This window comes from Streptomyces camponoticapitis (genome assembly GCF_014646115.1).
Taxonomy (GTDB): domain Bacteria; phylum Actinomycetota; class Actinomycetes; order Streptomycetales; family Streptomycetaceae; genus Streptomyces; species Streptomyces camponoticapitis.
Map to the genome: position 1 here is coordinate 113600 of NZ_BMMV01000009.1, position 57671 is coordinate 171270.

Here is a 57671-nt window from a genome sequence, read left to right on the forward strand (position 1 = left end):
CACTCTTCGCGTGGAGCGGCTGGAAGGCGCCCGTCTCCCTGTACCTGGCACTGTCGGACCCGGCCGGCGCCCTTCCGCCCGAACACCCCGCCGCCGCGCTGGTGCCGCACCTCTGCGCCGTACTGGCGGGAGCGGCGATGCTGCGGACAGTGCTCCGTACCCGTGTGATCCCGCCATCGAGCCAGGAAGAACGGGCGGCGTGACCATGGTGGAGGACGTCGACGTCCGAGTGGACCTCGGGGCCCGGCGTACAGAAGGCGCCACGATCCGCCGCCCCTCGGGCCGACAGGGGGGCAGCGGGAAGGGCCCGGCGTGTCCTCCACGCTCAGGGCCCCGGTACATGCATCCTGTTTCTCGCGGGTGAGAACGAACCTGCCGTAGGGCGGCCTGGTGGGGCGGGTGGGACTCGAACCCACGGCCGACGGATTATGAGTCCGCTGCTCTAACCGGCTGAGCTACCGCCCCTAACGGCGCGTCGCGCACATTTGTGCGCGCCGTCTGCCGCAGCATAGCCGCTCATACGATCTCCTGCTTCGGATGGTCGGCAACGCCTGACCATGAGGACTTCAGCGTGCCTCGACCGGTTCCAGGAAGCCCGAAGATCACCCGGAAGTTGACCGACGCGCCCTCGCCGAGCCGCCCCCGGACCGTCGGCGAGCAGTCCGCGGGCACAAGAAAGAGGACCCCGAGGGGTCCTCTTTCCCGTTTGCTCTCCCGGCTGGACTCGAACCAGCAACCCTCCGGTTAACAGCCGAATGCTCTGCCAATTGAGCTACAGGAGATCGCGCTCCCCCGACTGGACTCGAACCAGTAACCTGCCGGTTAACAGCCGGCTGCTCTGCCAATTGAGCTACAGGGGATTGCTGCGTTTGCACCGAACGTACCCGCTCCGGCTCTGCCGGGCGGCGGACGTCCGCTGCGACACATACATTAGCGCAAGCAGGGGGGTGCTCCGCCAATCGGTATCCCGCCGGGTCACACTGGGTGATCTCGGGCCTGGGGGGTAGGCGGACGTCACGGCTCAAGGTCCGATGCCAACGAACTAACGAAGGGTGGCAGGCCATGCGGCGCCTCACGTTCATCGCGGGACTGGCTGTCGGGTACGTACTCGGAACGAAGGCCGGACGCGAGCGCTACGAGCAGCTCAAGAAGTCCGCCACCCGGATCTCGCAGAACCCGGCCGTGCGCAACGCCGCTGAGACCGCGGCCCTGTCCGGGCGCGAGTACGCGGGCAAGGCGTACCACTCGGTGAGCGAGAAGGTCCCCGAGTCCGTCGCCGACCGCGTCCGGTCCCTGCGCTCACGCAACCACAACGGTGAGGACGACTGGGGAACCACCAACACCTGACCCGCGGCACCCGGGCTCCCGCACCCGGTCGGTCCCGGGCGCCGCCGCGGCCTCGCGCGTGCGGCAGAATCGTGCCATGGGAATAGTCGCCGGGTTGGACAGTTCGTCGGGTTCCACGCGCATCATCGTGTGTGACGCGGACACGGGTGCCGTGCTGCGGCAGGGATACGCGATGCATCCCGTCGAGGCCAAGGCCACCGAGGTCGATCCGCAGGCCTGGCTGCTGTCGCTCGGCGAGGCCGCGGGGGGCGGGCTGCTGGAGGGTGTTGAGGCCATCGGCGTCTCCGCGCAGCAGCACGGGCTCGTGCCACTGGACCAGAGCGGCAATCTCGTACGTCCCGCGATGCTCGGCAACGACAAGCGCGCGCAGGTCGCCGCCGCGGATCTGATCGACGCGCTCGGCGGGCGGCAGGCCTGGGCCGAGGCCGTCGGGTCGGTGCCGCAGTCCGGTCAGCCGCTGGCGAAGCTCCGCTGGCTGGCGCGGAACGAACCGGAAGCGGCGCGGCGTACGGTGATGATCCTCCAGCCGCACGACTGGCTGGTGTGGCAGTTGCTCGGCCGGCCCGCGCGGCGGACGACGGACCGGGGGGCGGCGTCCGGTTCCGGTTTCTGGTCCGCCCGCACCGGTGCCTACCGGCCGGATCTGATGGAGCTCGCGCTCGGTCACCAGGCGGCGCTGCCGGAGGTGCTCGGCCCCGCCGAGGCCGCCGGGACCACGCCCGAGGGGCTGCTGATCTCCGCGGGTACCGGCGAGACCATGGCCGCCGCCTTCGGGCTCGGCGTCGGGATCGGCGACGCGGTCGTCTCGCTGGGCGCCTCCGGGTCGGTGATGACCGTGCACCACGAGGCGCTGGCGGATCCCTCCGGGATGATCACCTCGTTCGCCGACGCGACGGGGATGCATCTGCCGGTCGTCCACACGCTCAACGCCGTGCGGGCCCTGCGCGGTACGGCGGAGCTGCTCGGGACCGAGGACCTGGAGGAACTGTCCGCGCTGGCGCTCAAGTCCACGCCGGGCGCGTCCGGGCTGGTGTTCCTGCCCTATCTGGAGGGCGAGAAGACACCCCAACTTCCGCACACGGCGGGCACGTTGACCGGGTTGCGGCGGGAGTCGATGAAGCCGGAGCATCTGGCGCGGGCCGCGTTCGAGGGCATGCTCTGCTCGCTGGCCGACGCGATGGACGTGGTGCGCGGGCGCGGCGTCGAGGTGCGGCGGGTCTTCCTGCTGGGCGCGGCGGCCGGGCTGCCCGCCGTACAGACGTGCGCGCCGGGGATCTTCGGGGCGCAGGTCGTGGTGCCGGAGCCGGCCGACTACGCGGCGCTGGGCGCGGCCCGGCAGGCCGCCTGGGCGCTGGGCGTATCGAAGAACACGCTGTCCCCGCACAGCCCGCCCGAGTGGCGTGGCGCGGCGGCCCAGATCTTCGAGCCGGGCGAGGAGGCGGCGGTCGGTGCCGCGGTGCGCCAGCAGTACACGGCGGCCCGGGAGCAGATCCACCCGGGCGCGTTCTCACCGGCGCCGGGGGCGTAAGGCGGGGGCCTGGCGCGGGGCGGTGGAGCCAGGGGCTCCGGTATGACAGTCGTTCTTGACCGGTCCTTTGTGGAAAACCCTTGGGTCCGGGCGGGCGGCGTGTCGCAGGATGGGTCCGACCCCCGATCTTGCCGAGCCCGAGAGACAGTACGTGCTGCTACGACTACTCAGAACCCATCTGGCCCCCTACAGAACGGCCATCGGTCTGCTGGTGGCTTTCCAGTTCCTGCAGACCTGCGCCTCCCTCTATCTGCCCACCCTCAACGCCGACATCATCGACAACGGTGTCGTGAAGGGGGACACGGGTTACATCATGGAGTTCGGCGGTCTCATGATCGCCGTCAGCGTCCTCCAGGTCCTCGGCCAGATAGGCGCGGTCTACTACGGCGCGCGCACCGCGTCGGCCCTCGGCCGTGACGTGCGGGCCGCGATATTCGACCGGGTGCAGAGCTTCTCCGCGCGCGAGGTCGGCCAGTTCGGCGCACCGTCGCTGATCACGCGTACGACCAACGACGTCCAGCAGGTACAGATGCTGGTCCTGATGTCGTTCACGCTGATGGTGTCGGCCCCGATCATGTGCGTCGGCGGCATCGTCATGGCGCTCGGCCAGGACGTGCCGCTGTCGGGGGTGCTGCTCGGCGTCGTGCCGGTCCTCGGTGTCTCGGTGTCGCTGATCGTGAAGCGGATGCGCCCGCTGTTCCGCACCATGCAGGAGCGGCTCGACACCGTGAACCGGGTGCTGCGTGAGCAGATATCCGGCAACCGCGTCATCCGGGCCTTCGTGCGCGACGAGTACGAGAAGGAGCGGTTCAAGGGCGCCAACACCGATCTCACGGAGATGTCGCTGGCGACCGGCCGGCTGATGGCGCTGATGTTCCCGGTCGTGATGACCGTCGTGAACGTGTCGTCGGTCGCCGTCGTCTGGTTCGGCGCGCACCGTATCGACAGCGGCGGGATGCAGATCGGCGCGCTGACCGCGTTCCTCGCGTATCTCATGCAGATCGTGATGGCCGTGATGATGGCCACCTTCATGTTCATGATGGTGCCGCGCGCCGAGGTGTGTGCCGAGCGCATCGAGGAGGTGCTGGACACCAGGTCGAGTGTCGTCCCGCCGAAGGACCCGGTGCGGACGCTGCGCCGGCACGGTCATCTGGAGGTGCGGGGAGCCGAGTTCCGCTACCCGGGTGCCGAGGAGCCGGTGCTGCGCGAGGTGTCACTGACCGCGAGACCGGGCGAGACGACCGCCGTCATCGGCTCGACCGGCAGCGGCAAGTCGACCCTGCTCGGGCTGGTGCCCCGGCTGGTCGACGCGACCGCCGGCGAGGTGCTGGTGGACGGTGAGAACGTACGGGGTCTCGATCCGGCCCTGCTGGCCAAGACGGTCAGTCTGGTGCCGCAGAAGCCGTATCTGTTCTCGGGGACGGTGGCGACGAATCTGCGGTACGGCAATCCGGACGCGACCGACGAGGACCTGTGGCACGCGCTCGATGTCGCGCAGGCCAAGGAGTTCGTGACCGGGCTGGAGGGCGGGCTGGACGCGCCTGTCGCGCAAGGCGGCACGAACGTCTCCGGCGGGCAGCGCCAGCGGCTCGCCATCGCGCGCACGCTGGTGCAGCGGCCGGAGATCTATCTCTTCGACGACTCGTTCTCCGCGCTGGACTACGCGACGGACGCGGCACTGCGCGCCGCCCTGGCGCGTGAGACCGCCGAGGCGACGGTGGTGATCGTCGCCCAGCGGGTGTCGACCATCCGTGACGCCGACCGGATCATCGTCATGGACGAGGGCCGGGTGGTCGGCGAGGGGCGTCATCACGAGCTGATGGCGGAGAACGAGACGTACCGGGAGATCGTGCTCTCCCAGCTGACCGAGGCGGAGGCGGCCTGATGAGCGGTCCTGGTGGACGCATGATGGCGGCCGGCGCGGGGGCTCCTTCGCAGCGGTCGATGGATTTCAAGGGGTCGAGCAAGCGGCTGCTGCGACGGCTGGCGCGCGAGAAGGTCACCCTGTGGTGGATGCTCGCCGCGGGTGTGCTGAGCGTGGCGGCCTCGGTGGTCGGCCCGAAGATTCTCGGCTCGGCGACCGACCTGATCTTCGCGGGGGTCGTCGGTCGTCAGACGCCGGGGGGTGTCAGCAAGGACGAGACGGTCGCGCGGCTGCGGGACCAGGGCGACGGCGGGCTCGCCGACCTGCTCTCCGGGGTGGACTTCACGCCGGGGCAGGGCATCGACTTCGACGCGGTCGGCCGGGTCCTGCTGCTGGCGCTGGCGGTGTACGTCGCGGCCGGGCTGCTGATGCTCGTCTCGACACGCCTCTCCATCCGGGTCATCAACCTCACCATCTACCGGATGCGTGAGGAGGTACAGGCCAAGCTGTCGCGGCTGCCGCTGTCGTACTTCGACCGTCAGCAGCGCGGCGAGGTGCTGAGCCGGGCGACGAACGATGTCGACAACATCTCGCAGACGCTCCAGCAGACGATGGGCCAGCTCATCAACTCCCTGCTGACGATCGTCGGCGTGCTGGGCATGATGCTGTGGATCTCGCCGCTGCTGGCCCTGGTCGCGCTGGTGACGGTGCCGCTGTCGGTGTTCGTGGCGACGAAGGTCGGCAAGCGCTCACAGCCGCACTTCGTCTCGCAGTGGAAGTCCACGGGCACGCTCAACGCCCATGTCGAGGAGATGTACACGGGGCATGCCCTGGTGAAGGTCTTCGGGCGGCAGGACGAGTCGGCGCAGGCGTTCAAGGAGCAGAACGACGCGCTGTACGAGGCGGGCTTCAAGGCCCAGTACAACAGCGGGATCATGCAGCCGCTGATGTTCTTCATCTCCAACCTCAACTATGTGCTGGTGGCGGTCGTCGGCGGGCTGCGCGTCGCGTCGGGGACGCTGTCCATCGGCGATGTGCAGGCGTTCATCCAGTACTCGCGCCAGTTCTCGATGCCGCTGACCCAGGTGGCGTCGATGGCCAACCTCGTCCAGTCCGGGGTCGCGTCCGCGGAGCGGATATTCGAGCTGCTGGACGCGGACGAGCAGGAGAAGGACGCTCCCTCGGCCGAGCGCCCGCACGAGCTGCGGGGCGGGGTGACGCTGGACGGCGTGGCGTTCCGCTACGAGCCGGAGAAGCCGCTCATCGAGGATCTGTCGCTGTCGGTCGAGCCGGGCCAGACGGTCGCGATCGTCGGTCCGACGGGCGCGGGCAAGACGACGCTGGTCAATCTGCTGATGCGGTTCTACGAGGTGACGGCCGGCCGGATCAGTCTGGACGACATCGACATCGCCACCATGTCGCGTGAGGACCTGCGTTCCCGAATAGGCATGGTCCTCCAGGACACGTGGCTGTTCGGCGGCACGATCGCGGAGAACATCGCGTACGGCGCCGCGCGCGACGTCACCCGGGAGCAGATCGAGGAGGCGGCACGGGCGGCCCACGCGGACCGTTTCATCCGGACGCTGCCCGACGGGTACGAGACCGTGATCGACGACGAGGGATCGGGCGTCAGCGCGGGCGAGAAGCAGCTCATCACGATCGCGCGGGCGTTCCTGTCCGACCCGGTGATCCTGGTGCTGGACGAGGCGACCAGCTCGGTGGACACCCGTACGGAGGTGCTGATCCAGAAGGCGATGGCTCAACTGGCCCACGGGCGGACGAGCTTCGTGATCGCGCACCGGCTCTCCACGATCAGGGACGCGGACGTGATCCTGGTGATGGAGAACGGCTCGATCGTCGAACAGGGCACGCACGAGGGGCTGTTGGCGGCGGAGGGCGCGTACGCGCGGCTGTACGCGGCGCAGTTCGCGCAGGCGGTCGCCGAGGTGGACTAGGGCGTGTTTTGAAAGTGGCGTCGTCCGCCCGCAGGGCGGGGCTCACGGCGTCTGGTGCGTGCGATCGCAAGGCGGAGGATCGCCCTCGTACCGGGCGTACTCGGGCGACCCGACAACGCGGCGAGCGTGCGTACCAGACGCCGTGAGCCAGACGGGACTTTCAAAACACGCCCTAGGGCGCGCGATCACCGGACGGGCCGCCTCGGGGTGGCCCGTCCGGCGTGTGCGAGGGCGGGGCGCGCTCAGTCCAGATAGCCGCGCAATTGGTCCGCGAACGCGTGGTCGCGGAGTTTGCTCAGGGTCTTGGACTCGATCTGCCGGATCCGCTCCCGGGTCACCCCGAAGATCCGGCCGATCTCCTCCAGTGTGCGCGGGCGGCCGTCCGCGAGGCCGTAACGGAGCTGGACCACCTTGCGTTCGCGCTCGCCCAGCGTGGAGAGGACCGCCTCCAGATGCTCGCGGAGCAGCAGGAACGCCGCCGACTCCACGGGTGAGGCCGCGTCGCCGTCCTCGATCAGATCACCGAAGGCGACATCGTCCTCCTCCCCCACCGGCGCGTGCAGGGAGACGGGTTCCTGGGCGAGCCGCAGGACCTCGCCGACCCGCTCGGCGGTCAGCTCCAGCTGTGCCGCGACCTCTTCGTGGGTGGGCTCGTAACCGCGCTCCTGGAGCATCCGGCGCTGGACGCGGACGACCCGGTTGATCAGCTCGACCACATGGACGGGGACCCGGATCGTACGTGCCTGGTCGGCCAGCGCGCGGGACATGGCCTGGCGGATCCACCACGTCGCGTACGTCGAGAACTTGTAGCCGCGCGCGTAGTCGAACTTCTCCACGGCCCGGATCAGGCCGAGGTTCCCCTCCTGGACGAGGTCGAGCATGGTCAGTCCGCGGCCGACGTAGCGCTTGGCGACGGACACGACGAGCCGCAGATTCGCCTCGATGAGCCGGCGCTTGGCCATCCGGCCGAGCACGACGAGCCGGTCGAGGTCGACCGCGAGCTGGGAGTCCAGGTCGGGCGTGGAGCCGAGCTTCTCCTCGGCGAAGAGTCCGGCCTCGACGCGGCGCGCGAGGTCCACCTCCTCGACGGCGGTGAGCAGTTTGATCCGGCCGATCTCCCGCAGATACTGCCGGAAGAGGTCGGAAGAGGGCCCTCCGTTGTCGGCCTTGCCACGCGGACCGACGCGTTCCGGGATCTCGGGGATGTCCACCGGGTCCTCGGTGACGGTCTCTCGGACCGCCTCGGGGCTCGCCCCGGGGGCCGCCCCGGGGCGAGCCCCGGGCGTCGTCTCCGGGTGGTGCGCGGCGCGGCTCTGCGACGGAACCGCCGACGCCAGCTCGGTCTCGGTCAGGGTCTGGGTCTGCACGGGCGCGGCCTCCAGGGTGATCGCTGCCGGATCGGGGGTGTGCGGCAGCGGGACGTGGGCGGCCGGTCCGCCGTCAGTCCCGTACACGATGAGCGGATCCGCGGGGGTCAGAGGCCCACTGTGGGTGGACCGGCCGCGCTCCGAGAACACAGGCACCGCTGTCCAGTGTGGCTTAAGGCACACGGCCGCCACGAGAGGTGTGCGGGGACTTTCTGAGTCCCGTGCGTAACCGGTCAGTTACCGAAGGATGTTTAAAACGTGGGAAGTTGGGGCTGATGGGGGTGGAGCGACAGCCGGGTCGCGCCTCGGCCTCGATCGGCCGGATGCCCTCGGCCCGCCGGACAGACGGAACAGACGGGACAGACCCTAGAGCGCCGCCGCGCCGTTGTTGCGCAGGGACTGGCGGTACTGCTGGAGCACCCACAGCTCGTTCTGCACGGCCTGGTGCCGTTCCTCGTCCGCGCCGGTGCCCAGGCGGGCCAGCGTGCCCGTCACGTCGTGGATGCGGATGTCGACGGCGCGCAGCCGGACGCGTACGAGCTGCTCCCCCGCGTACGCCTCGTCGATCGTCTTGCCGTGGAGGACCTCCACCGCCAGCTCCGTGACCAGGGCCCGCACCGCGTCGTTCGGCGCGGCCTCGCGGACCCGCGCCAGATACTCCGGCGCGGAGTCGGTGCCCTGCTCGGCCCCGCCCGCGTCCTCGATCGCCCGGCGGACCGCCGCGTACGGCGGGGCGGTGAACTCGTCCACGCCGTACGCGTCGAAGGCCGGGGAGACCAGCTCGGGCCGCTGGAGGGCGAGTTTGAGCAGTTCGCGCTCGGTGCGGTGGGCGGGGCTGCGGAGATTGAGCGCCGGCCCGGAGGGAGCCGCGGGACGCCCGGAGTCGTAGGAGGACGACGGGCCGCCCCGTCCGCCCCGGTCGGACGCCTGGCCCGCCTGCCCCGCCGGTGCCGCGGGACCGCGTCCGCCCCGGTCGCGCGCCCAACGGGCCATCTGCGCCACGCGTTTGACCACGAACTGGGTGTCGAGGATGCCGAGGATGCCGGCGAGCTGGACGGCGACCTCGTGCTGCGACGCGCCGTTCTTGATCCGGGCCACGATGGGGCCCGCCTCGTCCAGCGCGGACGCGCGGCCCGCCGGGGTCTCCAGGTCGTACCGGGAGACGATCTGGCGGATCGCGAACTCGAAGAGCGGCGTGCGCGGTTCCACCAGGTCCTGGACGGCCGCGTCACCCTTGCTGAGCCGCAGTTCGCACGGGTCCATGCCGTCGGGCGCGATCGCGATGTACGTCTCGGCGGCGAACTTCTGGTCGTCCTCGAAGGCACGCAGCGCGGCCTTCTGGCCCGCCGCGTCACCGTCGAAGGTGAAGATCACCCGGGCGCTGCCGTTGTCCATCAGCAGCCGGCGCAGGATCTTGATGTGGTCGGTGCCGAAGGCCGTGCCGCAGGTGGCGATGGCGGTCGTGATCCCCGCCAGATGGCAGGCCATCACGTCCGTGTAGCCCTCGACCACCACCGCCCGGCTGGCCTTGGCGATGTCCTTCTTGGCCAGGTCCACCCCGTACAGCACCTGGGACTTCTTGTAGATCGCGGTGTCCGGGGTGTTCAGATACTTGGGCCCGTTGTCGTCGTCGCGCAGCTTGCGCGCGCCGAAGCCGACGACCTCGCCCGAGATGTCGCGGATGGGCCACATCAGCCGGCCCCGGAACCGGTCGATCGGACCCCGGCGGCCGTCCTGGGAGAGCCCGGCGAGCAGCAGCTCCTTGTCGCTGAAGCCCTTGCCGCGCAGGAAACGGGTCAGATGGTCCCAGCCCGCCGGGCTGTAACCGATCCCGAAATGCTCGGCCGCCGCCTGGTCGAAGCCCCGCTCGGCGAGGAACTTCCGGCCGATCCCGGCCTCTTCACCGGCGAGCTGCTCCACATAGAACTCGGCCGCCGCCTTGTGCGCCTCCACCAGCCGGATCCGCTCGCCCCGCTGGTGGGTGGGGTTGTACCCGCCCTCCTCGTACCGCAGTGTGATGCCCGCCTTGGCGGCGAGGCGCTCGACCGTCTCGGAGAAGGAGAGATGGTCGATCTTCATCACGAAGGCGATGGTGTCCCCGCCCTCCTGGCAGCCGAAGCAGTGGAAGAGACCCTTGCTCGGACTGACCTGGAAGGACGGGGACTTCTCGTCGTGGAAGGGGCAGAGACCCTTGAGATTGCCTCCGCCGGCCGGGCGCAGTTGCAGATACTCGGACACGACGGTGTCGATCGGGACCGCGTCCCGAACCACCTTCACGTCGTCGTCGTTGATCCTGCCTGCCACACGGGAATCCTACGGGGACGCACGGACAGTCCCCTACGCCCGGTCCACCCCGCCCGTCCCGCGGACCTCTCAGTCGCCGGTCGTGCCGAAGCTTTCCAGCGGCACCGTCGGGTCGGCGAGGGCGTCGAGATCCTGCTGTCCGCCGGAACCGATGATCCGCTGGATGTCGCCGGTGACGTCCCACACGTTGACGTTCATCCCGGCCAGCACCCGGCGGTCCTTGAGCCAGAAGGCGATGAACTCCCTCTTTCCCGCGTCGCCGCGCACCACCACCTGGTCGTAACTGCCGGGCGGCGCCCAGCCCGAGTACTCCAGGCCCAGGTCGTACTGGTCGGAGAAGAAGTACGGCAGCCGGTCGTACGTCACGTCCTGGCCGAGCATCGAGCGGGCCGCAGCCGGGCCGCCGTTGAGCGCGTTGGCCCAGTGTTCGACACGCAGCCTGTCCGTGGGCAGCTCGGTGCCGGGCAGCGAGAAGGGGAAGGAGGCCACGTCGCCGGCCGCGTAGATGTCCGGGTCGGAGGTGCGCAGGCCCAGGTCGACGGCGACTCCGCCGCCGTGCTCGCGGTCCACGAGGTCGAGGCCGGCCGCCTCGGCGAGGCCCGTACGGGGCGCGGCGCCGATCGCGGCGAGCACGGCGTGCGCCATGTGCTCCTCGCCGTCCTGGGTGCGGACGGACAGGACCATGCCGTCCTGGCCGACGATCTCGGTGAGCCGGGCGCCGAAGTGGAACCGTACGCCGTGCTCGCTGTGCAGTTCGGTGAAGAGCTGTCCCAGCTCCGGGCCGATGACCTGGTGCAGCGGCGTCGGGTGCGGCTCGACGATGGTGACCTCGGCGCCGTACCCGCGGGCGGCGGATGCGACCTCCAGACCGATCCAGCCGCCGCCGGCGATGACCAGATGGCCGTTGTCGCGGCCGAGGGTGGTGAGGACCTGGCGGAGCCGGTCGGCGTGGGCGAGCCTGCGCAGATGGTGGACACCCGCGAGGTCGGTGCCGGGGATGTCGAGACGGCGGGGTTCGGAGCCGGTGGTCAGGAGCAGCTTGTCGTAGCGCACGGAGGTGCCGTCGCCGAGGTGGACGCAGCGGGTGCCGCGGTCGATCTCGGTGACCGTCTGGCCGAGGTGGAGCTCCACCCGTTGCCGGGCGTACCAGGCGGGCTCGTGGACGAAGACGCTGTCGCGCTCCTCCTTGCCGGTCAGGAAGCCCTTCGACAGCGGGGGGCGTTCGTAGGGGTGGTCTCCCTCGTCCCCGATGATGATCACTCGGCCGGTGAAGCCTTCGGTACGGAGGGTTTCCGCGGCCTTCGCCCCGGCCAGCCCACCGCCGACGATCACGAAAGTCCGATGTGCGTCGACCACTTGATGCCTCCTCGTTACGCTGCCGCCATCTGTGAGCGTCCCGCACGGAGCGTGATGGCGAAAGAGGGGAGGCTCCACGGGCATGGTTCCGGCTTGATGTGGCTACCTTGCTACACGCGTCATCCCAGTGCGTGGCGGCTCGGCCCGCTTCGGCCATTGGCTGAATATGACGGGTGCCTGATGCACGGTGCGGGCGCCCGGGTGAGGCGCCCCGGTGCGTCCCTCAGGTGCGACCGGTGAGCGCCGTGTGAAGGGAGCGCGCCGCCGCATCCGTAAGAGAGGCGATCTGGTCGACGATCACCCGCTTGCGGGCACGGTCATCGGACGCCGTGTCGAAGAGGGCGCGGAACTGCGGGTCGAGACCGTCGGGCGCGCGGGCCGTCAGCGTCCGGGCGAGTTCGGCGAGGACGATGCGCTGGTCCGCGCGGAGGGATTCCTGGTCGGCGCGCTGCATCACATAGCGGTGGGCGACCGCTTTCAGTACGGCGCACTCGTCGCGCGCCTCCCGGGGGACGACCAGCGAGGCGCCGTAGCGGGTGAGCGGCCCGGTCCCGTACTCCGCCCGGGTGGCGGTCTCGGCCGCGAGACAGAACCGGCCGATGAGCTGGCTGGTGGCGTCCTTGAGCCTGGCCTGGGCGACGGCCGTCCCGTCGTAGCCGTGCGGCCACCACTCCTGGACCATGAGCCGGTCCAGTGCGTCGGCCAGCTGTCCCGGGTCGGTTCCGTGCGGTACGTAGCGGCCGATCGCGACCGCCCAGATCTCCTCCCGCTCGGGCGCCGAGAGAAGCATTCCCGGGTCCACATGGCCGGCGTGCAGGCCGTCCTCGAAGTCGTGCACCGAGTACGCGACGTCGTCGGACCAGTCCATCACCTGCGCCTCGAAGCAGACGCGGTTGGGCGGGGCGCCACGTCTGGCCCATTCGAAGACGGGCAGGTCGTCCTCGTACACGCCGAACTTCACCGAGCCCGGGTCGGTGGGGTGGGCGCCCTGCGGCCAGGGGTACTTCGTCGCGGCGTCGAGGACCGCGCGCGTGAGGTTGAGGCCGACGCTGACGAGGTGTGCGCCGCCGTCGGCCCCGGCCTGCGCCTCGGCGGCGGCCTCCGCGTGCGGCGCGGTGAGCGTCGTGCTGATCGCCGCCGACACCGAGTCGGCGCGGACGAAACGCTTCGGCTCGATGCGGGTGAGCAGGCGCAGCGACTGGGCGTTGCCCTCGAAGCCGCCGCAGTCCTTGGCGAAGTCGTTGAGCACCTGTTCACCGTTGTGGCCGAACGGCGGATGGCCCATGTCGTGCGAGAGACACGCGGTCTCCACGAGGTCCGGGTCGCAGCCGAGCGCGGCGCCGAGTTCGCGGCCGACCTGGGCGCACTCCAGGGAGTGGGTCAGCCGGGTGCGGGGGCTGGCGTCCCACTCCTGGCTCTGCGAGCCGGGTGTCACGACCTGGGTCTTGCCCGCGAGCCGGCGAAGGGCCGAGGAGTGCAGGACGCGCGCGCGGTCGCGCTGGAAGGCGGTGCGGCCGGGGCGCTTGTCCGGTTCGGCCGAGAAGCGTTCGGTGTCCGCCGGGTCGTAGGCGCTGTCGTCGTGAGGTGCGGTGATGCCTTCCATGCACCGAAGGTAACCGGCTCGGCCGCCGGGTATGCCCGCGCCTCCTCGTAGCGGTGGAGCAGGAGGCGTGCCATGTCCGGGTGGGCGCCGAGCGGGGCGGCGGCGGTCCATGGCGCGTCGGCGGCCGCACGGGTGGCGAAGTGACCGGGGGCGGTGAAGTACGACGCGAGCGCGATACGGCTCCGGCCACGTGCCGTCAGGTCCCGTACGGCGTCGCGGACGGTGGGGGTGGCGGCGGACGCGTACGCGGGGACGACCGGCACCCCGCCGAGCCGCGCGCTCAGCAGCGCCGCCGTGCGGCGGGCGGCCGCGGCCGAGCGCGGGTCGCGTGATCCGGCGGCGGCCAGGACGACGGCGGTGTCGTCCGCACGGTGCGGTTCGTCGCGCCAGCCGGCCTCCACGAGGCGTGCGTACAAGGTCTCGACCAGCAGCGGGTGCGGGCCGAGCGGTGCGGCGATCGTGGTCCGCAGCCGGGGCGCGGCGGCGGCCGCGCGGGGCAGGTCGTACGTGATGTGGTGGCCGGGTCCGAGCAGCAGCGGTACGAGGACGGCCCGGCCGCCTCCCAAGGAGGCGAGCGTGTCGGCGAGGGAGGGCCGCTCGATCTCGATGTGCCCGAGCCGGACGGTGAGACCGGGCCGGTGCTCCTGGACCAGTCGCAGCAGGGCCCTGACGGTGCGCAGGGCGCGTGGGTCGCGGCTGCCGTGGGCGACGACGACAAGGGTGGGGGCGGGGGTCCCGGCGGGCGGCTCATCCATGGGCCGATCCTGGGGGGCGGACGTTGCCGGGTGGTTGCGGCGGGTGTCGCGGAGGTTTTCGGGGTGCTCACAGGCGCGAGGGGGGCACTGCGAACTCTTCGGCGGCGCCGGACGTCCTACCGGGTGCGGGTTACGCGGTACGGGGTCCGCACGGGCGGCGGGGCCGTACGGAAGAGACGAATGACGGGGGCTCATGTTCACGCCGAAGATGCCACGGCCGCGGCTGCCGGGGATACGCGTGCCGAAGGTGCGGCTTCCCGAGGTGTGCGTGCCGAAGGTGCGGCTTCCCGAGGTGCGCGTGCCGAAGGTGCGGCTGCGAAAGGTGCGGCTGCCCCGGGTGCGGCTGCCGAGGACCCGGCGGGAGCGGCGGCTCGCGGTGCAGGCCCTCATGCTCGGGTGTGTCGTGGCGCTGACGCCGCCCACCTGGATGTGGGCGACGGCCGACGCCCATGTCCGTACCGTCGCCGACGTGCCGGAGCATGATGTCGCCGTCGTGTTCGGGGCGGGGCTGCGGGGTGACGCGCCGGCGCCGTATCTGGCGCACCGGCTCGACACGGCGGTCGAACTGTACGAGAGCGGCAAGGTGAAGGTCGTGCTCGTCACCGGCGACAACAGCCGCGAGGAGTACGACGAGCCGGACGCCATGCGGAGCTATCTGACGGCACGTGGAGTCCCGGACGACCGGATAGTCAGCGACTTCGCGGGCTTCGACACCTGGGACTCCTGCGTCCGGGCGAAGAAGATCTTCGGGGTGGAGCGGGCGGTGCTGGTGACGCAGGGCTTCCACGTACGGCGCGCGGTCGCGCTCTGCCGGGCGGCGGGCGTCGATTCGTACGGTGTCGGGGTCGCCGAGCGGCACGACGTGACCTGGTACTACGGCGGGGTCCGGGAGCTGGCGGCGGCGGGCAAGGCGGCGCTGGACGCGCTGACCCGGCCCGATCCGCACTTCCTCGGTCCGGTCGAGACCGGTGTCGGCGAGGCGCTGGCGGGCGGCGGGCGGCCCTGAAGCGGGCCCACCCGGGCCGGCCCTCACAGCGCGGGGCGGACGGGCGGGAGGTGCGCGTGTCGGGGGCGTAACCGCCCACGGCCGGGGCCGTAACACCGGGAACGCACGCTGGCGCCATGACCGATGCCGCTGTCCCGACCCACTGCCCGTACTGCGCGTTGCAGTGCGGGATGAGCCTGCGGCGTACGGGCGGCGAGGACCCAGGTGTCGAGGTCGTCGAGCGCACCGACTTCCCCGTCAACCGTGGCGCGCTGTGCGGCAAGGGGCGTACGGCGCCCGCCGTGCTGTCGTCACGGGTGCGGCTCACCGGACCGCTGGTACGGCGGCCGGGCAGTGGCGCGCTCGAACCCGCCACCTGGGACGAGGCGCTCGGCGCCGTCGCCGACGGGCTCGCGAGGACGCGGTCGGGCCACGGTCCGGACGCGGTGGGCGTCTTCGGCGGGGGCGGGCTGACGAACGAGAAGGCGTACACGCTCGGAAAGTTCGCCCGTGTCGTGCTGGGGACCTCGCAGATCGACTACAACGGGCGTTTCTGCATGTCGTCGGCCGCCGCCGCGCACCAGAGGGCGTTCGGGCTCGACCGGGGGCTGCCGTTCCCGCTGGCGGACGTCCCGCGTACGGGGTGCGTCGTCCTGGTCGGTTCGAATCTCGCCGAGACCATGCCGCCCGCTCTGCGCCATCTGACCGAACTGCGCGAGAACGGCGGCACGTTGATCGTCGTCGATCCGCGCAGGACGAAAACCGCCGAGCAGGCGGATCTCCATCTGGCGCCGCGGCCCGGCACGGATCTGGCCCTGGCGCTCGGCCTGCTGCACCTGGTGGTGGCGGGGGGCCGGACCGACGAGGCGTTCATCCGGGAGCGTACGACCGGCTGGCCGGAGGCCAGGGCCGCGGCGATGGCGCACTGGCCGGAGCACGTCGAGCGGGTCACGGGCGTGCCGGTACCCCAACTCCGGGAGGCGGTGCGGCTGTTCTGCGACGCGCCGACGAGCATGGTGCTCACGGCGCGCGGGCCGGAGCAGCAGTCCAAGGGCACCGACACGGTGAGCGCCTGGATCAACCTCTGCCTGGCGACGGGGCGCGCGGGCCGGCCACTGTCCGGCTACGGCTGTCTCACCGGCCAGGGCAACGGCCAGGGCGGCCGTGAACACGGCCAGAAGGCGGACCAGTTGCCCGGCTACCGGAAGCTGACCGACCCGGCCGCGCGGGAGCATGTGGCGCGGGTGTGGGGCGTGGACCCGGACGCGCTGCCGGGACCGGGGCGCAGCGCGTACGAACTGCTCGACGCACTCGGTGGCGAGGTGAAGGCGCTGCTGCTGATGGGCTCGAACCCGGTCGTCTCGGCGCCGCGCGCCTCACACATCGAGGGGCGGCTGCGGTCGCTGGACTTCCTGGCCGTGGCGGACGTGGTGCTCTCGGAGACGGCGGCACTGGCCGATGTGGTGCTGCCGGTGGCGCAGTGGGCGGAGGAGACGGGGACGACGACGAATCTGGAGGGCCGCGTCCTGCTGCGCCGCCGGGCGATCACCCCACCACCGGGCGTACGGACGGATCTTGAGGTCCTGCACGGCCTCGCGGGTCTGCTCGGCCACGAGAAGGGCTTCCCGCAGGACCCGGAAGAGGTCTTCGACGAGCTGCGCAGGGCCTCGGCGGGTGGTCCGGCCGACTACTCGGGGATCACCTACCGGCGGATCGTCGCCGAGGACGGGGTGTTCTGGCCCTGCCCGGAGGCGGGGACAGAGGCGGGCGCCCAGCCGCAGGCGCCGCGGACCGCGCCGCATCCCGGGACGCCGCGGCTGTTTCTTGAGCGGTTCGCGACGGCGGACGGACGGGCGCGGTTCGCGGATGTGGTGCATCGGGAGGCCGGGGAGGAGACCGACGGGGAGTATCCCGTGCTGCTCACCACCGGGCGGGTCGTGGCGCAGTATCAGTCGGGGGCGCAGACCCGGCGGGTCGGGGAGTTGAACGACGCGGCGCCCGGCCCCTTCGTCGAGCTGCATCCGCGCCTCGCCGAGCGCCTCGGGGTGGTCGACGGGGACCGGCTCGTCGTGGTGTCGCGGCGGGGCCGGGCGGTGGCGCCCGCGCGGGTCACGGATGCGATCCGCGCGGACACCGTCTTCATGCCGTTCCACTGGCCGGGCGAGGGCCGGGCGAACAATCTGACCAATCCGGCTCTCGACCCGACGTCCCGCATGCCGGAGTTCAAGGTGTGCGCGGTCCGCGTCGAGCGGGCGGAATGACGGGGGCAGCGGGTACGAGGCGTGCTCGGCGCCGGTGTGGACGGTGGTCCGGCCGTCGTACGTCCCCGCCATCCGGTCGCGGTCGTCGTTGTGCGGGAACGGCCCGCACCCGGTGAGGTCGTTCTTCGGACTGGACAGCCGGGCGCCGGGGCCGGGGTGGACGGTCCCTGCCGCGCACCCGGAGCCCGATCCGGTAGCCGGCCGGGACGCCAACCGGCGACGGTCCGACGCGCCCGCGAACTCACCGGCCGGACCGGCGTGGTCCAGGCCCCCTCAACCGGCGTACGCGCGGGCCGACTTGGCGTCCCGCAGGGCCAGGCCCCACCAGGCGATCTGGTCGAGCATGGCGGCGGCCGCCGCCTCGGCGCCGTCCGGGTCCCGGTGCCTGCCCTCGTCGTCGAAGAGCGCACCGGCGTTGTGGAAGGAGACGGTGTCGCGTACGGATACGGCGTGCAGCTCGGCGAAGACCTGGCGCAGATGCTCGACGGCGCGCAGGCCGCCGGAGATCCCTCCGTACGAGACGAACCCGACGGGCTTGGCCTGCCACTCGTGGAAGTGCCAGTCGATCAGGGCTTTGAGGGACGCGGGGTAGGAGTGGTTGTACTCGGGGGTGACCACGACGAAGGCGTCCGCCTCGGCCAGTCGGTGGGTGATCCCGGCGAGCTGGTCGCGGACCTGGGCGGTCGGTCTGAAGGAGAGAGCGGTCGGCAGATCGGTGTCGGCGAGGTCGATCAGCTCGACGGTGAAGTCGGCGCGCCCGGCGGCCCGGGAGACGAACCAGTCGGAGACGACCGGGCCGAACCGCCCGTGCCGGTTGCTGCCCAGGATGACGGCGAGCTTGAGGGGCGCCCGGGAATCCGGTGAAGCCGGGGAATCCTGGGACGCCGGGGCATCGGTTGACTTCGGGGTCGCCGCGGTCTCGGCATCGTTCGTGGTGATGTCCATGCCGTCGAGCCTGATACCTGAACCAAGGTTCAGGTCAAGCCCGGCTTGCCCGTACCGTGGGGCCATGGCAGATCCCCTGGCACATTTCGAAGTTGTCGAGGTCAACGGCGAGCCCGCCACGGAGGCCGCGCTGCGGGTCCCCGCGTTGAACACCTACGGGCATTTCACCGCGATGCAGGTCAGGGGCGGCCGGGTCCGCGGACGGGATCTCCATCTCGCCCGGCTCGATTCGGCCACCCGTGAACTGTTCGGCGCGGGTCTGGACGGGGAGCGCGTACGGGAACTGATCCGGCACGCGCTCGGTGACATCTCCGACGCCTCGGCCCGCGTCTACGTGCACTGGCCGGAGGGCGAGAAGGAGGCGCGGGTGATGGTCACCGTCAGACCGCCGCAGACCAAGTCGGACCGGCCGCACGGCCTGATGTCGGTGCCGTACGCCCGCCCGGTCCCGCACATCAAGCATCTGGGCGGCTTCGGACAGACGCACTATCTGCTGGCCGCCGAGCGCGCGGGCTTCGACGAGGCGCTGCTGACGGCGCCCGGAGGGGTGGTGACGGAGGGAGCCGTCACCAACATCGCCTTCTGGGACGGCTCGTCCGTGGTCTGGCCGCAGGCGCCCTCGCTGCTCGGGATCACCATGGCGCTGCTGGAGCCGCGGCTGCCCTCCGTACGGAGGCCGGTGACGCTGGCCGACCTGCCCTCGTACGCGTCGGCGTTCATCACGAACTCGCAGGGTTTCGCGCCCGTCGACCGGATCGACGACGTGGCGTTCACGGTCGACACGGAGCTGATGGGAGCGGTGACGGCGGCGTACGAAGCGGTGGAGTGGGACGCGATCTGAGCCGCCGCCGTCACCGCTCCGGGGATGCTCACCCATTCGGCACGACGGGGCACCCGGCGTGTCCCGCTCCCGGTCTTCCCGTCCTGACCTGCGGAGACGCCGACCGGCAAGCGGGACACGCCGCACGGACGGAGTCAATCTGATCCTCCATCAGCAGGCGTGCGCGCCGGGCTGCGCCTTATCTCGGAAGAGACGAGAACCGCGCCGCCCCGGAGGACACCATGCGCACCACCGCCCGCCTGCTGACCGGTACCGCGCTGGCTGCCGCCTCGCTCGGAGTGTCCCTCGCGGCCCCCACCGCCGCGTCCGCCGGCGACCGGGGCGAACTGGACCTGTACCCCTCGACGTCCGCGCCCGGCGCGACCGTCACCGTCAACACCACCGCCTGCGGCAAGAACGGCCACGGCAGGGGTGACGCGAGTTCCCTGGGCGCGGGCGAGTTCCATCTGCGGCCCGGCGACTACAAGGACATCGTCGTCGGCCGGTTCCGCGTGCCCGAGAACACCCGGGCCGGCACCTACGGCGTCTTCGTACGCTGCGAGAACGGCCGGGAGGCCCGCGGCGACCTGACGGTCGAGCACCACCGTCAGGAGCAGCCGTCCGGCCATGTGCGGACCGGGGTCGGCGGCAGCGTCGGGCCCGACACCACCCAGATCGCGGCGGGGGCGGCCCTGCTGGCCGCTGCCGCCGTCGGCGGGACCCTGCTCCTGCGCCGCCGGGCGAGCGGCGCGCAGGACAGCTAGGGCCTCTCCTCGGATCCGGCCGGATCAGGGACCGCGAGCCCGGCGGGATCCGGAAGAGAGGCCCCGGGCGGGCCGCGGCCTCCGTCGCGCCCGTGACCGCCGTGGTCCCCGCCTCCGTCATGCTCATCGCTGCCGGGGGCGGGGGAACAACTTCCGGAGGACGTATGACCGCGAGGGACGGCCGATGACCGTCAAGGGCAAGGCGTGGCTGACAGCCGGCGCCGCGTGCGCCGGAGTGTGGCTCGTCCAGAACGGCTCGCGGGACATCACCCCGCCGATCCCGTCGGCCGCCCAGGCGTTCGCCGCCGGGCCCGGTTTCCACACGGACGCCGCCGCCGACCCGATGCCGGTCTCCTCACCCGTACGGCTGCGGATACCCGGGATCGGCGTCGACGCGCCCGTCACCCGGCTGGGTCTGGCGAAGGACGGCAGTCTGGACGTGCCGCCGGCCGGGGAGGGCGATGTCGCCGGCTGGTACGAGCGCGGCGCCACCCCGGGTGCCAGGGGCACGGCGATCGTCGCCGGCCATGTGGACAACGCGCGCGGCCCCGCCGTCTTCTACAGCCTGGGCACCCTGAAGAAGGGGCAGCGGATCAAGGTCACCCGCGAGGACGGGCGGACCGCCGTCTTCACGGTCGACGCGGTGGAGGTGTACGACAACGAGGACTTCCCCGACCGGAAGGTCTACGGGAAGACCGGCCGGGCCGAGCTGCGGGTGATCACCTGCGGCGGCGGATTCTCCGCGAAGACCGGCTACCGGGGCAACGTCGTGACGTACGCGCATCTCATCGGTGTCCGGGGGCCCCGCTGAGGCGTGGGGGTGGGCGTGCGCCGGTACGTGGTGGCGTCAGGCGGTCCACTGGTCGAAGGCGAGCTTCGCGACCAGTGAGAACACCACGACGAGCAGCACACCGCGCACGAACTCGCTGCCCTTCCTGAGCGCCATCCGGGCGCCGAACATGCCGCCCGCCAGGTTGAACACCGCCATCAGCGCGGCCAGTTGCCACATCACGGTGCCCTGGTAGGCGAACATCGCGAGCGCCCCGCCGTTGGTGCAGACGTTGACGATCTTGGCAGTGGCGGACGCCGTGACCAGGTCGAGGTGGAGCACGGCGGTCAGCGCGAGTACGAGGAACGTGCCCGTACCGGGACCGAACAGCCCGTCGTAGAAGCCGATCCCGCCGCCGACGAGGACGATCGCCGTGATGTGCCGGCCCCGGGTGGCGGGCTCGCCCGCCTGTGCCCTGCCGAACGAGGGCCGGAGCATCACGAAGGCGGCGACACCGAGCAGCACCACCATGATCACGGGGCGCAGGACCTCGCTGCTTATCCCGGCGGCGAAGAACGCCCCGGCCATCGACCCGGCGAGCGCCATCAGCCCGATCCGTACCGCGCTCCTCACGTCCACCGGCGCCTTGCGCGCGTAGGTCACGGCGGCTCCGCTGGTGCCGACGATCGCCACCGCCTTGTTCGTGCCGAGGATGTGCGCGGCGGGGACGTGCGGCAGTCCGAGCAGCATCGCGGGCAGGAGCAGCAGCCCGCCGCCGCCGACCACGGCGTCGATCCAGCCCGCGGCGGCTGCCGCGAGGCAGAGGACGATGAGCGTGGTCAGCGATATGTCGGGCATGATCGCGAGCCTATGGGACGAGGTCGTTGTCCCTCACACCGATATCGGCGGAGGTGGCGCACGCCACGTCACGAAGGCGCACGGCACATCTCCGCGGGTGTGAGCGCGCGCCGGGCGGGGGCGCGCACGGAGGCGGTGCGGGTGCGGAGGCGGTGCGGGCGCCGGGGGCTCGTCCGGCCTCACACCCCGGTCCGGCCCGTGCTGAGGGCAGCGTTCCGAGCGGGAAACAGTGGTGGTGCCGCCGGGTAACACCGGCCGCGCAGTCTGCGGACATGGCTGCTGACGGCGGGGCGACGGAGATCGTGGTGATCGGCGGGGGCACGGCCGGGGTACGGCTGGCCCAGCGCCTCGCCGCATCCCCCTCCGCCGGGACAAAGGTCACCCTGCTCGGCGAGGAGACCCACGCTCCGTACAACCGCGTGCTGCTCGCGGACGTGCTCGCCGGGCGGTACGGCCCCGAGGTGATCGCCCTGCCACGGGTACCCGGCACCGAGCGGCGCGGTGTCCGCGCGGTACGGATCGACCGCGCCGAGCGGGTGGTGCGGTGCGACGACGGCAGCGTCGTCCCGTACGGCCGGCTCGTCCTCGCGACCGGCTCGAACCCGGTCCTGCCGCCGCTTCGCGGGCTCTGGGGTCCGGATCACCACCGACTGCCGGAGGGGGTGCACGCCTTCCGGACCATGGACGACTGTGGGGCGCTGTCGGCGGCGGTACGGCCGGGGACCCGGGCCGTCGTCGTGGGCGGGGGGCTCCTCGGGGTCTCGGCCGCCCGCGCGCTGGCCGAGCGGGGCGCGCGGGTCGTGCTCGCTCAGCAGGGCGAGCACCTGATGGAGCGTCAACTCGACCGCACGGGCTCGCTGTTGCTGAGGCGGCGGCTGGAGTCCTGGGGGGTGGAGGTCCATACGGAGTGCCGTGTACGCGGCCTCGCACTCGACGAGACGGACTCCGGCACCGGCGCCGGCAGGGTGGCGGCCGTCGAACTCGCCGACGGCTTCCGTCTCGACGCCGAACTCACCGTCCTGGCCTGCGGTGTACGCCCCCGGACGGGCCTCGCCCGCGCCGCCGGGCTCGATGTCCGGCGCGGCATCGTCGTCGACGACGAACTGCGGACGTCGGACCCCCGCATCCACGCGATCGGCGACTGCGCCGAACACCGGGGCCGGCTCTACGGTCTCGCCGGTGCCGCGCTCGAACAGGCCGACGCGCTGGCCCGGTCGCTCACCACGGACCCCGCGGCCGAAGCGCCCGCGCCCCGCTACACCGGCACCCGCTCCCTCACCCGCCTCACCCTCTCGGCCCTCGGCGGCCAGACGCCCGAAGCGCCGTTCCCGCTCGACCTCGCCGCGTTCGGCGAGACGACACCCCTCCCCGGCGACGACGTCGTCCAGTTGACCGACGCCACCCGGGGCGCCTACCGCAAGGTCGTCGTCCGCGGCGACCGTCTCGTCGGCGGTGTGCTGCTCGGCGACCTCGCCACGATCGGCGCGCTCTCCCGCACCTGGGAGGACGACGAACCGCTGCCGCCCACCACCCCGCTGCTCCACCTGCTCACTCCCGACGGAGGCTCCTGAGATGCCCGAGACAACGTCCCTCCCCACCATCGTGGTCGTGGGCCACGGCATGGTCGGCCAGCGGTTCCTCGAAGCCCTCGCCAAGCGCGGCACGACCGGTCGGGCACGGATCGTGGTGCTCTGCGAGGAGCCGCGCCCCGCCTACGACCGGGTCCGGCTGACCTCGTACTTCTCCGGCCGGACCCCGGACGAACTCTCCCTGGTCGAGCCGGACTTCATGGAACGGCACGGCATCGAGCTGTACTTGGACGACCCGGCCGAGACCGTGGACCGCACCACGCGCACGGTCACCTCGCGCGCCGGGCTGACGTTCACGTACGACACGCTCGTCCTGGCGACAGGCTCGTACCCGTATCTGCCGCCGGTGCCCGGCCGGGACGCGACCGGCTGTTTCGTCTACCGCACGATCGAGGACCTGCTGGCGATCGAGGAGTACGCGAAGACCGCCCGCACCGGCGCCGTGGTGGGCGGCGGGCTGCTCGGTCTGGAGGCGGCCGGCGCACTGCGGGGGCTGCGACTCGACACCCACATCGTGGAGTTCGCGCCCCGGCTGATGCCGGTCCAGGTGGACGAAGGCGGCGGCGCGGCGCTGCTGCGCACGATCGAGGGCATGGGGCTGACCGTCCACACGGGCGTCGGCACGCGGGAGGTGACGACGGACGCGTCGGGTGCGGTCAACGGCATGGCCCTGTCGGACGGTTCGGTCCTGGCGGCCGATCTCGTCGTCTTCTCGGCGGGCGTACGGCCGCGGGACCGGCTCGCGCGCGACGCGGGGCTGCGGGTCGGCGAGCGCGGCGGGATCGCGGTCGACGAGCGGTGCCGTACGTCGGACCCCCGGATCTTCGCGATCGGCGAGTGCGCCCTCGCGGCCGACGGGCGGGTGTACGGACTGGTGGCGCCGGGCTACGAGATGGCGCGGACCGCGGCGGACGCGATCGCCGAAGTCGCCGAGGGCGCGGCCGAGTTCACCGGAGCCGATCTGTCCACGAAGCTCAAGCTGCTCGGGGTGGACGTGGCGTCGTTCGGCGACGCGCACGGCGCCGCCCCCGGCTGCCTGGACGTCGTGTACGCGGACTCCCGCTCGGGCGTCTACAAGAAGGTGGTCGTCGGCGCGGACGGCTCGCTGCTCGGTGGGGTGCTCGTCGGTGACGCGGACGCGTACGGGATGCTGCGCCCGCTGACCGGTTCCGTACCGCCCGTACCGCCGGAACAGCTCGTCCTGCCGCCGGGGGCCGGGACACCCGCCGCGCTGGGCCCGGCCTCGCTGCCGGACAGCGCCGTGATCTGCGGCTGTCACAATGTGACGAAGAGCGCGATCACCGCGTGCGCGACGCTGCCCGAGGTGAAGAAGTGCACCAAGGCCGGTACGGGCTGCGGCAGTTGCGTGAAGGTGATCGGGCAGCTCCTGCCCGCGGCGGGCGACGGCGGACTGTGCGGCTGTTTCCCGCACACCCGCGGCGAGTTGTACGAGATCGTGCGGACCCTGCGTGTGACCTCGTACGCCTCGCTGCTCGACTCGCACGGCCGCGAGGGCGCGCGCGGCGGTGACGGCTGCGAGATCTGCAAGCCGGCCATCGGCTCGATCATCGCCTCGCTCGCGCCGACGCTCGGTCTGAGCGGCCATGTCCTGGACGGCGAACAGGCCGCGCTCCAGGACACGAACGACCACTTCCTCGCCAACTTGCAGCGCAACGGCTCGTACTCGATCGTGCCGCGCATCCCGGGCGGTGAGATCACCCCGGAGAAGCTGATCGTGATCGGCGAGGTGGCACGGGACTTCGGGCTCTACACGAAGATCACCGGCGGCCAGCGGATCGATCTGTTCGGCGCGCGTGTCGAGCAACTGCCCGTGATCTGGGCGCGGTTGGTGGCGGCGGGCTTCGAGTCGGGGCACGCGTACGGGAAGGCCCTGCGCACGGTGAAGTCGTGCGTCGGCCGGACCTGGTGCCGTTACGGCGTGCAGGACTCGGTGAGGATGGCCATCGATCTGGAGCTGCGCTACCGGGGGCTGCGCGCGCCGCACAAGCTCAAGTCGGCCGTCTCGGGCTGCGCCCGGGAGTGCGCGGAGGCGCGCGGCAAGGACTTCGGGATCATCGCGACGGCGGAGGGCTGGAATCTGTACGTGGGGGGCAACGGCGGGGCCGAGCCGCGGCACGCGGATCTGCTGGCGCGGGATCTGGACGACGAGTCGCTGGTGCGGCTGATCGACCGCTTCCTGATGTTCTACATCCGCACCGCCGACCGTCTTGAGCGCACCTCGGCGTGGCTGGGCCGGATCGAGGGCGGCCTCGACCATGTGCGGGACGTGGTGGTGAACGACTCGCTGGGGCTCTGCGGCGAGCTGGAGAGGCTGATGGCCGACCATGTGACGGGCTACCGCGACGAGTGGGCCCAGACGCTGGAGGACCCCGAGCGGCTGAGCCGTTTCGTCTCCTTCGTCAACGCGCCGGACGCGCCGGATCCGACGGTGCGGTTCGTGCCGGAGCGCGACCAGATGAAGCCGGATCTGACATTCCTGACACTGGAAGGGGTCTCCGCCCGATGAACACGACGACGTCCGGCGCTGTGCTTCAACTCCTCCTGGGCGAGGACTGGTTGCCGATCTGCGACCGGTCCGCGCTCATTCCGGGCCGTGGGGTGGCCGCGCTGCTGCCGGACGGCCGGCAGGCCGCGCTCTTCGTGGACCGGGGAGGCCGTACGTACGCGATCGACAACCGTGACCCGTACTCCGGCGCCCAGGTGCTCTCACGCGGGCTGACCGGCACCAGGGACGGCCGCGCCTTCGTGGCGTCGCCGCTGCTCAAACAGTGTTTCGATCTGGAGACGGGCCGGTGCCTGGACGACGACGCGGTGGCGGTGACGGTCTACGCCTCACGCCTCGCCCATTAAATCTTGACCGATCGTTCCAGATGGACCTAGAGTCTGGCGCGTGGCCAGGACCAAGGAATTCGATCCGGACGCCGCGCTCCAGTCGGCCCTTGAGCTGTTCTGGCGGCGCGGCTACGAGGCGACGTCCATGGCGGACCTCGTCGAGCACCTCGGCATCGGCCGCGCCAGCATCTACGCGACGTTCGGCAACAAGCACGAGCTGTATCTGAAGGCGCTGGACCGGTACGGCGAGTCGCGCGACCCCGCGCTGCTCGACGCCCTGTCGAAGCCGGGCCCCGCACTGCCCGCCGTACGCGCGGTGGTGCGGGGGTTCGCCGCCGAGGCCGTGGCCGAACCGGGGCGCGAGAAGGGCTGCTTCGTGACCAACACGGCGACCGAGCTCGGGCCGCACGACCGCGAGGCGGCGCGCCGGGTCGAGCTGAGCTGGCAGCACATCGAGACGCTGATGCACGCGGCACTCGTCCGGGCCCAGAACCAGCGCGAGCTGCCCGCGGACCGCGATCCGCACGCGCTCGCGCGGATGCTGCTCGTACTGATGCAGGGCCTGCGGGTGGTCGGCAAGAACTCCGGGGGCTCCGCGCGCGTTCGTGACGCGGCCGAGCAGGCACTGACCCTGCTGGACTGACGGGACCGGCACCTCCCACCGGGCACATCGCGCACAGGGGTCGGCCCTGCGCTGCCCTTATAACAGAACGATCGGTCTAGATAGCAGGGGGACAGCATGACCGCGAGCACCACCGGCGTCGGTACGACCGCCGGCTCGGCGGGCGACGCGCCCGCCCGGTCCGCCTCGGCTTTCGTCCTCCTGGGCACCGTCCAGGCCACCCTGATCTTCACGCTCGCGGCGCTCGCCGTCCCGCTGCCGGACATCGGGCGGGAGTTCACCCTCGACCGGTCCCAACTGATCCTGCTCAGCGCCGCGTACGGACTCACCTTCGCGGGGCTGCTGCTCCTCGGCGGCCGGCTCGCCGACCGGTACGGCGGGCGCCGCGCGCTCACCGCCGGTCTGCTGGTCTTCGCCGCCGCCTCGGGGGCCGCCCCGCTCGCCCCCGGCTACGAGGCACTCCTCGCCGGCCGCTTCGCACAGGGCGTGGGCGCCGCGCTCGTCGCCCCCGCCGCGATGAACGTGCTGCGTACGGTGTTCGCCTCACCCGCCGCGTACGGCCGGGCCATGGCGACCTGGGGCGGGCTCTCGGTGCTCGGCGCCACCGCCGGCAATCTCGGCTCCGGCGTCATCTCGGCGCTGCTGTCCTGGCGTTGGAGCTTCGCCGTACCGCTTCTGGTGGCCGGCGCGGCGCTGGTGCTGGCGCCCCGGCTGCTGCCCGCCACCCCGCCCGCCGCCGGCCGCTCGCTGGATCTGCCGGGCGCGGCCCTCGCCACCGGCGGGATCGTCCTGGCCAGCTACGGCCTCGTCCTCACCGACGCCCACCCGTGGGGTTCGCCGGCGGTGCTCGTGCCGCTGGCGGCCGGGGTCGCGCTCTGCGCGGCGTTCCTGCTCACCGAGCGCCACGCCCACGACCCGCTCCTGCCACCGCGCTTCGTCCTCGACCGCCGGCGGGCGACAGGTCTCGCCGCCATCGCGCTGACGGCGGCGGGCACCTCCATGACGTTCGTCCTGCTGTCGCTCCATCTCCAGCAGGGGCGTGGCTACTCGGAGTTGGAGACCTCGGCGGCGTTCACGCCGTTCGCCGCCGCCCTGCTGGCGTCGGGGCGGGCCGCCGGGGCGCTGATCGCCCGGTACGGGGCGCCCCGTGTCACGGCCGCGGGGCTGACGACGGGTGCGGCGGGGCTCGCGCTGCTGGCGGCGAGCGGCGCGGGCGCCGGCTCCGCGCCGTACGCCCACGGGTTGCTGCCCGGTCTCGTCCTGCTGCCGGCGGGCGCCGCCGCGTCCTTCGCGGGGGCCGCCGTACTCGTGACCAGCGGGGTGCCGGACCGGCAGACCGGCCTCGCGGGCGGGGTGCTCAACACGGCCATGGAGCTCGGACCGACCGTGCTCTTCGCCGCGCTGCTGGCCCTCGGCGATGACGCCGTATCGCTCGCGGCGACGGCGGGCGCCTTCGTCGCGCTGGCGTGCGCCACGGCGGCCCTGGCCGCGCTCGGCTCCCGCGAAGCGAGGGCGGACGTCCACTGACCGCCCGCTCACCGAACGACCTCCGTCGCACCTCACACACCGTCAAGATCCGAAAAGGGAGTCATCCATGTCCGCTCGCTTCACCGGCAAGACCGTCCTCGTCACCGGCGCCGGCTCCGGCATAGGCCGCGCCGTCGCGGTAGCGTTCGCGGCCGAAGGCGCCAAGCTCGTCCTCGCCGGGCGCGGCGCGGCCCCGCTGGAGGAGACCGGCGCCCTGATCACGACGGCGGGCGGCGAGGCGCTCGTCGTCACCGCCGACGTCTCCCGCGCGCGGGACGTACGGGCGCTGGTGCGGACGGCGGTCGACCACTTCGGACGGCTCGACGTCGCCGTCAACAACGCGGGGATCTTCCGGGGCGGCGCGCCCCTCGCCGACCTCCCCGTCGAGGACTGGCAGGCGCTGCTCGACATCAACCTCACCGGTGTCCTGCACTGCCTCCAGGCCGAGATCGCCCAGATGCGGGCGGACGGTGGCGGCGCCATCGTCAACGTCTCCTCCAACCTCGGCGCCCACATGCGCATCCCGAACGTGGCGGGCTATCTCACCTCCAAGGCGGCCGTCTCCACGCTGACCCGGGCCGCCGCCCTGGACCACATCCAGGACGGCGTCCGGATCAACGCCGTCTCCCCCGGTGCGTCGGACACCACCATGTCGCTCCGGCCGGGCGAGACCCCGGCCGACCGGACCGCCCGGATGAAGGAGCAGTCGCCGCTCGGCCGGGTGTCGGCGACGGAGGAGGTGGCGGCGGCCGTGCTGTATCTCGCCTCGCCGGACGCGGCGTCGGTGGTGGGTACGGACCTTGTCGTCGACGGCGGCGCGGCGGCCTGACGTCGGGGCGGTACGAATGGCTCAGCCCCGCACCGGGTGTTGGCCGCGCCGCGCCGCCCACGCGCCCCGGAGTTCAGACGGTGGCCATCCGGTCGCCGTAGGTTGTCGTGCGCACGCCACCTCATGCCCACCCCACCCCCATGGAGCGGCCCAGTGGAACGTCGCAATTTTCTGCGTGGAGCGGTCATCGGAACCTCCGCGGCCGCACTCGGCGGCACACTCTGGCGCGGCGCGGCCTACGCCGACCCCGCACAGCCCGGCGCGGGGCCGTACGGCGCGCTCGGATCCGCCGACGGCAACAACATCCGGCTGCCCGCCGGTTTCACCAGCAGAGTCGTCGCGCGGTCCGGGCAGACCGTGCCCGGTACGTCGTACACCTGGCACAACGCCCCTGACGGCGGCGCCTGTTACGCCGACGGCAGCGGTTGGATCTATGTCTCCAACTCGGAGATCAACCCCTCCGGCGGCGCGGGCGCGGTCCGCTTCTCCGCGGCGGGCGCGATCACCGGTGCCTACCGGATCCTCTCCGGCACCCGGCAGAACTGCGCGGGCGGCAGCACCCCGTGGAACACCTGGCTCTCCTGCGAGGAGGTGGACCGCGGGTATGTGTACGAGACCGATCCGTGGGGCGTGAAGGCCGCGGTACGGCGCGACGCGATGGGCCGGTTCAAGCACGAGGCCGCGGCGGCCGACCCGGTGCGCCGGGTGATCTATCTGACCGAGGACGAGACGAACGGGTGCTTCTACCGTTTCACGCCCACCACATGGGGTGATCTGTCCGCCGGCACCCTCCAGGTGCTGCGGGCCGGCACCGCCGCCTCGGGCTCCTTCACCTGGGCGGCGGTGCCGGACCCGGACGGCTCGCCGACCCAGACCCGTGACCAGGTCTCGGGTGCCAAGCGGTTCAACGGGGGCGAGGGCTGCTACTACGCGGACGGCTCGGTGTGGTTCACCACCAAGGGCGACAACCGCGTCTGGCGGGTCGATCCGGCCGCCGGTACCTACGAGTTGGCGTACGACGACTCGCTCGTCAGCGGCGGCGGTGCCCCGCTGACCGGTGTCGACAACGTCACCGGCTCCTCGTCCGGTGATCTCTTCGTCGCCGAGGACGGCGGGAACCTGGAGATCTGCGTGATCACTCCCGATGACGTCGTCGCGCCGTTCCTTCGCGTCGGCGGGCAGTCGGGCTCGGAGATCACCGGTCCGGCCTTCTCGCCGGACGGCTCACGGCTGTACTTCTCCAGCCAGCGCGGTACGAGCGGCAGTTCGTCGGGCGGCATCACCTACGAGGTGACGGGGCCGTTCCGCAGGTAGGACGACGTCCCGTCCGGCCCCGTCCCGCGTCCCGCCGGACCTGCCGTCCTACCTCCGGGACCGGCCGGGCAGCTTCTGGGCGCCGCCGCGCAACAGGGCGGCGCCCAGCGGTGTGAGCGTGTGCAGGACGGCGTTGCCGTGGCGCAGGGTCACCACGAGGCCCGCCTCACGCAGGACACACGCGTGCTGGCTGGCCGAGGCGAGTGACACCCCCGCCCTGCGGGCGAGTTCACTGGTGGTCGTGCCGTGCTCGATCGCGCTCAGGACGGCGGAGCGCGTACGGCCGACCAGTCGGCCGAGGGACGCCCCGGCGCCCCGGCCGCCGTGGCCCGAGGCGACCGGGGTGTCCGCGTACGTGACGGGGTAGACGAGCACCGGCGGCAGCGCCGGGTCGCGGTAGACGACCGGTGTGACCCGGCAGAAGTACGAGGGCTGGAGCAGCAACCCCCGCCCGTCCAGCCGCAGTTCGCGATCCACGGGGTAGTCGGCCTCCAGGACCGGGGCGCGCCAGCGGATCATCGGCGGGAGCGTGGCGAGCAGTTCGTCCGTACCCCCGTCGAGCAGCGCTCGGCCCCTGGCGACGCGGTCCGCCTCGGCGCGTGCCCTGATGTGCGGCCAGTACGGCTCCACCGCCGCCCGGTGGTACGCGCGCAGCGCCCCGGCGAGCCGGCCCAGCTCCGCCGGGTCGCCCTCGGTGAGGGCGGCGGTCCGGGCGGGGCGGGCGGCCGATCCGGAAGGCAGCAGGGCCAGTTCCGTACGGACCCGCTCCTCCGGTGTCGCGCGCAGCGCCTCCAGCCCGTCCACGAGCCCGAATCTGCTCTCCGGGGGCGTCAGGAAATCCGGGAAATAGCCCCGGCGGGGCACCAGCGCGTTGAGCAGACGTGTTTCACCCTTCAACTTCGCCCGCGCTTCCGCACGCCATTCCCCGAAAACGAGTGCACCGCGCCGGTCCCGCAATCGGTGAAAGCTGAGAATCGTTTCCCACAACGGGTCGGGACCGGCGGCCATCCTGACCCCGCCCAGGTCTCTTCCCGTGAAATGAATTCGCAGCACCCATCCCCCACTTGTTGCATCCGCAATCGACACCAGCGATGAGTATGCACGTCATCACAGGCCGTCACCACGGAGTTTCAGCCACAGTTGAAACGCATCGCGTGGTCCGGGTGCGAAACGAAAGGCTGTACCGGGTCAGGCGCGAAACCCGAACCACCGGAAAGGCGCTGTGAAGGCCGTGGGGGGCTTTGCGCGCTCGGCGGCGGTCGGTGAGGGTTACGGCTCCGCGCCCGGCCTGAAAAATGGGGTGCGGCCGATGGATGGGGATCCACCGGCCGCACCCCGATTTGTTTCCGTCCCGGTCTTATCCATTTCGGGAAGAGCGGGTGCGAGCCATTTCACATTCGGCGCGAAGCGATACCGTGCCCGTCGTCCGGCGCCGGCGAATACGCCGGAGGCTCAGCGCGAGTCGCCGGAGCCGTCCGAGAGCGCCGCCGCCCGCCCGGCCTCCAGCCGCGCCACGGGGATCCGGAACGGCGAGCAGGACACGTAGTCCAGGCCCACCTCGTGGAAGAAGTGCACCGACTCGGGGTCGCCGCCGTGCTCGCCGCAGATGCCCAGCTTCAGATCGGGCCGCGTCTTGCGGCCGGCCTCGCTCGCGCTGCGCACGAGCGCCCCGACACCGTCCATGTCGATGGTCTCGAACGGGGACACCCCGAAGATGCCCTTCTCCAGATACGCGGTGAAGAAGCTCGCCTCGACGTCGTCGCGGGAGAATCCCCAGACGGTCTGGGTGAGGTCGTTCGTACCGAAGGAGAAGAACTCGGCGGCCTCGGCGATCTGACCTGCCGTCAGCGCGGCACGGGGGAGTTCGATCATCGTGCCGAGCGCCAGTTTGAGATCGGTGCCGCTGGTCCGCCGTACCTCGGCGATGACCTGTTCGGCCTCGTCGCGGACGATCTCCAGCTCCTGGACGGTGCCGACGAGCGGGATCATGATCTCGGGGCGCGGGTCGCCCTTGGCCCGCTTGCGCTCGGCCGCGGCCTCGGCGATGGCCCGCACCTGCATCGCGAACAGTCCGGGGATGACCAGGCCGAGCCGTACGCCGCGCAGTCCCAGCATCGGGTTCTGCTCGTGCAGTTTGTGCACGGCCTGGAGCAGCCGCAGGTCGTTCTCGTTGTGGTCCTTCCGGGCCTCGGCGAGGGCGACCCGCACCGACAACTCGGTGATGTCGGGCAGGAACTCGTGCAGCGGCGGGTCCAGCAGCCGTACGGTGACGGGCAGTCCGTCCATCGCCTCGAACAGCTCGACGAAGTCCTTCCGCTGCAACGGCAGCAGGTTCTTCAGGGCCAGCTCGCGCTCGTCGTCGGTGTCCGCGAGGATCAACTTCTCGACCATGGCCCGGCGTTCACCGAGGAACATGTGCTCGGTACGGCACAGTCCGATGCCCTGCGCGCCGAAGCGCCGGGCGCGAAGCGCGTCCTCGGTGTTGTCGGCGTTGGCCCGCACCCGCAGCCGGCGGCGGCGGTCGGCGTACGCCATCATCCGGTGCACGGCCTCGACCAGTTCGTCCGCGTCGTCGGCGCCCGCGTGCATACGGCCCTCGAAGTACTCGACCACCGGCGAGGGGACGACCGGTACCTCGCCGAGGTAGACCTTGCCGGTCGAGCCGTCGACGGAGACGATGTCGCCCTCCTCGACGACGGTCTTGCCGACGGTCATCCGGCGCCGCTTGGTGTCGACCTCCAGCTCCTCCGCCCCGCAGACACAGGTCTTGCCCATGCCGCGGGCGACGACGGCGGCGTGCGAGGTCTTGCCGCCGCGCGAGGTCAGGATGCCCTCGGCGGCGATCATGCCGTCCAGGTCGTCCGGGTTGGTCTCACGGCGGATGAGGATGACCTTCTCGCCGGAGCGCGACCACTTGACCGCGGTGTACGAGTCGAAGACCGCCTTGCCGACGGCGGCCCCGGGCGAAGCGGCGATACCGCGCCCCAGCAGCTCGGACCCCTTCCCGCCGCGGGCCCGGTCGTCCTCGAAGCGCGGGAACATCAACTGGGCCAGCTGCGCCCCGTTGACGCGCTGGAGCGCCTCCGCCTCGTCGATCAGGCCCTGGTCGACGAGCTGGGTCGCGATCCGGAAGGCGGCACCGGCGGTGCGCTTGCCGACGCGGGTCTGCAGCATCCACAACTCGCCGCGCTCGATGGTGAACTCGATGTCGCAGAGGTCCCGGTAGTGCGTCTCCAGGGTCTCCATGATCTGCATCAGCCGGTCGTACGACCTCTTGTCGATGGTCTCCAGATCGGCGAGCGGCACGGTGTTGCGGATACCGGCGACGACGTCCTCACCCTGCGCGTTCTGGAGGTAGTCGCCGTACACACCCTGGTGACCGCTGGCCGGGTCGCGGGTGAAGGCGACACCGGTGCCGGAGTCCGGGCCGAGGTTGCCGAAGACCATGGAGCAGATGTTCACGGCGGTGCCGAGGTCGCCCGGGATGCGCTCCTGGCGGCGGTAGAGCTTGGCGCGGTCGGTGTTCCAGGACTCGAAGACGGAGCAGATGGCGAGATCCATCTGCTCACGCGGGTCCTGCGGGAAGTCACGTCCCGCGTCGCGCGAGACGATCTTCTTGAACTGCTTGACCAGCTTCTTCAGGTCGGCGGCGTCGAGGTCGACGTCGGTGGCGGCCCTCTTCGCCCGCTTGGCCTCCTCCAGCGCCTCCTCGAAGTGGTCGCCGTCGACGCCGAGGACGGTCTTGCCGAACATCTGGATGAGCCGGCGGTAGGAGTCCCAGGCGAAGCGCTCGTCGCCGGACTGTTTGGCGAGGCCGGCGACGGACTTGTCGGAGAGGCCGATGTTGAGGACGGTGTCCATCATCCCGGGCATGGAGAACTTGGCGCCGGACCGTACGGAGACGAGCAGCGGGTCGTCGGACTGGCCGAGCCTCTTGCCCATCGTGCGTTCGAGGGCGTCGAGGTGTTCGCCGACCTCCGCCCGCAGGGCGGGCGGCTCCGCGCCGGTGTCGAGGTAGACCTTGCACGCCTCGCTGGTGATCGTGAAGCCCGGAGGGACGGGCAGCCCGAGGTTGGTCATCTCGGCGAGGTTGGCGCCCTTGCCGCCGAGGAGGCCCTTGAGATCCTTGTTGCCCTCGGTGAAGTCGTAGACGAACTTCCGGTCCTGCGGGGCGGTGTCTGTCGCTACGTGGGTGTCTTTGCTTCTCGACACGGATCTCGACTCCTCCGGGAGGCGCTGGCTGCCCTGACGGCGAGGAACATACCCAGATCGAAGGTGCCTGGACATGTCCACTTGTCCGTCATACGGCCGCAACCACCCGTCCGCCACTGGATCGAATGCGAATGACGGGGGGTCACCGATCCCGAGCCCCTTCACGCCTCGAACCGGCCATGACCTTCGCATGGGACAACGCGCTCACCTGAGCGGTGATGGCGACTTCTGAGTTCACCTCTCGAACGCGGAAGGGGTGGCACCCAGTGCCACCCCTTCCGGAAGTGCAGTCGCGCGTCAACCGCTCGTCTGAGCGAAGGATCTATCAGACGTGGCGAGAATCACGCCCTCCAGTACCGCCGGATCCACGTCCTCCAGACTGCTCGCGAAGTACCGGCCCTTCCCCGGCGCCACCGGCAGGAGCGAGGGAACGACGAGGACGGGACACCCGGCGGCCTCGGCGGAGGCCGTGCCGTCCGGGGAGTCCTCCACGGCCACGCACGCGCCGGGCGCGACACCGAAGCGCTCGGCCGCCGCCCGGTAGGGATCCGGGTACGGCTTGGTCCGTACGGTGTCGTCGGCCGACAGCGTGAAGGCGAAGGCGACATCGGCCAGCGAGCCCGCGACGACCGAGTCGACCACGCTGCGCGGTGAGGCGCTGACCAACGCGAAGGGCACTCCCGCCTGTTCGAGGGCGGCGAGCAGCCGACCGGCTCCCGGGCGCGGGGGCGCGCCCGCCTCCACACGCCGGAGGAAGGACGCGGCGAGGTCGGCGGCGACCGTGTCCGGGCGGGGCGCGCCCGTCATCCGTACGAGGTGGGCCGCCGTGTCGGCGACGGCGCGGCCCACGACCTCGGGCGCGTCGGCGTCCGAGAGGCGGTGGCCGAGTCCCCTGGCGACCTCGGCCGCCGCCTCCCACCACAGCGACTCGGTGTCCACGAGGGTGCCGTCCATGTCGAAGAGGACGGCGGCGGGGACACGTACCCGGTGGCCGTCCGGCCCGCTCACGCGCCCGTCCCGGCCGCGGCGGGCACGACCAGCACCGGGCGGTCCGCGGGCCGGACCGTGGCGCGTACACCCGGTGCCAGTGCCCCCGCGTCCCGGGACGGCACGTCGGCCTTCACCGAGCCGCCGCCGGGCAGGTCGAGCAGCACACGCGTCACGGACCCGAAGAAGGACGCGGAGACGACCGTGGCCGTACCGCGCTCGTCCGCGGTCGCCGTCATGTTCTCGGGCCGGATCAGCACCTCGACCGCCGGGCTCCGCGGGATCTCGCCGTCCACCGGCAGCGTCACTCCGGCGACCGCCACCCGTCCGCCGTCGGTGAGCTGTCCCGGCAGCCGGTTCATCGTGCCGACGAACTCGGCGACGAACGCCGTCGCCGGCCGCTCGTACAGTTCGGCGGGCGGCGCGCACTGCTCCAGGCGGCCCGCGTTGAGGACGGCGACGCGGTCGGCCATCGACAGCGCCTCCTCCTGGTCGTGCGTGACGAAGATGGTGGTGATGCCCAGCGAGAGCTGGAGCCGCCGGATCTCCTCGCGCAGCGACAGCCGGACCTTGGCGTCGAGCGCCGACAGCGGCTCGTCGAGCAGCAGCACGCGCGGGCGCAGCGCGAGCGCGCGGGCCAGCGCGACCCGCTGCTGCTGGCCGCCGGACATCTGGTGCGGGAAGCGGTCGCCGTGCTCGGGAAGACCGACGAGGCCGAGGAGTTCGGCCGCGCGGTCGCGCCGCTCGGCGGCGGACACCTTGCGTACGCGCAGGCCGAAGGCCACGTTGTCGCGGGCGTTGAGGTGCGGGAAGAGGCTGTACGACTGGAACACCATGCCCGCGTCGCGGCGGTTGGCCGGCACGCGCGTGATGTCCTCGCCGTCCACGAGCACCTCGCCGGCGTCGGGGTGCTCGAAGCCCGCGAGCACCCTCAGGGCGGTGGTCTTGCCGCAGCCGGACGGGCCGAGCAGGGCGAGGAGTTCACCGGGGCGGGCGGTCAGGTCGAGACCGTCGAGCGCGACGGTGGGGCCGAACTCCCGGCGCAGGCCGCGGAATTCGACGAGCGCGCCGGGGGCCGCGGCGCCGGGGGCGGCGGCCGGCCCCGGGCCGGTGGCGCCGCCGGGCAGCGTGGATGTGGCTGACATGGGTGGATTACTCCTTGCCGGAGAGGGAAGTCGGGGCGCCCGGGGCCGGGTTGGTGGCTCCGGCGGCCGCGCGGGCTCCCGCGCGGGACAGGACCATCAGCAGCGCCCACGCGATCAGCAGGCTGAGCAGGGACACCGCGACCGATGTCTGGGCCTGCGAGCCGGAGATGGTGACGATCCAGACCGCGAAGGGCTGGTAGCCGAGGAGCGCGGCGATCGTGTACTCGCCGAGAACCAGCGCCAGGGTGAGGAATGAGGCCCCCGCGAGGGACGAGCGCAGATTGGGCAGGACGACCCGGAGGATCACGTACGGCATGCTCGCCCCGCAGTTGCGCGCGGCCTCCACGAGCGTCGGGATGTCCACCGCGCGGAGCCCGGCATCGAGCGACCGGTACACGAACGGCAGCGCCAGCACGGTGTACGCGATCACCAGCACCAGCGGGAACGACTCGTTCTGCACGACGATGAACGTCTGGTAGAGCGGCGTCGTGGACAGATACTCCGGTCCCCAGCCCAGCACCGTGGTGATCCCGCTGACCAGCGCGATCGGCGGCACCACCAGCGGCAGCATGCAGACGATCTCCACGACGGGCCCCAGCCGGGGCGCCCCGAGCCGTACGGCGACGAGCGCGGGCACCGCCAGCAGCAGCGACAGGGCGATGGTGCAGGCGGCGAGCCCGAGCGAGAGCAGCAGGCTGTCCGCGAACCCGTCCGCCGACAGGATGCCGGTGTACGCCTCGAAGGAGACGCCCTGGCCCGGCGTGTGCACGGTGAAGACGAACGAGGCGAGCAGCGGTACGACGAAGTAGATCCCGGCCAGGACCAGTACGGCCCCCCGCCAGACGCGCGGACGGCTCCTCCTCCGTACGGAGGACGCGGCCGGCGTCGCCTCCTTGGGAGGCGGAGCCGCCGGCGAGGTCGCGGACGCCGTCGGGGTCAGTGCAGCCATCGGGTGCTCCGTCGCTGGAGGGGCAGGTAGACCGCCATCACCGCACCGGCGATCACGATCATGTCGAGGCTCAGCGCGAGCGCCACGTTCTCCTGTCCGACCTGCACGTTCCCGGAGAGCGCCGCGGCGATCTTCAGGGTGACCAGCGGCACGGACCCGCCGACGAGCGCGGCGGCCGTGGCGTACGCGGCGAACGCGCTGCCGAAGAGCAGTACGAACCCGCCGAGCAGGGTGGGCAGAAGGACCGGCAGACCCACATGGCGCCAGAACTGCGCGTCCGTGGCCCCGGCGTTCTGCGCGGCCTCCCGCCACTGCGGGCGCAGGCCGTCCAGCGCGGGGACGCTGACCAGCACCATCAGCGGCACCAGGAAGTAGAGGTAGATCACGGTGAGTCCGGTGAAGGAGTAGAGATTCCAGCCCGCCGCGTCGAGGTGCGCGAGCTCGGTGACGACACCGGAGATGCCGAGGGTCGCCACGAAGGCGAACGCGAGTGGCACCCCACCGAAGTTGGCGAGGACCCCGGACGCGGTGAGGACGGACTCGCGCAGCGCGCGCCGCCGTGAGGTGACGACGGCCTGGGCGATGAGCATCCCGAGGACGGTGCCGATCAGGGCGGTCAGCGCCGACAGTTCGACGCTCCCGGTGAGGGAGGTGAGGTAGGGCCCCTGGAGGGAGGTGGAGACGTTGGCGCCGGTGGCCGAAGTGGCTCCGGTGACGGGGTCCTTGGTGGTGAAGGCGCCGTACACGACGGCGGCGACGGGGAGCCCGAAGCAGACACCGGCGAAGGCGAGCAGCGGCAGGGCGCCGAGCCAGGCGCGCTGCCGGGGCGCCCGCGACCGGGTTCCGTGCGGCCGGGGCGCGCGCCGCCGACGGCGCGTGCCGTCGGCGGCGGGCGGAGGGGACGAGGTGCCCGGAGCGGGCGTGGCGGACAGGGCCATCAGGAGACGGCCTTGTCCCAGTTCTCGGCGAGTACGGCCTTGACGCTGTCGAGGTCGGCCGCCTCGGGGAACGTCGGGTCGCCGTCGACCTCGGGCAGCTTGGTGACGAAGGTCTTGTCGACGGAGCCGTCCTCGGTCATCGAGGGCAGCAGTACGGGCCTGGCGTACCCCTTGAGGAAGAGGTTCTGGCCCTCGGTGCTGTACAGGTACTCCATCCACAGGCGGGCGGCGGCCGGGTGCGGCGCGTCCTTGTTGATCGCCTGCGAGTAGTACTGGGCGTACACGCCGTCGGTCGGCACGGCGACCTGCCAGTCGACGCCCTTGCCCTTGAACTGGTCGGCGTAGCCTGCGTTCAGGTAGTCCCAGTCGATCGAGATGGGAGTCTCGCCCTTCTGGACCGTGGCCGGGGTGGACTCGACGGGGATGAAGTTGCCGCTCTTCTTCAGCTCGCCGAAGTAGTCGATGCCGGGCTGGATGTCGGTGAAGGTGCCCTTGTTGGCGAGCGACGCCGCGTACACACCGCCGAAGGCCGAACCGGACTTGTTCGGGTTGCCGTTGAGCGCGACCTTGCCCTTGTACTCGGGCTTGAGGAGATCCGCGAAGGTGGTGGGGCAGGTCTTGATGCGGGAGGCGTCGCAGCCGATCGAGATGTACCCGCCGTAGTCGTTGTACCAGAGGCCGTTCGGGTCCTTCTGGGCCGTGGGGATCTTGTCGAAGGACGTCACCTTGTACGGGGCGAAGAGCCCTTCGGCGGCGCCGCTGCGGTCGAAGGGGATGCCGAGGTCGACGACGTCGGGGGCGCGGTCCTGGCCCTTGCGGGACTTGATGGCGTTGATCTCGTCGGCGCTGGCGGCGTCCGGCGTCTCGACCTCCACCTTGACCTTGTACTTCGCCTCGAAGGACTTGATGATCTCGCCGTAGTTCGCCCAGTCCGGCGGCAGGGCGATCGCGTTGAGCGTGCCCTCCTTCTCGGCCGCGGCGACGAGGGCGTCCATGCCGCCGAAGTCGGAGACGGTCACGGCGGCGCCGGCCTTCACACCGCCGGCCGTGTCGGCGTCGGCGGACGTGTCGGACTTCGCGCCGCAGGCGGTGAGCGTGGTGAGTGCGGCGGTACTCAGCGCCAGGGCGGCGATGAGCCGGCCGTTGGCGCGCATGCGTATACGGGTCACGCGGGGACTCCCGGAAGCGATGAGGGTTTGAGTAAGAGCTCAACTTGTTCATACAAGCTGGGATCAGTTCGCCCGGTGCGGATGACCGGGAGGTGAACGGCCGATGGCCGTCCCGGCACAGTGCGTGGAAGACAAAAACGCCCACAAAGCACCTGATCGGCACAGGAATCAGGGAGGGTGGAGGACGAAGGGGCGGGAACGGGTACGGTGCCTGGAAGGCATCCGCGTACAGGCGTACGTGCGCACAGCCGGGCCGGCTGACCGACCGGACCGGAATGAGGGGCGCGACGGGGCGCGACGGCAGGACGGCTTGAGGCATGACGGCAGGACCGACACCGGTCGGCACCGATCGACCTGGGGGGAGCAACGGCGTGGGCAACTCCGCGAGTTCGCGCTATCTGGAGATCGCCGAGGCGCTGCGGCAGTCCATCCTCGACGGCGAGTACCCGATCGGCGCGCGCCTGCCGTCCGAGAGCGATCTCGCGGCCCACTGGTCCGCCTCGCGGGGCACGGTCCGCCAGGCGGTGGGGCTGCTCGCCTCCGAGGGGCTGATCGGCTCGCGCCAGGGAGCGCGCCGGGTCGTCCTGCGCCAGGAGCGGCGGCACAGCTTCCAGCAGCTCAACAGCTTCGCGCAGTGGGCGCGGGCGATGGGCAGCGAGGTCGCCAGCCGCATCCTGACGCGTACGACCCGGCCGGCCACCGCCGAGGAGACGGCCCGCCTCGATATCGCCCCCGGCAGTGAGGTCCTCGATGTCCTGCGGCTGCGCCATCTCGACGGCGAACCGGTCCTCGTCGAGCGCACCGCGTACACGGACTGGGTGGCCCCCGCCGTCCGGGCGCTGCCGGAGGACTGCGTGTCGATCATGGACAGCATCGCGGCGGAGGCGGGCATAGTCGCCCATTACGGCGAGCATCTGATCGACGCGCTCGCGGCGGGCAGCGAGGACGCCAGGCTGCTGCGGGTCCGCCGGGGCAGCCCACTGCTGCGTCAGCGCTATCTCACGTACACGGCGGCGGGCCGCCCCATCGAGTGGACGGACGACCGCTACCGCGCGGGCACGGTCGCGTTCAGTGTCTCCAACTCGGCCGCGGCGGCGCCGCTGGAGCGGCACGCGGCGCCGGGTGTGGCCGGCCACTGACGGTACTTTCGGCAGTGTCGGAAGGGTCCGGAGGTCCGTACGGTCGTACGCGTGGACAGCATGACGACGGTCGGAAGTACGACGACCGGGAGACGACCGGCCGGGCGGGCCGGCAGGCCGGTCCCGTCCGGGGCCCTGCTGACGGCCGCCACCATGGTGTGCGCCGGGCTCGCCGCGCTGAACCTGTGGTGGACCGTGCCGACCGTGATCGCCGCGTTCCTGGCGGGGCGGCGGCCGGGCAGGACCGGTCCGACCGCGCTCGTACTGCTGGCGGTTCTCGCGGCCGGGGTGGTGCCGGTCACCACCGTGCCCGGCTGGCAGGAGCTCGGCAGCCGGCTGGTCGGTGTGGTCGCCTTCGGCGCGATGCTGCCGTGGTTCGCGGGCCGGTTCTGGCGCCAGTGGCAGGACCTGACACAGGCGGGCTGGGAGCGGGCCGAACAGCTCGAACGTGAACAGCGGTTGGTCGCCGAACAGGCGAGGTCTCGCGAGCGGGCCAGGATCGCCCAGGACATGCACGACGTGCTCGGCCACGACCTCAGTCTGATCGCGCTGTCCGCGGGGGCCCTGAAGCTCGCGCCGGGCCTGGACGAGCGGCACCGGACGGTCGCCGGGGACATCAGGACGAGGGCGGCGGCCGCGGTGGAGCGGCTGGGAGAGGTGATCGGTGTCCTGCGCGAGGAGACCGAAGGGGATCCCGAGGTACGGGGGACGGGCATCGCTCGGCTGGCCGAGGAGGCGTCCGGGTCGGGGCTGGCCGTCGAGTTGTATGTGGACGGTGATCCGGCGGAGGTACCGGCGATGGTCGGACGGGCCGCCTTCCGCGTCGTACAGGAGGCGTTGACGAACGTCGCCAAGCACGCGCCCGACGCGAGGGCGACGGTGCGGGTGACGCACTCGGCCGGCGAGACGACCGTCGTGGTGGAGAACGGTCCGTCACCGTCGGCGCCGGGGTCGGCGGTTCGGCGGGGTGGTTCCGGCCGGGAGGCGGGACGCGGTCTCATCGGGCTGGACGAACGGGTCCGGCTGGCCGGCGGCAGCTTCGAGTACGGCCCCCGCGACGGTGGTTTCTCCGTGAGCGCCCGCCTTCCGCATGTCCCGCCGGCCCGACGCCCTCCCCCGTCCACCTCCACCTCCCCGTCGCCCCAGGAGCACCGGGCCGCCCGCCGCCGCGTCAGCAGGACCCTGGTCGCGGCGGTCATGGTGCCCCTCGTCACGGCGGGGGTGCTGAGCGGGGCGCTCGCCCAGTGGGAAACCCACTGGGCGTCCCGGTCGGTGCTGGATCCCGGCGACTACGCCCGGCTGCGGGTGGGGCTGGACAGGTCGGCCGTGGACACGTTCCTGCCCGACCGCGAGACGAACCAACGGCCGCCCGGCGCGGAGAAGAATGAGCGAGGAACGACGTGCGAGTACTACGCGATGACGGCCGACCGTTTCGACGACCGCTCCGGCGACGTCTACCGGCTCTGTTTCCGGGACGACACGCTCGTGTCCCTGGACGCGTTCACCCCGTGAACGGCGCAGTACGGGACGCGAAGGCGGGCGGCCGATGATCCGTGTGCTGATCGCCGACGACGAACCGATGATCCGCGCCGGAGTCCGCGCCGTTCTGTCCACGTCCCCGGACATGGACGTCGTCGCGGAGGCGGGCGACGGCCGCGACGCGGTGGAGCTGACACGGCGTCACCGTCCCGCCGTGGCCGTCCTCGACATCCGTATGCCGGGCCTCGACGGCATCGAGGCGGCCGCCGAGATCCGCGCCACCGTGCCGGAGACGAACGTCATCATGCTGACGACGTTCGGAGAGGACGACTACATCCTCCAGGCGCTGGGCGGCGGCGCGGCCGGGTTTCTGATCAAGTCGGGCGAGCCGGAGGAACTGATCGCCGGGGTACGGGCGGTGGCCGAGGGCGCCGCCTATCTCTCGCCCAGGGTCGCCGCCCGCGTCGTCGCGCATCTGGCGGCGACCGGCGCGGGCGCCGTGGCGGGCCGCCGCGCCGCCGCCCGCGCCAGGACCGACGCACTCACCGGCCGGGAGCGGGAGGTGCTGGTCTGTCTCGGCGGCGGGCTGTCCAACGGGCAGATCGCCCGCCGGCTGCATGTGGTGGAGGGGACGGTGAAGGCGCATGTGAGCTCGATCCTGGCCCGCCTCGAGGTGGACAACCGGGCGGCGGCCGCGATCGTCGCGCACGAGGCGGGCCTTCTCCCGTGAAGGAGAGCGGGCGGGTCCGCCTTCCGGCACGTCGCAGAGCGGTAGCGCGGCGGTCGCCCGGTCGCTGCCAGGTCGAACACCTCTTGGCGTGGGGAGTCGACACGATCACGGGCGAGCCGGTCATGGTCCCGCTCGGGCGGGATCACGGGCGAGCCGGTCATGGTCCCGCTCGGGCGCCGGTGCTGATCGCGGGCACGTCCGGCTCGGGCACGTCCTGGTGCCTTCTCCCGCAGGGGAGTTGGCGCCGAAAGGCAGGGGCGAGGGTTGACTTTCGTCAGTACGGCGAGGCGCGCCTCGTTCCTAGGCTCTCGCCCATGAACCGAACTCGCCGTGGAACAGCCGCGGTTGTCCTCGCCCTCGCCCTCCCGCTGTCGGCCTCGACGGTCGTCGCCCACGCCGTCCCGTCGCCACCCCTCACGACGGCCGCCTCCGACGGCGCGGCGACCGTCCCCCGACTCCCCCGCCCCACCGGCCCGTTCGCGGTCGGGCGCGAGATCCGGCATCTCGTGGACGAGAAGCGCCGCGACCCCTGGGTACCCACCGCCGGGGCACGCGAGCTGATGGTGTCGATGTACTACCCGGCCCGCGCGGACGGCTCCGGCGCCCGCGCCCCCTACCTGACGGACGACGAGGCCGAGGCGCTCCTGGAGAGCCAGAAGCTCACCGGCGTCGTCGGTGTCGAGCAGGTCACCGGCACCCGGACGAACGCGCGCACCGGCGCCCGCCCGATCGACGGCAGACACCCGCTGGTGGTGCTCTCCCCCGGCTTCAGCCTCACCCGGGGAATCCTCACCGGCCTCTCGGAAGAACTCGCCTCACGCGGCTACGTGGTGGCCCTGCTGGACCATGCCTACGAGTCGTTCGGCACGAGCTTCCCGGGCGGGCGCACCCTCACCTGCGCGGCGTGCGACGTCCTCGACGCGGCGCCGACGGACGAGGCGTCGAGTCAACGGCTCGCCGAGGCCGCCGCCGACCGCGCGGCCGACATCTCCTTCGTCGTCGACGAACTGACCAGGCGCCCGACCGCCGGAAGGCCCGCTCTCCGGCGGCACGCGGCGATGATCGACCCGAAGCGCGTCGGCGCGGCGGGCCACTCGCTCGGCGGCAACGCCTCGGCGCATGCCATGACCGTCGACCGACGGATCCGCGCGGGCGTGAACATGGACGGCACGTTCTTCCGGCCGGTCCCCGCCACCGGCCTCGACGGCCGCCCGTTCCTGATGCTCGGCACCCTCGAAGGCCACGCCCCCACCAGCAAGGACGCCACCTGGCCCACCACCTGGCAGCGCCTCGACGGCTGGAAGCGCTGGCTCACGGTCCGCGACTCGGGCCACTTCACCTTCATCGACCTGCCCGTCCTCGCCGCCCAGCTCGGCATGACCGACCCCTCGGCCCCGCTCCCCGGCCCCCGCTCGGGCGAGATCACCACGTCGTACGTGGGCGCCTTCTTCGACCAGGAACTACGGGGCATCCACCAGCCCCTGCTGGACGGCCCCACCGAGGACAACCCGGAGGTCACGTTCCAGAACCCCTGAGCGGGGCCGCCGGGTGTCAGCCGCCGGAGGTGTCCAGTTCCGCCTCCGCGCCGATGCCCGCGCAGTCGTACGGGTCCTTCAGCCAGCCGTCCGGCAGGACCACCCGGTTGTTGCCCGACGTCCGTCCGCGCGGCCCGTCGGCACCGTCCGGCCACGGCTGGTCCAGGTCCAACCCGCCTAGCAGCGCGTCCAGTTCGGCGAGGGACGAGGTGATGGCGAGCTTCTTGCGCATCTCGGAGCCGACCGAGAAGCCCTTCAGATACCAGGCCACGTGCTTACGGAAGTCGATCACGCCGCGCGCCTCGTCGCCGATCCACTCCCCCAGCAGCTCCGCGTGCCGCCGCATGACGCCCGCCACCTCGCGGAGCGCGGGCCGGGCGAGTTCCCCCGTACCTTCGAAGGCCGCCACCAGATCGCCGAAGATCCACGGCCGGCCGAGACAGCCCCGGCCCACGACCACTCCGTCACAGCCGGTCTCGGCGACCATCCGCAGGGCGTCGTCCGCCGACCAGATGTCGCCGTTGCCGAGGACGGGGATCTCGGGGACGTGCTCCTTGAGGCGGGCGATGGCGTCCCAGTCGGCGGTGCCGCCGTAGTGCTGGGCGGCGGTCCTGCCGTGCAGGGCGATCGCCGTCACGCCTTCCTCAACGGCGATGCGGCCCGCGTCCAGATAGGTGAGGTGGCCGTCGTCGATGCCTTTGCGCATCTTCATGGTGACCGGCAGGTCCCCGGCGTTCGACACCGCCTCGTGCAGGATCGCGCGCAGCAGGGGCCGCTTGTACGGGAGGGCCGAGCCGCCGCCCTTGCGGGTGACCTTGGGCACGGGGCAGCCGAAGTTCAGGTCGATGTGGTCGGCCAGGCCCTCGTCCGCGATCATCCGGACGGCCTTGCCGACGGTGACCGGGTCGACCCCGTACAGCTGGATCGAGCGCGGCGTCTCCGTCGCGTCGAAGCGGATGAGCTGCATCGTCTTCTCGTTGCGCTCGACCAGTGCCCGCGTGGTGATCATCTCGCTGACGAACAGTCCCTTGCCGCCCGAGAACTCCCGGCACAGCGTCCGGAACGGCGCGTTGGTGATCCCGGCCATGGGTGCGAGCACCACGGGCGGGCGCACGGAGTACGGGCCGACGGCGAGCGGACCGGTGGCGAGCGGACCGGTGGCGGGAGGGCGCGGCGGTGCGGGGAACGGGGCGAGCGGAGCGGTCATCCGTCCATTGTCGCGCATGGCGGCCGGAGGCCCGCCGGGTGCCGGACCTACCATCGCACCATGCCGGTCCCGCACTTCAAGTCCTGGTCGAAGCCGTCCCATGATTCCGTGGAGGAGTTCGGTCCCCACCGGCGGAAGGTGATCCTGGGGACGTGCTGCATGAGTCTGCTGATCGTCAGCCTCGACAACACGGTCCTCAATGTCGCGCTTCCCTCGATGCAGAGGGAACTGCACACCACGGTCGCCGGTCTGCAGTGGACCCTCGACGCGTACACCCTGGTCATCGCCTCCCTGCTGATGCTCGCGGGCTCCACGGCCGACCGCATCGGCAGACGGCGGGTCTTCAAGACCGGGCTGGTGATCTTCACGCTGGGCTCGCTGCTCTGCTCGCTCGCGCCGACGCTGGAGACGCTGGTCGCGTTCCGGATCATCCAGGCGGTCGGCGGCTCGATGCTCAACCCGGTCGCGCTGTCGATCGTGACCAACATCTTCACCGATCCCCGTGAACGCGCCCGCGCGATCGGGATCTGGGGCGGGGTGGTCGGTATCTCGCTGGCGGCCGGGCCTGTCATCGGCGGGCTGCTGGTGGAGACGGTGGGCTGGCGCGCGATCTTCCTGATCAATCTGCCGATCGGGCTCACGGCGTTCCTGCTGACCTGGCGGTACGTCCCCGAGTCGCGGGCTCCCAAGCCGCGCCGGCCCGACCCGGTCGGCCAGTTGCTCGTCATGATCACACTCGCCGCGCTGACGTACTCGATCATCGAGGCCCCGACGGCCGGCTGGACGTCACCGCTGATCCTGACCTTCGTCGGGGTCGCGGCGTGCGCGCTGACGGGGCTGCTGCTGTACGAGCCGAGGCGCGCCGAGCCGCTCATCGACCTGCGCTTCTTCCACAGCGCGCCGTTCAGCGGGGCGACGGCCATCGCCGTGTGCGCGTTCTCCGCCCTCGGCGGCTTCCTGTTCATGAACACGCTCTACCTCCAGAACGTCCGGGATCTCGGCGCGCTGGACGCCGGTCTCTTCCTCCTGCCGATGGCGGCACTGGCCTTCGTCTGCGCGCCGCTGTCGGGCCGGCTCGTCGGCGCGTACGGGGCGCGGGTCCCCCTGCTCATCGCGGGCACCGCCCTCACGACGAGCGGGCTGCTGTTCGCGATCTTCGACGCGGAGACACATCTGGGGTCGCTGTTCACCGGATACGTGCTGTTCGGCATCGGCTTCGGCATGGTGAACGCGCCGATCACCAACACGGCGGTGGCCGGGATGCCGCTGGCCCAGTCGGGAGTGGCCGCCGCTGTCGCGTCGACCAGCCGGCAGATCGGGCAGACGCTCGGCGTCGCGGTGATCGGGGCGGTGCTGGCGGCGGGCGCCGGGTCGCCCACGCAGCGCGGCAGCATCGATGAGGCGGGTTTCGTCGACGCGAGCCGGCCCGCGTGGTGGATCATCACCGGGCTCGGCCTGGGCGTGCTGACGATCGGCGCGCTGACCACCGGGGAGTGGGCGCGGGGTACGGCCCGCCGCAACGCCGAGCGGCTGGAACCGGCGTCGGTGCCGGGCTCGCCGAACCCGGGAGAGTGAGACGGGTCAGACGGCGGCGAGCGTCAGCTCGTGAAGCCGCTCCAGGCGCTCGCGGGCCTCGTCGTCGGCGGGGACGTACGAGACCAGACGGCTGCCGCTGCTCGGGCTCAGCCAGAGGTTGGTGTGCTGGAGGCTCAGCTCGCCGACGCTCGCGTTGATGAACCTCTTCGTCTTGGAGGCCGTGCCGACCACCTCGTGCCGCTCCCAGATCTCGCAGAACTCGGGCGACGCCGCCCGCAGCCGGGCGAGCAGTGTCTTCCAGGCGGGCTCGGCCAGGTGCTCCGCCATGTCGGCGCGGAACCGGGCCGCCATCAGCCGTACGGTCTCCGCGCGGTTGCCGAGGGCGGACTGCCACCGCTCGTTGGTGAAGGCGAGCCAGAGGCAGTTGCGGTCCTCCGGCGGCAGCGCGTCGAGGTCGCAGAGCAGCGCGCTGTACGTGCGGTTGTACGCCAGGATGTCGTAGCGCCCGTTCTGCACGCAGGCCGGGAACGGGTCCAGCCGCTCCAGCATCAGCCGCACGGCGGGCGTGATGGTGGGGCACGGCGTCCCGGGGGCCGGGTCGACGGCGCCCGCCAGCGCGAACAGGTGGGCGCGCTCGCTGGGGTCGAGGAGCAGCGCGCGGGCCAGCGCGTCGATCACCTGGGCGGAGACCTGGATGTCGCGGGCCTGCTCCAGCCACGTGTACCAGGTGACGCCCACGGCGGAGAGGTGCGCGACCTCTTCGCGGCGCAGGCCGGGGGTGCGACGGCGGCTGCCGCGCGGCAGGCTGACCTGCTCGGGGGTGATGCGCTCGCGCCTGCTGCGGAGGAAGTCCGCGAGTTCGTGCCGTCGGATGTCCGGTTCGCGGACCACAGTGGTCATGGAGTCAGTCTCTCCTTCACCTCAGCCCATTACCAGGTACTTCCTCTACCAGGATAAAGACACTCTGGTACCAGGGTCCGCGGTGAACGATCGTCGTTGAAGTGAGTAGAACATCCGCACCTCTCTCCGCGTCGACATCCACCTCCACGTCCGCGTCCGCGGCAGCGTCCACCACGGCGTCGGCGTCCGACACCGCCGTCATCCACGACCACGGCTCCGTGCTGGGTCCCCTCGGCCTGTTCACCGTGCTCCTGGGCGCCGCGCTCCCGCTGATCGACTTCTTCATCGTCAACGTCGCCCTGCCCACCATCGAGCACGACCTGAACGCCGGCCCCGCCCTGCTGGAGCTGGTCGTCGCCGGCTACGGACTCGCGTACGCCGTCCTGCTCGTCCTCGGCGGACGGCTCGGCGACATGTTCGGCCGCCGCCGGCTCTTCATGACCGGCATGGCCGCCTTCGGTCTGACCTCGCTCGCCTGCGGTCTCTCGCCCGACGCCTGGACGCTGGTCGGCGCCCGCGTCGCCCAGGGCGCCGCCGCCGCGCTGATGCTCCCGCAGGTGCTGGCCACCATCCAGTCGGCGACGTCGGGACACCGCCGGGCGAAGGCGCTCAGTCTGTACGGCGCCACCGCCGGACTCTCGATGGTCGTCGGCCAGATACTCGGCGGTGTGCTGGTGGCCGCCGACATCGCGGGCAGCGGCTGGCGCGCGATCTTCCTGGTTAACGTGCCGATCGCGCTCGCCGGGCTGCTGCTCGCCCTCCGTACGATGCCCGAGACCCGCTCCCAGCGGCCCGCTCCCATCGACGTACCGGGCACCGTGCTGCTCGCCGTCGCGCTGATGACGCTCCTCGCACCCCTCACCGAAGGCCGGGCGGCCGGCTGGCCGGCCTGGACCTGGGTGTCACTGGCCGCCTTCCCGGTCGCGGCACTCGCCTTCCTCGCCGTGGAGCGGCGCGCCGACCGGCAGGGCCGTACGCCGCTGGTGCCGCCGAGCCTGTTCGCGCTGGTCTCGCTGCGCCGGGGGCTGGCGCTCGTGCTGCCGTTCTCGATCGGCTTCGGCGGCTTCATGTTCGTCATCGCGATCGCCATGCAGCAGGGGCTGCACATGACCGCCGTCGCCGCGGGAGTGGCGCTGGTGCCGTGCGCGGTGGCCTTCTTCTTCGCCACGCTGGCCGGGCCCCGGCTGGTACGGCGCCACGGCAGCCTCGTCGTGACGGTGGGCTCCGCGATCCAGGCGGTCGGTATCGCGCTGCTGGCGTTCACGGTCTGGCGCGACTGGCCGTCGCTCGGGACGCTCGCGCTGCTGCCCGGTACCGCGATCGCGGGATTCGGCCAGGGCCTCCAACTGCCGGTCATCTTCCGGATCGTGCTCTCCGAGGTACCGCCGGAGCGGGCCGGTGTGGGCGGCGGCGTGATGATCACGACCCAGCAGTCCGCACTGGCACTCGGCGTGGCGACGCTCGGCTCGCTCTTCCTCAGCCTGACCGAGAGTTCGGGCATGGGCACGGCCCTGACCGTGACGCTGCTGGTGCAGTTGGCCGCGATCGTCCTGACGGGGGGCTTGAGTCTGCGGCTGCCGCGCGAGGTGAAGTGAGGCGGCACGACGACGGCCCCGGTCACAGAGGTGACCGGGGCCGTCGTCGTGCTGTGTCGGTCAGGACCGGGCGGCAGGCCCGTCGCTCGCGGCGCCCGTGTCCGTCGAGCCGGTGGCGTCGGTCGCGTCGTCGGTGTTCACGGTGCCCTCGTCGGACTCCGTACCGGTCGCCCGCTCGCGCATCTTGCGCACGAGTTCCTGCTTCTTGTCCTCGGCGACCTTGCGGTCGGCGTTCCGGGTGGGGCCGTTGCCCTGCTGGTCGGCGCGGGACAGCTTCTTACGCTGTCCGCCCACGCCGAGAAGGTTGTTCCGGCTTTTTGCCACGGGTTCTCCCGAATTGGTGAGGGCGAAGTGATCTGCGGATTCGTCTGGTGAGAGGCGGACCGTGACCGCCGCGTTCTCACTCGTAGATCTGGAAGAACATGCCCGAGACGCTACCACCGGGCGGGTGGCACCTCACCTCATTTTCCCGGCACGGCACGGGCACCGCGGCCGTGTTCAGCCGCTGCCCGTCACCGTCGGATCCACCGTCGCCTGGTGCGCCTCGCCGAGATGTTCCTCGGCCTTCAGCCACGGCAGGAACTGCGCGTTCTTCTTCCAGCCACAGGTGTCGCAGGTCAAGGCACGCTGGATGCCCGCCTTCCGCACATGGACGACGTGCTCGCGGCCGTGCTGGTCCCATCGGCTTACTTTGCTGCTGGTCGTGGGCGGCATGGGTGCCTCCTGTTGACGAATTCGGCCACCGAGCAGTGTGCGACGAAGCCCCCGGTTCCGTCATGGAACCGGGGGCTTCGAGCCACGACCGTAATCAGCAGCCGAGGAGCCGCTCGCCCAGGTAACCCTGGATCTGGCTCAGCGAGACGCGCTCCTGCTTCATGGTGTCGCGCTCGCGCACCGTCACCGCGTCGTCGTCGAGTGTGTCGAAGTCGACGGTGACGCAGAACGGCGTGCCGATCTCGTCCTGCCTGCGGTAGCGCCGGCCGATGGCGCCCGCGTCGTCGAACTCGATGTTCCAGTTCTTCCGCAGGTCCGCCGAGAGCCCCTTCGCCTTCGGCGACAGCTGCGGGTTGCGCGACAGCGGCAGCACCGCGACCTTTACCGGCGCCAGCCGCGGGTCGAGCCGCATCACCGTGCGCTTCTCCAGCACACCCTTCGCGTTGGGCGCCTCGTCCTCGTTGTACGCGTCGAGGAGGAAGGCCAGCATGGCGCGGCCGACACCGGCGGCGGGCTCGATCACGTACGGCGTCCAGCGCTCACCGGCCTCCTGGTCGAAGTACGACAGGTCGTGGCCCGACGCCTTGGAGTGCGCGTTGAGGTCGTAGTCCGTGCGGTTCGCGACGCCTTCGAGCTCGCCCCACTCCGAGCCGCCGAAGCTGAAGCGGTACTCGATGTCCGCGGTGCGCTTGGAGTAGTGGGAGAGCTTCTCCTTCGGGTGCTCGAACCAGCGCATGTTCTCCTCGCGCAGGCCGAGGTCCCGGTACCAGTTCCAGCGCTGCTCCATCCAGTAGTCCTGCCACGTCTCGTCCTCGCCGGGCTTGACGAAGAACTCCATCTCCATCTGCTCGAACTCACGGGTGCGGAAGATGAAGTTGCCGGGCGTGATCTCGTTGCGGAAGGACTTGCCCATCTGCGCGATGCCGAACGGCGGCTTCTTGCGCGACGTCTGCTGCACCTGGGCGAAGTTGGTGAAGATGCCCTGCGCGGTCTCGGGACGCAGATACGCGACCGAGCCGGAGTCCTGCGTGGGGCCGAGGTGGGTGGAGAGCAGACCGGAGAAGGATTTGGGCTCGGTGAAGGTGCCCTTGTTGCCGCAGTTGGGGCAGTTGATGTCCTTCAGGCCGTTGGCCGCCGGCTTGCCGTGCTTCTCCTCGTACGCCTCCTCCAGGTGGTCCGCGCGGTAACGCTTGTGGCAGGAGGTGCACTCGGTGAGCGGGTCGGTGAACGTGGCGACATGGCCCGAGGCCACCCAGACCTCGGGAGCCAGGATCACCGACGAGTCGAGACCGACAACGTCCTCGCGCGAAGTGACCATGTAACGCCACCACTGGCGTTTGATGTTCTCCTTCAGCTCGACCCCGAGCGGCCCGTAGTCCCAGGCGGCACGCTGACCGCCGTAGATCTCGCTGCATGGGTAGACGAAGCCACGGCGCTTGCTCAGGTTGACGATGCTGTCGATCTTGTCGGCGGCCACGGTGCTCTCTTCATTACGACGGCGAACGGCGAATGCCTCAGATTAGCGGCGGGCGCACCCCCTGTATCAAATCGGTTCCCCGCGGCGGCGTTCACCACCCCTTGTTGACAATCGTTTCCACTTTTGTTGAAAATGACTGTCATGAACAGACGACGCCTGATACCCACCGCCGCGCTCGCCGGGTCCGTCACCCTCGGCCTGGTCGCGCTGTCCGCGTGCTCCCCCTCCGACGCGGCCGACGGCGCCGGTGGAGCCGCCGGGAAGAGCGGCGACAAGCTCGCGGTGGTCGCGTCGTTCTACCCCATGCAGTATCTCGCCGAGGAGATAGGCGGGTCCCACGTCGACGTCTCCACCCTCACCAAGCCCGGTGTCGAGCCGCATGAGCTGGAGCTGGGCACCCGGCAGGCCGCGCGGCTCGGCGAGGCCGACTACATCCTCTACCTCAAGGGCATCCAGCCCGCGGTCGACGAGGCCATCACCGCCGCGGGGGTACCGAACACCGTCGACGCCGCCTCCCTCACCACGCTGGAGAAGCACGGCTCGGAGGTCGGACACGACCACGGGGACGAGCACGGCGAGGAGCACGCCGGTGAGGAGGAGCACGCGGGTGAGGAGGGCGAGGCCGGTACGGACCCGCACATCTGGCTCGACCCCGTGAAGTACGCGGAGGTCGCCAAGGGCGTCGGCGCCTCGCTGGAGAAGGCGGACCCGGACAACGCCCCGGCCTACCGGAAGAACACCACCGCCCTCGTCGAGCGGCTCACCACCCTCGACACCGCCTTCAAGGAAGGGCTGGCCGGCACCTCCACCAAGACCTTCATCACCACCCACTCGGCCTTCGGCTATCTCGCCGAGCGCTACGGCCTCACACAGGAGTCCATCTCGGGCCTCTCCCCCGAGTCCGAGCCCAGCCCGGCGCGGATCAAGGAGCTCCGGTCCATCGCGGCCGAGGAGAAGGTCGGTACGGTCTTCTTCGAAACCCTGGTCAGCGACAAGACGGCGAAGACCGTCGCCGCCGACAGCGGACTGCGGACGGACGTCCTCGACCCCGTCGAGGGAATCACGGAGAAGTCCAGGGGCGCTGACTACGTCGAGGTCATGAAGTCCAACCTCGCCGCGCTGGAGAAAGCCCTCGGCGCGAAGTGAACCAGCTGACCGGAGCAACGGAGGTACGGGACGTGGCAACGACGCACACCGGGCGGGCGGAGTCGGCGGGGAGGGAAGCGGACGACGTACCGAGGACCGCCCCGGACACCGGTTCCACGCCGCCCCCCGCGCCCACCGTCCTGTCGCTCCGCGGCGCCACCGCCACGCTGGGCTCGCGCCCCGTCCTGCGCGGTATCGACCTCTCCCTGCGGCGCGGCGAGGTGGTCGCGCTGCTCGGCGCGAACGGTTCGGGCAAGTCCACCGCAGTACGCTCCGTGATCGGCCAAGTCCCGCTCACCGGCGGCGAGGTGACCCTCTTCGGCACCCCGCTGCGGCGCTTCCGCGACTGGTCGCGCGTCGGCTACGTACCGCAGCGCACCACGGCCGCGAGCGGCGTACCGGCCACCGTCCGCGAGGTCGTGGCCTCCGGGCGGCTCTCCCGCACCGGCCTGCTGCGGTGGCCCACCAGGGCCGACCGGGCGGCCGTCCAGCGCGTCATCGAGCTGGTCGGTCTGGCGGACCGGGCGAAGGACGCGGTCGGCGCGCTCTCCGGCGGCCAGCACCAGCGGGTGCTCATCGCGCGCGCCCTCGCCGCCGAACCCGAACTGCTGATCATGGACGAGCCGATGGCGGGCGTCGACCTGGCCAGCCAGGAGATCCTGGCGGCCACGCTGCGTGAGCAGGTGACGGCCGGGACGACCGTCCTGCTCGTCCTGCACGAACTGGGTCCGCTGGAGCCGCTGATCGACCGCGCGGTGGTGCTGCGCGAGGGCCGCGTGATGCACGACGGGCCGCCTCCGAAGGCGGTGGGACAGCACGCGCCGGCCGGCGACGAACCCGGTCATCCGGCCAGTCAAGGACATCTGGCCAATCAAGGCTGCCATCCGCACGCGGCCGGTGAGCCGCTCCGTACGGGACTGCTGACCTGATCATGGAAATCCTCGAGACCGCGCTCATGCAGCGGGCCCTGATCGCGGCCGTGCTGGTCGGCGTCATCGCGCCCGCCGTCGGCATCTATCTCGTCCAGCGGCGCCAGGCCCTGATGGGCGACGGCATCGGCCATGTCGCCATGACCGGTGTCGGTCTGGGCTTCCTGCTCTCCACCAGCCCGGTGTGGATGGCGACGGCCGTGGCCATCGTCGGGTCCATCGCGATGGAGCTGATCAGGGCGTACGGCCGCACGCGCGGCGACATCGCGCTGGCCATGCTCTTCTACGGCGGTATGGCGGGCGGTGTCCTGCTGATCAATCTCTCGCCGACCGGGTCGAACGCCAACCTCAGCTCGTACCTCTTCGGCTCGCTCTCCACCGTGTCCGAGGCCGATCTGGACGCGATCTGGGTCCTGGCGGCGCTGGTGGTGCTGGTCACGGTGGGGCTGCGCAGGCAGCTGTTCGCCGTCAGCCAGGACGAGGAGTTCGCGCGGGTCACCGGGCTGCCGGTGCGCGCCCTGAACCTGCTCGTCGCCGTCACGGCGGCGGTGACGGTCACCGTCGCGATGCGGGTCGTGGGCCTGCTGCTGGTCAGCGCGCTGATGGTGGTGCCGGTCGCCGCCGCGCAGCAGATCACCCGGTCCTTCGCCGTCACCTTCGTGACAGCGGTCGTGATCGGTACGGCGGTGACGCTGGCCGGCACGGTCACCTCGTACTACCAGGACGTGCCGCCCGGCGCGACGATCGTCCTGCTGGCCATCGGCGTCTTCCTCGTCCTGACCGTGCTCGCGACGCCACTGGCTAGACGGCGGGCACGGGCCTCGCGGTCGGCGGAGGGCGGAGACCCGGTGGCGGAGGGACCGGTCGAAGGACCGGTGGGATCTCCGGGGCCGGAGAGTCCGCCGGTTCCCGCCATGCGCGGCCCCTCGGACGAGGCCACGGCCCGACGCGAACTGGCAGAATGACCCGACAGAGCGATTCCGGGCAGATGTATTGGAGGCACCCGTGACGACTGCGCCTGGCGGTGGGGCGAGCACTGCCCCTGTACGCGGCCGATCGACCCGGCAGCGGGCCGCGGTGGCCGCCGCGCTGGACGAGGTGGACGAGTTCCGGAGCGCCCAGGAACTTCACGACATGCTGAAGCACCGCGGTGACTCGGTCGGTCTGACGACGGTCTACCGCACGCTCCAGTCGCTCGCCGACGCGGGCGATGTCGACGTGCTGCGCACGAACGACGGGGAGTCCGTCTACCGGCGCTGCTCGACCGGCGATCACCACCACCATCTGGTGTGCCGGGTGTGCGGCAAGGCCGTCGAGGTCGAGGGGCCGGCCGTCGAGCAGTGGGCCGAGACGATCGCGGCCGAGCACGGTTTCGTGGCCGTGGCCCACACGGTGGAGGTCTTCGGCACGTGCGCCGAGTGCGCCTCGGGGAACGGCCCGGGGGCGGCGGCCTCGTCCGGTCAGGACATGTCGGGCCGGTGACCGGTGCGGGCCGGCCTCCCGGCCGACCCGCCCCGCAGGGCCTGTCCCAGCCCTCTACGCGCCTTCGTTCCCGCCCTCGCCCGGGTGGTTCTTCTCGCCCAACTCGCCCGACTTGTCCGATTCATTGGGCAGCGCGCCGCCGAAGCGGCGGTCCCGGTGGGCGAATTCCAGACAGGCCCGCCACAGATCCCGACGGTCGAAGTCCGGCCACAGCACGTCCTGGAAGACCATCTCGGCGTAACTGCTCTGCCAGATCAGATAGTTGGACGTACGCTGCTCACCGCTCGGCCGCAGGAAGAGATCCACGTCCGGCATGTCCGGGTAGTACAGATATTTCGCGAAAGTCTTCTCGTTGACCTTGGACGGGTCGAGCTTGCCCGCCGCCACGTCCGCCGCGAGCGCCCGCGCCGCGTCCGCGATCTCCGCGCGGCCGCCGTAGTTGACACAGAAGTAGAGCGTCATGGCGTCGTTGTCCACGGTCTGCTCCTGCGCGACCTGGAGCTCCTGGACGACCGACTTCCACATCTTGGGCATCCGGCCGACCCAGCGGATCCGGATGCCGAGCTCGTCCATCTCGTCGCGGCGGCGCCGGATGACATCGCGGTTGAAGTTCATGAGGAAGCGCACCTCGTCGGGCGTGCGCTTCCAGTTCTCGGTGGAGAAGGCGTACAGGGAGAGGTTCTTGACTCCCATTTCCAGACAGCCCTTGAGGACGTCCAGCACGACGCCCTCGCCGACCTTGTGGCCCTCGGTGCGCGGCAGACCGCGCTCCTTCGCCCATCGCCCGTTGCCGTCCATCACGCACGCGACGTGCTTGGGGACCAGCTCGCCGGGGATCTTCGGCGGGACCGCACCGGAGGGGTGCGGCTCGGGGACCTTGTACTCGCGGCGGGGCCGGCCCAGGATTCCGCGTCGTGCCATGCGCTCGTGTCTCCTAATTCTTCTCTACATATCTGAGTGAGCGCAGACCGCGCTCCAGATGCCAGTGCAGATACGCGGTCACCAGCCCGCTGCCCTCCCGGACATGACGAGCCTCGCACGCGTCCGCCGTCCCCCAGTCGCCAGTCAGCAGCGCGCTGAGCAGACCGACCGCCTCCGGCGAGGGTACGACGCTGCCGGGCACCCGGCACTCGGCGCATATGACGCCGCCGGCCGCGACCGAGAAGAACCGGTTCGGCCCGTCGAGACCGCACTTCGCGCAGTCGTCGAAGCTCGGCGCGTAACCGTTCACCGCGAGGGAGCGCAGCAGGAAGGCGTCGAGGATCAGATGCGGGGCGTGCTCGCCGCGCGAGAGGGTGCGCAGCCCGCCGACGAGGAGCAGATACTGCTGGACCGCCGGTTCGCCCTCGTGGTCGGTGAACCGCTCGGCGGTCTCCAGCATGGCCGTACCGGCCGTGTAGCGGGGGTAGTCGGTAACGATGGCGCCGCCGTACGGGGCGATGGTCTCGCTCTGCGTACAGAGCGGCAGGCCGCGTCCGACGAGTTCGCTGCCGCGTGCGAAGAACTGGACGTCGACATGGGAGAACGGTTCGAGCCTGGCGCCGAACTTGGACTTCGTACGGCGGACTCCGCGTGCGACGGCCCGGACGCGGCCGTGGCCCCGGGTGAGGAACGTGATGATGCGGTCCGCCTCACCCAGCTTCTGGGTGCGCAGCACGATGCCGTCGTCGCGGAACAGGCTCATGGCGCCATTCTCCCGCACGGGGAGGTGGGCAGGTCTGCCGCCCCGGTCTTCCCCGGCGCGCCCCCTCTCCGGCGGACCTCAGCCGTCGGCGGCGTCGGCGGCGGACATCCGGTCGTCGCGTGGGGTCACCAGCCCCGACTCGTAGGCGATGATGACGAGTTGCGCCCGGTCCCGGGCCTGGAGCTTGCCCATGATGCGGCTCACATGCGTCTTGGCGGTCAGCGGGCTGAGGCCGAGCGACTCCGCGATCTCGGTGTTGGTGAGGCCGCGTGCGACGAGGGCGAGCACCTGCCGCTCCCGGACCGACAGGCACTCGGGGCCACCGGCCGTCATCATCTGAGGGATCCCGCTGCGGGCACCGAGTACCCGGGCGATCAGGCGCGCGGTCGGGCCCGGGGACAGCAGGGAGTCGCCGGCGGCCACCGTCCTGATGGCGGTGAGGAGTTCGGCGGGCCTGGTGTCCTTCACGAGGAAGCCGGACGCGCCCGCGCGCAGCGCCTCCA

Annotated in this window: 48 protein-coding genes, 3 tRNA genes and 1 pseudogene (2 of these 52 running past the window's edge); 27 read left to right on the plus strand and 25 right to left on the minus strand. The window is 71.4% G+C overall.

What is annotated here, in order from left to right; all coding sequences use genetic code 11:
• Window positions 1–203: the 3' end of a hypothetical protein gene (locus IEY79_RS16335; RefSeq protein ID WP_189108214.1), read on the plus strand. The gene continues 727 nt to the left of window position 1, outside the view; 203 of the gene's 930 nt are visible here — the last part of the coding sequence; its start codon lies off the left edge, out of view; its stop codon occupies window positions 201–203.
• Window positions 204–388: 185 nt separating this feature from the next.
• Here the strand turns inward: IEY79_RS16335 and IEY79_RS16340 are convergent.
• The 3 genes from IEY79_RS16340 to IEY79_RS16350 all read right to left on the minus strand — a co-directional run bounded on the left by IEY79_RS16340 (window position 389) and on the right by IEY79_RS16350 (window position 860).
• Window positions 389–465 (minus strand) — tRNA-Ile (locus IEY79_RS16340).
• Window positions 466–709: 244 nt separating this feature from the next.
• Window positions 710–782 (minus strand) — tRNA-Asn (locus IEY79_RS16345).
• A 5-nt stretch (window positions 783–787) separates the two neighbouring features.
• A tRNA-Asn gene (locus IEY79_RS16350) sits at window positions 788–860 on the minus strand.
• 202 nt (window positions 861–1062) lie between these two features.
• Here IEY79_RS16350 and IEY79_RS16355 point away from each other — a divergent pair.
• The 4 genes from IEY79_RS16355 to IEY79_RS16370 all read left to right on the plus strand — a co-directional run bounded on the left by IEY79_RS16355 (window position 1063) and on the right by IEY79_RS16370 (window position 6694).
• Window positions 1063–1347 carry a YtxH domain-containing protein gene (locus IEY79_RS16355; RefSeq protein ID WP_189108215.1) on the plus strand — a complete coding sequence of 95 codons (285 nt, stop codon included), beginning with the start codon at window positions 1063–1065 and terminating at the stop codon, window positions 1345–1347.
• 76 nt (window positions 1348–1423) lie between these two features.
• On the plus strand, window positions 1424–2875 hold the full coding sequence (locus IEY79_RS16360) for an FGGY family carbohydrate kinase (RefSeq protein ID WP_189108216.1): 1452 nt from the start codon (window positions 1424–1426) through the stop codon (window positions 2873–2875).
• Between the two features lie 151 nt (window positions 2876–3026).
• Window positions 3027–4760: an ABC transporter ATP-binding protein gene (locus IEY79_RS16365; protein ID WP_189108217.1), complete on the plus strand. Its 1734-nt coding sequence runs from the start codon at window positions 3027–3029 to the stop codon at window positions 4758–4760.
• On the plus strand, window positions 4760–6694 hold the full coding sequence (locus IEY79_RS16370; RefSeq protein WP_189108218.1) for an ABC transporter ATP-binding protein: 1935 nt from the start codon (window positions 4760–4762) through the stop codon (window positions 6692–6694). Before IEY79_RS16365 ends, IEY79_RS16370 begins: the two co-directional genes overlap by 1 nt.
• A gap of 242 nt (window positions 6695–6936) precedes the next feature.
• Here the strand turns inward: IEY79_RS16370 and IEY79_RS16375 are convergent, their stop codons facing one another.
• From IEY79_RS16375 to IEY79_RS16395, 5 genes and pseudogenes are all read right to left on the minus strand, one after another.
• Window positions 6937–8217, minus strand: a complete 1281-nt coding sequence (locus IEY79_RS16375; protein WP_189108219.1) for an RNA polymerase sigma factor — start codon at window positions 8215–8217, stop codon at window positions 6937–6939.
• A gap of 210 nt (window positions 8218–8427) precedes the next feature.
• Window positions 8428–10365, minus strand: coding sequence for a DNA primase (gene dnaG / locus IEY79_RS16380; RefSeq protein WP_189108220.1), 1938 nt, complete (start codon window positions 10363–10365; stop codon window positions 8428–8430).
• Window positions 10366–10434: 69 nt separating this feature from the next.
• Window positions 10435–11721: an NAD(P)/FAD-dependent oxidoreductase gene (locus IEY79_RS16385; protein WP_189108221.1), complete on the minus strand. Its 1287-nt coding sequence runs from the start codon at window positions 11719–11721 to the stop codon at window positions 10435–10437.
• A gap of 223 nt (window positions 11722–11944) precedes the next feature.
• Window positions 11945–13324, minus strand: coding sequence for a deoxyguanosinetriphosphate triphosphohydrolase (locus tag IEY79_RS16390; RefSeq protein ID WP_189108222.1), 1380 nt, complete (start codon window positions 13322–13324; stop codon window positions 11945–11947).
• 23 nt (window positions 13325–13347) lie between these two features.
• Window positions 13348–14079 (minus strand): annotated as a pseudogene (locus IEY79_RS16395) (sirohydrochlorin chelatase); the annotation flags it as partial.
• Between the two features lie 388 nt (window positions 14080–14467).
• Between IEY79_RS16395 and IEY79_RS16400 the strand changes: the two are divergent.
• Together IEY79_RS16400 and IEY79_RS16405 are read left to right on the plus strand one after the other, a co-directional pair.
• Window positions 14468–15085 carry a SanA/YdcF family protein gene (locus tag IEY79_RS16400; protein ID WP_308426673.1) on the plus strand — a complete coding sequence of 206 codons (618 nt, stop codon included), beginning with the start codon at window positions 14468–14470 and terminating at the stop codon, window positions 15083–15085.
• Between the two features lie 116 nt (window positions 15086–15201).
• Window positions 15202–17325 carry a molybdopterin oxidoreductase family protein gene (locus IEY79_RS16405; RefSeq protein WP_189108223.1) on the plus strand — a complete coding sequence of 708 codons (2124 nt, stop codon included), beginning with the start codon at window positions 15202–15204 and terminating at the stop codon, window positions 17323–17325.
• A 273-nt stretch (window positions 17326–17598) separates the two neighbouring features.
• Here IEY79_RS16405 and IEY79_RS16410 read toward each other — a convergent pair whose 3' ends face one another.
• The gene (locus IEY79_RS16410; RefSeq protein WP_189108224.1) at window positions 17599–18270 is read right to left on the minus strand and encodes an NADPH-dependent FMN reductase; all 672 of its coding nucleotides are present in this window, start codon (window positions 18268–18270) and stop codon (window positions 17599–17601) included.
• Between the two features lie 64 nt (window positions 18271–18334).
• On the opposite strand from IEY79_RS16410, the gene IEY79_RS16415 reads away from it, so the two are divergent.
• The 3 genes from IEY79_RS16415 to IEY79_RS16425 all read left to right on the plus strand — a co-directional run bounded on the left by IEY79_RS16415 (window position 18335) and on the right by IEY79_RS16425 (window position 20665).
• Window positions 18335–19111 carry an aminotransferase class IV family protein gene (locus IEY79_RS16415; RefSeq protein WP_189108225.1) on the plus strand — a complete coding sequence of 259 codons (777 nt, stop codon included), beginning with the start codon at window positions 18335–18337 and terminating at the stop codon, window positions 19109–19111.
• Window positions 19112–19332: 221 nt separating this feature from the next.
• Window positions 19333–19854 (plus strand): GVDTG sorting domain-containing protein, encoded by a 522-nt coding sequence (locus IEY79_RS16420; protein WP_189108226.1) that lies wholly within the window; start codon window positions 19333–19335, stop codon window positions 19852–19854.
• A 184-nt stretch (window positions 19855–20038) separates the two neighbouring features.
• Window positions 20039–20665, plus strand: coding sequence for a class F sortase (locus tag IEY79_RS16425; protein ID WP_189108227.1), 627 nt, complete (start codon window positions 20039–20041; stop codon window positions 20663–20665).
• A 36-nt stretch (window positions 20666–20701) separates the two neighbouring features.
• Here the strand turns inward: IEY79_RS16425 and IEY79_RS16430 are convergent, their stop codons facing one another.
• The gene (locus IEY79_RS16430) at window positions 20702–21481 is read right to left on the minus strand and encodes a sulfite exporter TauE/SafE family protein (protein WP_189108228.1); all 780 of its coding nucleotides are present in this window, start codon (window positions 21479–21481) and stop codon (window positions 20702–20704) included.
• 272 nt (window positions 21482–21753) lie between these two features.
• Here IEY79_RS16430 and IEY79_RS16435 point away from each other — a divergent pair, with 272 nt between their 5' ends.
• The 7 genes from IEY79_RS16435 to IEY79_RS16465 all read left to right on the plus strand — a co-directional run bounded on the left by IEY79_RS16435 (window position 21754) and on the right by IEY79_RS16465 (window position 30215).
• Window positions 21754–23052, plus strand: a complete 1299-nt coding sequence (locus IEY79_RS16435) for an NAD(P)/FAD-dependent oxidoreductase (protein ID WP_189108229.1) — start codon at window positions 21754–21756, stop codon at window positions 23050–23052.
• A gap of 1 nt (window position 23053) precedes the next feature.
• On the plus strand, window positions 23054–25597 hold the full coding sequence (gene nirB, locus IEY79_RS16440; RefSeq protein ID WP_189108230.1) for a nitrite reductase large subunit NirB: 2544 nt from the start codon (window positions 23054–23056) through the stop codon (window positions 25595–25597).
• Window positions 25594–25941, plus strand: a complete 348-nt coding sequence (gene nirD / locus IEY79_RS16445; protein ID WP_189108231.1) for a nitrite reductase small subunit NirD — start codon at window positions 25594–25596, stop codon at window positions 25939–25941. The genes nirB and nirD overlap by 4 nt, the downstream gene beginning before the upstream one ends.
• A gap of 40 nt (window positions 25942–25981) precedes the next feature.
• Entirely contained in the window at window positions 25982–26566 is a 585-nt protein-coding gene (locus IEY79_RS16450) for a TetR/AcrR family transcriptional regulator (protein ID WP_189108232.1), read from the plus strand.
• A gap of 96 nt (window positions 26567–26662) precedes the next feature.
• On the plus strand, window positions 26663–28072 hold the full coding sequence (locus IEY79_RS16455; RefSeq protein ID WP_189108233.1) for an MFS transporter: 1410 nt from the start codon (window positions 26663–26665) through the stop codon (window positions 28070–28072).
• A 67-nt stretch (window positions 28073–28139) separates the two neighbouring features.
• On the plus strand, window positions 28140–28901 hold the full coding sequence (locus tag IEY79_RS16460) for an SDR family NAD(P)-dependent oxidoreductase (RefSeq protein ID WP_189108234.1): 762 nt from the start codon (window positions 28140–28142) through the stop codon (window positions 28899–28901).
• Between the two features lie 153 nt (window positions 28902–29054).
• Window positions 29055–30215, plus strand: coding sequence for an alkaline phosphatase PhoX (locus IEY79_RS16465; protein ID WP_189108235.1), 1161 nt, complete (start codon window positions 29055–29057; stop codon window positions 30213–30215).
• 48 nt (window positions 30216–30263) lie between these two features.
• Here IEY79_RS16465 and IEY79_RS16470 read toward each other — a convergent pair whose 3' ends face one another.
• From IEY79_RS16470 to IEY79_RS16500, 7 genes are all read right to left on the minus strand, one after another.
• Entirely contained in the window at window positions 30264–31268 is a 1005-nt protein-coding gene (locus tag IEY79_RS16470; protein ID WP_189108236.1) for an ArsR/SmtB family transcription factor, read from the minus strand.
• A gap of 399 nt (window positions 31269–31667) precedes the next feature.
• A complete protein-coding gene (gene ppdK, locus IEY79_RS16475) occupies window positions 31668–34427 on the minus strand; it encodes a pyruvate, phosphate dikinase (protein WP_189108237.1) in 2760 nt (919 codons plus the stop codon).
• A gap of 297 nt (window positions 34428–34724) precedes the next feature.
• Window positions 34725–35435 carry an HAD family hydrolase gene (locus tag IEY79_RS16480; RefSeq protein ID WP_268240591.1) on the minus strand — a complete coding sequence of 237 codons (711 nt, stop codon included), beginning with the start codon at window positions 35433–35435 and terminating at the stop codon, window positions 34725–34727.
• On the minus strand, window positions 35432–36559 hold the full coding sequence (locus tag IEY79_RS16485) for an ABC transporter ATP-binding protein (protein ID WP_189108238.1): 1128 nt from the start codon (window positions 36557–36559) through the stop codon (window positions 35432–35434). Before IEY79_RS16485 ends, IEY79_RS16480 begins: the two co-directional genes overlap by 4 nt.
• 7 nt (window positions 36560–36566) lie before the next feature.
• Window positions 36567–37508, minus strand: a complete 942-nt coding sequence (locus IEY79_RS16490) for an ABC transporter permease (RefSeq protein WP_189108239.1) — start codon at window positions 37506–37508, stop codon at window positions 36567–36569.
• The gene (locus IEY79_RS16495; protein WP_189108240.1) at window positions 37496–38446 is read right to left on the minus strand and encodes an ABC transporter permease; all 951 of its coding nucleotides are present in this window, start codon (window positions 38444–38446) and stop codon (window positions 37496–37498) included. Before IEY79_RS16495 ends, IEY79_RS16490 begins: the two co-directional genes overlap by 13 nt.
• Window positions 38446–39600, minus strand: coding sequence for an ABC transporter substrate-binding protein (locus tag IEY79_RS16500; protein ID WP_189108329.1), 1155 nt, complete (start codon window positions 39598–39600; stop codon window positions 38446–38448). Before IEY79_RS16500 ends, IEY79_RS16495 begins: the two co-directional genes overlap by 1 nt.
• Window positions 39601–39986: 386 nt before the next feature.
• Between IEY79_RS16500 and IEY79_RS16505 the strand changes: the two genes are divergently transcribed.
• From IEY79_RS16505 to IEY79_RS16520, 4 genes are all read left to right on the plus strand, one after another.
• The gene (locus tag IEY79_RS16505) at window positions 39987–40754 is read left to right on the plus strand and encodes a GntR family transcriptional regulator (protein WP_229700900.1); all 768 of its coding nucleotides are present in this window, start codon (window positions 39987–39989) and stop codon (window positions 40752–40754) included.
• Window positions 40755–40814: 60 nt separating this feature from the next.
• Window positions 40815–42266 carry a sensor histidine kinase gene (locus IEY79_RS16510; RefSeq protein WP_189108330.1) on the plus strand — a complete coding sequence of 484 codons (1452 nt, stop codon included), beginning with the start codon at window positions 40815–40817 and terminating at the stop codon, window positions 42264–42266.
• A gap of 34 nt (window positions 42267–42300) precedes the next feature.
• Window positions 42301–42963: a response regulator transcription factor gene (locus tag IEY79_RS16515; protein WP_189108242.1), complete on the plus strand. Its 663-nt coding sequence runs from the start codon at window positions 42301–42303 to the stop codon at window positions 42961–42963.
• Between the two features lie 314 nt (window positions 42964–43277).
• Entirely contained in the window at window positions 43278–44498 is a 1221-nt protein-coding gene (locus IEY79_RS16520) for an alpha/beta hydrolase family protein (RefSeq protein ID WP_189108243.1), read from the plus strand.
• Window positions 44499–44514: 16 nt separating this feature from the next.
• Here IEY79_RS16520 and dusB read toward each other — a convergent pair whose 3' ends face one another.
• Window positions 44515–45723: a tRNA dihydrouridine synthase DusB gene (gene dusB / locus IEY79_RS16525; RefSeq protein WP_373292553.1), complete on the minus strand. Its 1209-nt coding sequence runs from the start codon at window positions 45721–45723 to the stop codon at window positions 44515–44517.
• Window positions 45724–45765: 42 nt separating this feature from the next.
• Between dusB and IEY79_RS16530 the strand changes: the two genes are divergently transcribed.
• The gene (locus IEY79_RS16530) at window positions 45766–47280 is read left to right on the plus strand and encodes an MFS transporter (RefSeq protein WP_189108245.1); all 1515 of its coding nucleotides are present in this window, start codon (window positions 45766–45768) and stop codon (window positions 47278–47280) included.
• A 6-nt stretch (window positions 47281–47286) separates the two neighbouring features.
• Here the strand turns inward: IEY79_RS16530 and IEY79_RS16535 are convergent, their stop codons facing one another.
• Entirely contained in the window at window positions 47287–48141 is an 855-nt protein-coding gene (locus IEY79_RS16535; protein WP_189108246.1) for a helix-turn-helix transcriptional regulator, read from the minus strand.
• A gap of 218 nt (window positions 48142–48359) precedes the next feature.
• On the opposite strand from IEY79_RS16535, the gene IEY79_RS16540 reads away from it, so the two are divergent.
• The gene (locus IEY79_RS16540) at window positions 48360–49736 is read left to right on the plus strand and encodes an MFS transporter (protein WP_189108331.1); all 1377 of its coding nucleotides are present in this window, start codon (window positions 48360–48362) and stop codon (window positions 49734–49736) included.
• Between the two features lie 60 nt (window positions 49737–49796).
• On the opposite strand, the gene IEY79_RS16545 is transcribed toward IEY79_RS16540, so the two are convergent.
• From IEY79_RS16545 to IEY79_RS16555, 3 genes are all read right to left on the minus strand, one after another.
• Window positions 49797–50060: a DUF6243 family protein gene (locus IEY79_RS16545; protein ID WP_189108247.1), complete on the minus strand. Its 264-nt coding sequence runs from the start codon at window positions 50058–50060 to the stop codon at window positions 49797–49799.
• Window positions 50061–50234: 174 nt separating this feature from the next.
• Window positions 50235–50450 carry a hypothetical protein gene (locus IEY79_RS16550; RefSeq protein WP_189108248.1) on the minus strand — a complete coding sequence of 72 codons (216 nt, stop codon included), beginning with the start codon at window positions 50448–50450 and terminating at the stop codon, window positions 50235–50237.
• 94 nt (window positions 50451–50544) lie between these two features.
• Window positions 50545–51927 (minus strand): glycine--tRNA ligase, encoded by a 1383-nt coding sequence (locus IEY79_RS16555; RefSeq protein ID WP_189108249.1) that lies wholly within the window; start codon window positions 51925–51927, stop codon window positions 50545–50547.
• A gap of 141 nt (window positions 51928–52068) precedes the next feature.
• Here IEY79_RS16555 and IEY79_RS16560 point away from each other — a divergent pair, with 141 nt between their 5' ends.
• The 4 genes from IEY79_RS16560 to IEY79_RS16575 all read left to right on the plus strand — a co-directional run bounded on the left by IEY79_RS16560 (window position 52069) and on the right by IEY79_RS16575 (window position 55484).
• Window positions 52069–53073, plus strand: coding sequence for a metal ABC transporter substrate-binding protein (locus IEY79_RS16560; RefSeq protein ID WP_189108250.1), 1005 nt, complete (start codon window positions 52069–52071; stop codon window positions 53071–53073).
• A gap of 140 nt (window positions 53074–53213) precedes the next feature.
• Entirely contained in the window at window positions 53214–54002 is a 789-nt protein-coding gene (locus IEY79_RS16565) for a metal ABC transporter ATP-binding protein (protein ID WP_229700919.1), read from the plus strand.
• Between the two features lie 2 nt (window positions 54003–54004).
• Complete coding sequence (locus IEY79_RS16570) at window positions 54005–54967, plus strand: metal ABC transporter permease (protein WP_189108252.1); 963 nt, start codon at window positions 54005–54007, stop codon at window positions 54965–54967.
• A gap of 40 nt (window positions 54968–55007) precedes the next feature.
• A complete protein-coding gene (locus IEY79_RS16575; protein WP_189108253.1) occupies window positions 55008–55484 on the plus strand; it encodes a Fur family transcriptional regulator in 477 nt (158 codons plus the stop codon).
• 54 nt (window positions 55485–55538) lie between these two features.
• Here the strand turns inward: IEY79_RS16575 and IEY79_RS16580 are convergent, their stop codons facing one another.
• The 3 genes from IEY79_RS16580 to IEY79_RS16590 form a co-directional block, all read right to left on the minus strand.
• Window positions 55539–56405, minus strand: a complete 867-nt coding sequence (locus IEY79_RS16580; RefSeq protein ID WP_189108254.1) for an isoprenyl transferase — start codon at window positions 56403–56405, stop codon at window positions 55539–55541.
• A 13-nt stretch (window positions 56406–56418) separates the two neighbouring features.
• Complete coding sequence (gene recO, locus IEY79_RS16585; protein WP_189108255.1) at window positions 56419–57168, minus strand: DNA repair protein RecO; 750 nt, start codon at window positions 57166–57168, stop codon at window positions 56419–56421.
• 78 nt (window positions 57169–57246) lie between these two features.
• Window positions 57247–57671: the 3' portion of a response regulator transcription factor gene (locus IEY79_RS16590; protein ID WP_189108256.1), read on the minus strand. The gene runs 283 nt beyond the window's last position; only the last 425 of its 708 coding nucleotides appear in the window; its start codon lies beyond the right edge, outside the window; its stop codon occupies window positions 57247–57249.

Bases quoted from the DNA above. Each gene is read 5' to 3' on its own strand.
- IEY79_RS16400 (WP_308426673.1), top strand. From the start codon at position 14,468: ATGCTCGGGTGTGTCGTGGCGCTGACGCCGCCCACCTGGATGTGGGCG.
- IEY79_RS16570 (WP_189108252.1), top strand. From the start codon at position 54,005: ATGGAAATCCTCGAGACCGCGCTCATGCAGCGGGCCCTGATCGCGGCC.
- IEY79_RS16415 (WP_189108225.1), top strand. From the start codon at position 18,335: ATGGCAGATCCCCTGGCACATTTCGAAGTTGTCGAGGTCAACGGCGAG.
- IEY79_RS16520 (WP_189108243.1), top strand. From the start codon at position 43,278: ATGAACCGAACTCGCCGTGGAACAGCCGCGGTTGTCCTCGCCCTCGCC.
- IEY79_RS16425 (WP_189108227.1), top strand. From the start codon at position 20,039: ATGACCGTCAAGGGCAAGGCGTGGCTGACAGCCGGCGCCGCGTGCGCC.
- IEY79_RS16435 (WP_189108229.1), top strand. From the start codon at position 21,754: ATGGCTGCTGACGGCGGGGCGACGGAGATCGTGGTGATCGGCGGGGGC.
- recO (WP_189108255.1), bottom strand. From the start codon at position 57,168: ATGAGCCTGTTCCGCGACGACGGCATCGTGCTGCGCACCCAGAAGCTG.
- IEY79_RS16370 (WP_189108218.1), top strand. From the start codon at position 4,760: ATGAGCGGTCCTGGTGGACGCATGATGGCGGCCGGCGCGGGGGCTCCT.
- nirB (WP_189108230.1), top strand. From the start codon at position 23,054: ATGCCCGAGACAACGTCCCTCCCCACCATCGTGGTCGTGGGCCACGGC.
- dusB (WP_373292553.1), bottom strand. From the start codon at position 45,723: ATGCGCGACAATGGACGGATGACCGCTCCGCTCGCCCCGTTCCCCGCA.
- IEY79_RS16455 (WP_189108233.1), top strand. From the start codon at position 26,663: ATGACCGCGAGCACCACCGGCGTCGGTACGACCGCCGGCTCGGCGGGC.
- IEY79_RS16420 (WP_189108226.1), top strand. From the start codon at position 19,333: ATGCGCACCACCGCCCGCCTGCTGACCGGTACCGCGCTGGCTGCCGCC.
- IEY79_RS16530 (WP_189108245.1), top strand. From the start codon at position 45,766: ATGCCGGTCCCGCACTTCAAGTCCTGGTCGAAGCCGTCCCATGATTCC.
- IEY79_RS16535 (WP_189108246.1), bottom strand. From the start codon at position 48,141: ATGACCACTGTGGTCCGCGAACCGGACATCCGACGGCACGAACTCGCG.
- IEY79_RS16550 (WP_189108248.1), bottom strand. From the start codon at position 50,450: ATGCCGCCCACGACCAGCAGCAAAGTAAGCCGATGGGACCAGCACGGC.
- IEY79_RS16360 (WP_189108216.1), top strand. From the start codon at position 1,424: ATGGGAATAGTCGCCGGGTTGGACAGTTCGTCGGGTTCCACGCGCATC.
- IEY79_RS16485 (WP_189108238.1), bottom strand. From the start codon at position 36,559: ATGTCAGCCACATCCACGCTGCCCGGCGGCGCCACCGGCCCGGGGCCG.
- IEY79_RS16580 (WP_189108254.1), bottom strand. From the start codon at position 56,405: ATGGCACGACGCGGAATCCTGGGCCGGCCCCGCCGCGAGTACAAGGTC.
- IEY79_RS16560 (WP_189108250.1), top strand. From the start codon at position 52,069: ATGAACAGACGACGCCTGATACCCACCGCCGCGCTCGCCGGGTCCGTC.
- IEY79_RS16495 (WP_189108240.1), bottom strand. From the start codon at position 38,446: ATGGCCCTGTCCGCCACGCCCGCTCCGGGCACCTCGTCCCCTCCGCCC.
- nirD (WP_189108231.1), top strand. From the start codon at position 25,594: ATGAACACGACGACGTCCGGCGCTGTGCTTCAACTCCTCCTGGGCGAG.
- IEY79_RS16430 (WP_189108228.1), bottom strand. From the start codon at position 21,481: ATGCCCGACATATCGCTGACCACGCTCATCGTCCTCTGCCTCGCGGCA.
- IEY79_RS16410 (WP_189108224.1), bottom strand. From the start codon at position 18,270: ATGGACATCACCACGAACGATGCCGAGACCGCGGCGACCCCGAAGTCA.
- IEY79_RS16515 (WP_189108242.1), top strand. From the start codon at position 42,301: ATGATCCGTGTGCTGATCGCCGACGACGAACCGATGATCCGCGCCGGA.
- IEY79_RS16460 (WP_189108234.1), top strand. From the start codon at position 28,140: ATGTCCGCTCGCTTCACCGGCAAGACCGTCCTCGTCACCGGCGCCGGC.
- IEY79_RS16490 (WP_189108239.1), bottom strand. From the start codon at position 37,508: ATGGCTGCACTGACCCCGACGGCGTCCGCGACCTCGCCGGCGGCTCCG.
- IEY79_RS16390 (WP_189108222.1), bottom strand. From the start codon at position 13,324: ATGGAAGGCATCACCGCACCTCACGACGACAGCGCCTACGACCCGGCG.
- IEY79_RS16355 (WP_189108215.1), top strand. From the start codon at position 1,063: ATGCGGCGCCTCACGTTCATCGCGGGACTGGCTGTCGGGTACGTACTC.
- IEY79_RS16500 (WP_189108329.1), bottom strand. From the start codon at position 39,600: ATGCGCGCCAACGGCCGGCTCATCGCCGCCCTGGCGCTGAGTACCGCC.
- IEY79_RS16510 (WP_189108330.1), top strand. From the start codon at position 40,815: ATGACGACGGTCGGAAGTACGACGACCGGGAGACGACCGGCCGGGCGG.
- IEY79_RS16405 (WP_189108223.1), top strand. From the start codon at position 15,202: ATGACCGATGCCGCTGTCCCGACCCACTGCCCGTACTGCGCGTTGCAG.